Source organism: Flavobacterium riviphilum (genome assembly GCF_055231795.1).
The window spans coordinates 173,015-230,685 of record NZ_JBUYSY010000003.1 but is presented as its reverse complement, the minus strand read 5'-3'; the positions used below and the strand labels follow the sequence as shown (position 1 = coordinate 230,685).

The 57,671-nt window shown below is 37.0% G+C and carries 50 protein-coding genes and 2 riboswitches (1 of these 52 cut by a window edge); of the genes, 20 read left to right on the top strand and 30 right to left on the bottom strand.

The window, feature by feature from the left end; genetic code table 11:
• From metH to ACZIX2_RS05805, 10 genes are all read right to left on the bottom strand, one after another.
• Positions 1 to 1,615, bottom strand: the 5' portion of a protein-coding gene (gene metH / locus ACZIX2_RS05850; RefSeq protein ID WP_463339150.1) for a methionine synthase. 1,061 nt of this gene lie to the left of the window's left edge; the window shows 1,615 of its 2,676 coding nt (coding positions 1-1,615); its start codon is at positions 1,613 to 1,615; its stop codon lies off the left edge, out of view.
• A gap of 250 nt (positions 1,616 to 1,865) precedes the next feature.
• A complete protein-coding gene (locus ACZIX2_RS05845) occupies positions 1,866 to 3,050 on the bottom strand; it encodes a PDDEXK nuclease domain-containing protein (protein ID WP_463339149.1) in 1,185 nt (394 codons plus the stop codon).
• A 218-nt stretch (positions 3,051 to 3,268) separates the two neighbouring features.
• Positions 3,269 to 4,270, bottom strand: a complete 1,002-nt coding sequence (locus ACZIX2_RS05840) for a homocysteine S-methyltransferase family protein (protein WP_463339148.1) — start codon at positions 4,268 to 4,270, stop codon at positions 3,269 to 3,271.
• A 280-nt stretch (positions 4,271 to 4,550) separates the two neighbouring features.
• Positions 4,551 to 4,658: riboswitch (SAM riboswitch) on the bottom strand.
• 174 nt (positions 4,659 to 4,832) lie between these two features.
• A complete protein-coding gene (locus tag ACZIX2_RS05835; RefSeq protein WP_463339147.1) occupies positions 4,833 to 5,885 on the bottom strand; it encodes an NAD(P)/FAD-dependent oxidoreductase in 1,053 nt (350 codons plus the stop codon).
• Between the two features lie 142 nt (positions 5,886 to 6,027).
• Positions 6,028 to 6,609, bottom strand: coding sequence for a precorrin-2 dehydrogenase/sirohydrochlorin ferrochelatase family protein (locus ACZIX2_RS05830; protein WP_463339146.1), 582 nt, complete (start codon positions 6,607 to 6,609; stop codon positions 6,028 to 6,030).
• Positions 6,610 to 6,792: 183 nt separating this feature from the next.
• On the bottom strand, positions 6,793 to 7,614 hold the full coding sequence (gene cobA / locus ACZIX2_RS05825; protein ID WP_463339145.1) for a uroporphyrinogen-III C-methyltransferase: 822 nt from the start codon (positions 7,612 to 7,614) through the stop codon (positions 6,793 to 6,795).
• Positions 7,615 to 7,625: 11 nt separating this feature from the next.
• A complete protein-coding gene (locus ACZIX2_RS05820) occupies positions 7,626 to 9,716 on the bottom strand; it encodes a nitrite reductase (RefSeq protein WP_463339144.1) in 2,091 nt (696 codons plus the stop codon).
• A 116-nt stretch (positions 9,717 to 9,832) separates the two neighbouring features.
• Positions 9,833 to 11,077: a sulfate adenylyltransferase subunit 1 gene (locus tag ACZIX2_RS05815; protein WP_463339143.1), complete on the bottom strand. Its 1,245-nt coding sequence runs from the start codon at positions 11,075 to 11,077 to the stop codon at positions 9,833 to 9,835.
• A gap of 89 nt (positions 11,078 to 11,166) precedes the next feature.
• Positions 11,167 to 12,066, bottom strand: a complete 900-nt coding sequence (gene cysD / locus ACZIX2_RS05810) for a sulfate adenylyltransferase subunit CysD (protein ID WP_159687674.1) — start codon at positions 12,064 to 12,066, stop codon at positions 11,167 to 11,169.
• Between the two features lie 117 nt (positions 12,067 to 12,183).
• Positions 12,184 to 12,885: a phosphoadenylyl-sulfate reductase gene (locus ACZIX2_RS05805; protein ID WP_463339142.1), complete on the bottom strand. Its 702-nt coding sequence runs from the start codon at positions 12,883 to 12,885 to the stop codon at positions 12,184 to 12,186.
• Positions 12,886 to 13,255: 370 nt separating this feature from the next.
• Here ACZIX2_RS05805 and ACZIX2_RS05800 point away from each other — a divergent pair, with 370 nt between their 5' ends.
• Positions 13,256 to 14,038, top strand: coding sequence for a sulfite exporter TauE/SafE family protein (locus ACZIX2_RS05800; protein ID WP_463339141.1), 783 nt, complete (start codon positions 13,256 to 13,258; stop codon positions 14,036 to 14,038).
• A gap of 120 nt (positions 14,039 to 14,158) precedes the next feature.
• Here the strand turns inward: ACZIX2_RS05800 and ACZIX2_RS05795 are convergent, their stop codons facing one another.
• From ACZIX2_RS05795 to ACZIX2_RS05755, 9 genes are all read right to left on the bottom strand, one after another.
• Positions 14,159 to 14,569, bottom strand: coding sequence for an RrF2 family transcriptional regulator (locus ACZIX2_RS05795; protein ID WP_159687688.1), 411 nt, complete (start codon positions 14,567 to 14,569; stop codon positions 14,159 to 14,161).
• Between the two features lie 153 nt (positions 14,570 to 14,722).
• The gene (locus ACZIX2_RS05790) at positions 14,723 to 15,895 is read right to left on the bottom strand and encodes a trans-sulfuration enzyme family protein (protein WP_463339140.1); all 1,173 of its coding nucleotides are present in this window, start codon (positions 15,893 to 15,895) and stop codon (positions 14,723 to 14,725) included.
• Positions 15,896 to 16,019: 124 nt separating this feature from the next.
• The gene (locus ACZIX2_RS05785) at positions 16,020 to 16,445 is read right to left on the bottom strand and encodes an OsmC family protein (RefSeq protein ID WP_463339139.1); all 426 of its coding nucleotides are present in this window, start codon (positions 16,443 to 16,445) and stop codon (positions 16,020 to 16,022) included.
• A 90-nt stretch (positions 16,446 to 16,535) separates the two neighbouring features.
• The gene (locus ACZIX2_RS05780; RefSeq protein ID WP_463339138.1) at positions 16,536 to 17,624 is read right to left on the bottom strand and encodes a PDDEXK nuclease domain-containing protein; all 1,089 of its coding nucleotides are present in this window, start codon (positions 17,622 to 17,624) and stop codon (positions 16,536 to 16,538) included.
• Between the two features lie 109 nt (positions 17,625 to 17,733).
• Positions 17,734 to 18,090, bottom strand: coding sequence for a hypothetical protein (locus tag ACZIX2_RS05775; protein ID WP_463339137.1), 357 nt, complete (start codon positions 18,088 to 18,090; stop codon positions 17,734 to 17,736).
• A gap of 72 nt (positions 18,091 to 18,162) precedes the next feature.
• Entirely contained in the window at positions 18,163 to 20,574 is a 2,412-nt protein-coding gene (thrA, locus tag ACZIX2_RS05770; RefSeq protein ID WP_463339136.1) for a bifunctional aspartate kinase/homoserine dehydrogenase I, read from the bottom strand.
• A gap of 19 nt (positions 20,575 to 20,593) precedes the next feature.
• Complete coding sequence (locus ACZIX2_RS05765; RefSeq protein ID WP_463339135.1) at positions 20,594 to 21,556, bottom strand: alpha/beta fold hydrolase; 963 nt, start codon at positions 21,554 to 21,556, stop codon at positions 20,594 to 20,596.
• 77 nt (positions 21,557 to 21,633) lie between these two features.
• Positions 21,634 to 21,738, bottom strand: a riboswitch (SAM riboswitch).
• 134 nt (positions 21,739 to 21,872) lie between these two features.
• Positions 21,873 to 22,082: a hypothetical protein gene (locus ACZIX2_RS05760; protein WP_463339134.1), complete on the bottom strand. Its 210-nt coding sequence runs from the start codon at positions 22,080 to 22,082 to the stop codon at positions 21,873 to 21,875.
• A 34-nt stretch (positions 22,083 to 22,116) separates the two neighbouring features.
• Complete coding sequence (locus tag ACZIX2_RS05755; protein WP_463339133.1) at positions 22,117 to 23,397, bottom strand: O-acetylhomoserine aminocarboxypropyltransferase/cysteine synthase family protein; 1,281 nt, start codon at positions 23,395 to 23,397, stop codon at positions 22,117 to 22,119.
• A gap of 705 nt (positions 23,398 to 24,102) precedes the next feature.
• Here ACZIX2_RS05755 and metK point away from each other — a divergent pair.
• Positions 24,103 to 25,353, top strand: a complete 1,251-nt coding sequence (gene metK, locus ACZIX2_RS05750) for a methionine adenosyltransferase (RefSeq protein ID WP_463339132.1) — start codon at positions 24,103 to 24,105, stop codon at positions 25,351 to 25,353.
• Between the two features lie 266 nt (positions 25,354 to 25,619).
• Entirely contained in the window at positions 25,620 to 26,069 is a 450-nt protein-coding gene (locus ACZIX2_RS05745; protein WP_463339131.1) for a DUF2541 family protein, read from the top strand.
• 54 nt (positions 26,070 to 26,123) lie between these two features.
• Here ACZIX2_RS05745 and ACZIX2_RS05740 read toward each other — a convergent pair whose 3' ends face one another.
• Both ACZIX2_RS05740 and ACZIX2_RS05735 read right to left on the bottom strand, forming a co-directional pair.
• Positions 26,124 to 28,826 carry a carboxypeptidase-like regulatory domain-containing protein gene (locus tag ACZIX2_RS05740; protein WP_463339130.1) on the bottom strand — a complete coding sequence of 901 codons (2,703 nt, stop codon included), beginning with the start codon at positions 28,824 to 28,826 and terminating at the stop codon, positions 26,124 to 26,126.
• Positions 28,827 to 29,016: 190 nt separating this feature from the next.
• On the bottom strand, positions 29,017 to 29,928 hold the full coding sequence (locus tag ACZIX2_RS05735; RefSeq protein ID WP_463339129.1) for a GLPGLI family protein: 912 nt from the start codon (positions 29,926 to 29,928) through the stop codon (positions 29,017 to 29,019).
• A 111-nt stretch (positions 29,929 to 30,039) separates the two neighbouring features.
• Between ACZIX2_RS05735 and ACZIX2_RS05730 the strand changes: the two genes are divergently transcribed.
• Together ACZIX2_RS05730 and ACZIX2_RS05725 are read left to right on the top strand one after the other, a co-directional pair.
• Positions 30,040 to 30,840: a hypothetical protein gene (locus ACZIX2_RS05730; RefSeq protein ID WP_463339128.1), complete on the top strand. Its 801-nt coding sequence runs from the start codon at positions 30,040 to 30,042 to the stop codon at positions 30,838 to 30,840.
• The gene (locus ACZIX2_RS05725) at positions 30,840 to 31,454 is read left to right on the top strand and encodes a deoxynucleoside kinase (RefSeq protein ID WP_463339127.1); all 615 of its coding nucleotides are present in this window, start codon (positions 30,840 to 30,842) and stop codon (positions 31,452 to 31,454) included. The genes ACZIX2_RS05730 and ACZIX2_RS05725 overlap by 1 nt, the downstream gene beginning before the upstream one ends.
• Before the next feature lie 162 nt (positions 31,455 to 31,616).
• Here ACZIX2_RS05725 and ACZIX2_RS05720 read toward each other — a convergent pair whose 3' ends face one another.
• Positions 31,617 to 34,169, bottom strand: coding sequence for a sodium-translocating pyrophosphatase (locus ACZIX2_RS05720; protein ID WP_463339126.1), 2,553 nt, complete (start codon positions 34,167 to 34,169; stop codon positions 31,617 to 31,619).
• A 106-nt stretch (positions 34,170 to 34,275) separates the two neighbouring features.
• Positions 34,276 to 34,809, bottom strand: coding sequence for an inorganic diphosphatase (locus ACZIX2_RS05715; RefSeq protein WP_463339125.1), 534 nt, complete (start codon positions 34,807 to 34,809; stop codon positions 34,276 to 34,278).
• A 347-nt stretch (positions 34,810 to 35,156) separates the two neighbouring features.
• Between ACZIX2_RS05715 and ACZIX2_RS05710 the strand changes: the two genes are divergently transcribed.
• Positions 35,157 to 36,404, top strand: coding sequence for a tetratricopeptide repeat protein (locus ACZIX2_RS05710; protein WP_463339124.1), 1,248 nt, complete (start codon positions 35,157 to 35,159; stop codon positions 36,402 to 36,404).
• Positions 36,405 to 36,433: 29 nt separating this feature from the next.
• On the top strand, positions 36,434 to 37,369 hold the full coding sequence (locus ACZIX2_RS05705; protein ID WP_463339123.1) for an ankyrin repeat domain-containing protein: 936 nt from the start codon (positions 36,434 to 36,436) through the stop codon (positions 37,367 to 37,369).
• Between the two features lie 81 nt (positions 37,370 to 37,450).
• On the opposite strand, the gene ACZIX2_RS05700 is transcribed toward ACZIX2_RS05705, so the two are convergent.
• The 3 genes from ACZIX2_RS05700 to ACZIX2_RS05690 all read right to left on the bottom strand — a co-directional run bounded on the left by ACZIX2_RS05700 (position 37,451) and on the right by ACZIX2_RS05690 (position 41,757).
• Positions 37,451 to 38,059, bottom strand: a complete 609-nt coding sequence (locus ACZIX2_RS05700) for a DNA-3-methyladenine glycosylase family protein (RefSeq protein WP_463339122.1) — start codon at positions 38,057 to 38,059, stop codon at positions 37,451 to 37,453.
• Between the two features lie 88 nt (positions 38,060 to 38,147).
• Entirely contained in the window at positions 38,148 to 40,649 is a 2,502-nt protein-coding gene (locus ACZIX2_RS05695) for a DUF5686 and carboxypeptidase-like regulatory domain-containing protein (RefSeq protein ID WP_463339121.1), read from the bottom strand.
• 127 nt (positions 40,650 to 40,776) lie between these two features.
• Positions 40,777 to 41,757: a pyruvate dehydrogenase complex E1 component subunit beta gene (locus ACZIX2_RS05690; protein ID WP_463339120.1), complete on the bottom strand. Its 981-nt coding sequence runs from the start codon at positions 41,755 to 41,757 to the stop codon at positions 40,777 to 40,779.
• Between the two features lie 439 nt (positions 41,758 to 42,196).
• Between ACZIX2_RS05690 and ACZIX2_RS05685 the strand changes: the two genes are divergently transcribed.
• The 5 genes from ACZIX2_RS05685 (at position 42,197) to ACZIX2_RS05665 (ending at position 46,991) form a co-directional block, all read left to right on the top strand.
• Positions 42,197 to 42,943 carry an electron transfer flavoprotein subunit beta/FixA family protein gene (locus ACZIX2_RS05685; protein ID WP_463339119.1) on the top strand — a complete coding sequence of 249 codons (747 nt, stop codon included), beginning with the start codon at positions 42,197 to 42,199 and terminating at the stop codon, positions 42,941 to 42,943.
• 159 nt (positions 42,944 to 43,102) lie between these two features.
• The gene (locus ACZIX2_RS05680) at positions 43,103 to 44,068 is read left to right on the top strand and encodes an electron transfer flavoprotein subunit alpha/FixB family protein (protein ID WP_463339118.1); all 966 of its coding nucleotides are present in this window, start codon (positions 43,103 to 43,105) and stop codon (positions 44,066 to 44,068) included.
• A 139-nt stretch (positions 44,069 to 44,207) separates the two neighbouring features.
• Positions 44,208 to 44,825: a bifunctional nuclease family protein gene (locus ACZIX2_RS05675; RefSeq protein WP_463339117.1), complete on the top strand. Its 618-nt coding sequence runs from the start codon at positions 44,208 to 44,210 to the stop codon at positions 44,823 to 44,825.
• A 37-nt stretch (positions 44,826 to 44,862) separates the two neighbouring features.
• The gene (locus tag ACZIX2_RS05670; RefSeq protein WP_463339116.1) at positions 44,863 to 46,149 is read left to right on the top strand and encodes a metal-dependent hydrolase family protein; all 1,287 of its coding nucleotides are present in this window, start codon (positions 44,863 to 44,865) and stop codon (positions 46,147 to 46,149) included.
• A 17-nt stretch (positions 46,150 to 46,166) separates the two neighbouring features.
• A complete protein-coding gene (locus ACZIX2_RS05665) occupies positions 46,167 to 46,991 on the top strand; it encodes a thymidylate synthase (protein WP_463339115.1) in 825 nt (274 codons plus the stop codon).
• A 25-nt stretch (positions 46,992 to 47,016) separates the two neighbouring features.
• Here ACZIX2_RS05665 and ACZIX2_RS05660 read toward each other — a convergent pair whose 3' ends face one another.
• Complete coding sequence (locus ACZIX2_RS05660) at positions 47,017 to 47,313, bottom strand: isoamylase early set domain-containing protein (protein WP_463339114.1); 297 nt, start codon at positions 47,311 to 47,313, stop codon at positions 47,017 to 47,019.
• A gap of 232 nt (positions 47,314 to 47,545) precedes the next feature.
• Between ACZIX2_RS05660 and ACZIX2_RS05655 the strand changes: the two genes are divergently transcribed.
• Complete coding sequence (locus ACZIX2_RS05655; RefSeq protein WP_463339113.1) at positions 47,546 to 47,887, top strand: 2TM domain-containing protein; 342 nt, start codon at positions 47,546 to 47,548, stop codon at positions 47,885 to 47,887.
• Positions 47,884 to 48,372 (top strand): dihydrofolate reductase, encoded by a 489-nt coding sequence (locus ACZIX2_RS05650; protein ID WP_463339112.1) that lies wholly within the window; start codon positions 47,884 to 47,886, stop codon positions 48,370 to 48,372. Before ACZIX2_RS05655 ends, ACZIX2_RS05650 begins: the two co-directional genes overlap by 4 nt.
• 128 nt (positions 48,373 to 48,500) lie before the next feature.
• On the opposite strand, the gene ACZIX2_RS05645 is transcribed toward ACZIX2_RS05650, so the two are convergent.
• Positions 48,501 to 48,815, bottom strand: coding sequence for a hypothetical protein (locus ACZIX2_RS05645; protein ID WP_463339111.1), 315 nt, complete (start codon positions 48,813 to 48,815; stop codon positions 48,501 to 48,503).
• A gap of 187 nt (positions 48,816 to 49,002) precedes the next feature.
• On the opposite strand from ACZIX2_RS05645, the gene ubiE reads away from it, so the two are divergent.
• Both ubiE and porT read left to right on the top strand, forming a co-directional pair.
• Complete coding sequence (gene ubiE, locus ACZIX2_RS05640) at positions 49,003 to 49,734, top strand: bifunctional demethylmenaquinone methyltransferase/2-methoxy-6-polyprenyl-1,4-benzoquinol methylase UbiE (RefSeq protein WP_463339110.1); 732 nt, start codon at positions 49,003 to 49,005, stop codon at positions 49,732 to 49,734.
• A gap of 21 nt (positions 49,735 to 49,755) precedes the next feature.
• On the top strand, positions 49,756 to 50,475 hold the full coding sequence (gene porT, locus ACZIX2_RS05635; RefSeq protein WP_463339109.1) for a type IX secretion/gliding motility protein PorT/SprT: 720 nt from the start codon (positions 49,756 to 49,758) through the stop codon (positions 50,473 to 50,475).
• On the opposite strand, the gene ACZIX2_RS05630 is transcribed toward porT, so the two are convergent.
• Positions 50,472 to 51,206, bottom strand: a complete 735-nt coding sequence (locus ACZIX2_RS05630; RefSeq protein ID WP_463339108.1) for a TrmH family RNA methyltransferase — start codon at positions 51,204 to 51,206, stop codon at positions 50,472 to 50,474. The genes porT and ACZIX2_RS05630 overlap by 4 nt on opposite strands.
• A 38-nt stretch (positions 51,207 to 51,244) precedes the next feature.
• On the opposite strand from ACZIX2_RS05630, the gene tamL reads away from it, so the two are divergent.
• From tamL to accD, 3 genes are all read left to right on the top strand, one after another.
• Positions 51,245 to 53,800: a translocation and assembly module lipoprotein TamL gene (tamL, locus tag ACZIX2_RS05625; protein ID WP_463339107.1), complete on the top strand. Its 2,556-nt coding sequence runs from the start codon at positions 51,245 to 51,247 to the stop codon at positions 53,798 to 53,800.
• 59 nt (positions 53,801 to 53,859) lie between these two features.
• On the top strand, positions 53,860 to 54,927 hold the full coding sequence (gene fbaA / locus ACZIX2_RS05620) for a class II fructose-bisphosphate aldolase (RefSeq protein WP_463339106.1): 1,068 nt from the start codon (positions 53,860 to 53,862) through the stop codon (positions 54,925 to 54,927).
• A gap of 99 nt (positions 54,928 to 55,026) precedes the next feature.
• Positions 55,027 to 55,881 carry an acetyl-CoA carboxylase, carboxyltransferase subunit beta gene (gene accD, locus ACZIX2_RS05615; RefSeq protein ID WP_463339105.1) on the top strand — a complete coding sequence of 285 codons (855 nt, stop codon included), beginning with the start codon at positions 55,027 to 55,029 and terminating at the stop codon, positions 55,879 to 55,881.
• A 225-nt stretch (positions 55,882 to 56,106) separates the two neighbouring features.
• Here accD and ACZIX2_RS05610 read toward each other — a convergent pair whose 3' ends face one another.
• Complete coding sequence (locus tag ACZIX2_RS05610) at positions 56,107 to 56,757, bottom strand: TetR/AcrR family transcriptional regulator (RefSeq protein WP_463339104.1); 651 nt, start codon at positions 56,755 to 56,757, stop codon at positions 56,107 to 56,109.
• 130 nt (positions 56,758 to 56,887) lie between these two features.
• On the opposite strand from ACZIX2_RS05610, the gene ACZIX2_RS05605 reads away from it, so the two are divergent.
• Positions 56,888 to 57,655, top strand: coding sequence for a glucose 1-dehydrogenase (locus ACZIX2_RS05605; protein ID WP_463339103.1), 768 nt, complete (start codon positions 56,888 to 56,890; stop codon positions 57,653 to 57,655).
• Positions 57,656 to 57,671: the final 16 nt, after the last annotated feature.

Sequence of the window (57,671 nt, the reverse complement as noted above, 5' to 3'; positions counted from 1 at the left end):
ATAAATTCCCCGCTACAGTTACCGCTCTCGAAGCATCGTTGACGTGAATTACCGTTTCTCTGTATTGAGGCGCAATTTTCACCGCGGTATGCGCACGCGAAGTAGTCGCTCCACCAATCATTACAGGGATTTTCATATTGCGTTTGTCCAGCTCTTTCGCCAAATACACCATTTCGTCCAAAGACGGCGTAATCAAACCGCTCAAACCAATAATATCCACTTCGTGCTCAATAGCTGCAGCAATAATTTTTTCTGGAGGCACCATCACACCCAAATCGACAATCTCATAATTATTACAAGCCAATACTACAGAAACAATATTTTTTCCAATATCGTGCACGTCCCCTTTTACAGTAGCCATCAGGATTTTTCCGTTCCCAGATTTGTCTCCAACTTGCTTGGCGGCTTCAATGAAAGGTAAAAGATAAGCCACTGCTTTTTTCATCACACGTGCCGATTTTACCACTTGTGGCAAAAACATTTTACCCGAACCAAACAAATCGCCCACGACATTCATTCCTGCCATCAAGTTGATTTCGATTACTTCGATTGGTTTTTCGGCGGCCAAGCGTGCTTCTTCTACATCAATTTCTATAAAAGCATCCACTCCTTTTACCAAAGAGTGCGTGATTCTTTCCTGTACGGTTCCATTACGCCATTCTTGTATTACCGCTTCATTTGTTTTAGAACCGTCTCCTTTTACATTCTCGGCAAAATCCAACAAACGCTCTGTAGCATCATCGCGTCTGTCCAAAATCACATCTTCAACGTATTCTAATAAATCTTTTGGAATCTCATCGTAAATCGACAACATTTCTGGGTTTACAATTCCCATCGTCATTCCGTTTTGAATCGCGTGGTACAAGAAAACCGAGTGCATCGCCTCTCTCACCACATCATTTCCTCTAAACGAAAACGACACATTACTCACCCCGCCACTAATATGGGCGTGGGGTAAATTTTCGCGAACCCATTTGGTTCCTCTAAAGAAATCCAAGGCATTCAAGCGGTGTTCTTCCATTCCTGTAGCCACAGGAAAAATATTCAAATCGAAGATAATATCTTGTGGTGGAAATCCAATTCCCAACAAAATATCATACGAACGCTGGCAAATTTCGATACGCCTTTCGTAATTATCGGCTTGACCCACTTCGTCAAAAGCCATCACAATCACCGCCGCACCATAACGTTTGATTAAGTTCGCGTGATGAATGAATCGCTCCTCACCTTCTTTCAAAGAAATCGAATTCACGACACATTTCCCTTGCACCACTTTCAAACCCGCCTCAATGATTTCCCACTTCGAGCTGTCAATCATAATCGGCACACGCGAAATATCCGGTTCAGCTGCAATCAAATTCAAGAATTTGGTCATAGCATATTCGCCATCCAACATCCCTTCATCCATATTGATATCAATAATTTGTGCGCCACCTTCTACTTGTTGGCGCGCAATATCCAGCGCCTCATCATATTTCTCTTCCTTTATCAATCGAAGAAATTTTCGCGAACCCGTTACATTGGTTCGTTCCCCCACATTCACAAAAACGCTTTCCGGCGTGATGATTAAAGGTTCCAATCCTGATAATACTAGGTTTCTTCTTTTTTCTGCCATTTCTTTATTTTGAGTTACTCAGTGGCTAAGTTGCTCAGCTACTAGTGATTTTCTATTCTTTATTTTATCTCCAGCTCGTCTTCAAAACTAAACTGGGTTTTCTATTTTATTTTGGGCGTGTCCCAAGGGCCGGGCTATCCGTTCCCGCTTTTTTTCTTGATAAAAAAATCAAGAAAAAAGAGCTCCACTACTATCCCTCACGCAAAAGTGCTAAACGACAACTATCTTTTTCATCCATTTTTTTTCTTCATTACAACAAGGATTTCAACGTTTCCGTATCTGGCAGAATATTTTTATAAGCTTCTGGCAAATCATTATATGTTTTATACGTTACTACTCCCATCGGTTTTGAGGTGTCTCGGAATGCAAATTCTACTATTTTATTGTTCTTTTCTTTGCAAAGAATAATTCCAATAGACGGATTTTCGTGTGGCTGTTTGACCATTTCATCCAATGCCGAAAGATAAAGATTCATTTTACCAACATATTCCGCTTTAAACTTCCCCTTTTTTAATTCAATAGCAACCAAACTCTGAATTTTTCGGTTAAAAAACAGCAAGTCTATAAAATACTCTTCGTCCTCAATAAGCAATCGGTGCTGATTCCCAATAAAACTAAATTCAGTCCCCAAAGCCATTATGAATTTTTTGATATTCTGCACAATGGCATTTTCCAAAATACGTTCGTTTGGTTCTTCATCAGCATCTTCAATATTGATAAAATCCAACAACATTTCATCTTTAAAAGCCATCAATGCTTTTTGCCTAAAAGCATTTTCAGATAAAGTGCTTTGAAAATTATGCGCCAATTTTCCTTGTCGTTGATACAAATCCGACTTTAAATGGTGTTTTAAAGTTTCAAAACTCCAAAACTCGGTTGCCACTTTTTGGATATAAAAAACACGCTCTTCCGTAACTTCCGCTCCTCGAATTATAAGACGATGCTGCGTAAATGGAACTTTCAAAAACAACTCTATCCATTCATTTTCTAATTCAGCAGTTGGCAACTGCTGAATTAGAAAACTATCATTCAAATCGCCAGTTGCCAACTGACGATTTTGGTTTTTCAATTCGGTAGACGGCAACTGCCGATTTAACTCTTCTTCCGAAAATTGAAAAAGAGGTTCTTTTTTATCTATCAAAAAGGGCTGCATAAATTCCCATTCTTCATAAAAAATACGCATATTTCTAATGTTCGTAGCCGAAAAACCTCTCAATCCGTGAAGCTCTTGTTGCAACAAACTCGAAATACTATCAATTGCACCTTTTCCCCAATTTTTGTTTCGGCTATGAAAGGACACATATTGACCAATGCTAAAATACAATTTCAACAATTCTTTATTGGCAAGCGCAGCAGCTTCATAACGACTTTTTAAAATTGCCGTTTTTATTTGCTTTACCGCCAATACATAATTATTATCTCCTTGTATTTCCATTTATTACCCTCTATTAATTTCAACGGAATGAATTTTGTTCCTACATCCAACGGATTAAAATCCGTTGCTATAAAATGAGTCGTTCCTATGGAACTTATGCTGCTAGTGCGAGCGGGACAACTAAATTTACTCTGTCCTCCTGCAAGGTTTACAAAACCTTGTAGGTCTATTAAATTAAATACCTACAAGGTTAAAAAAAACCTTGCAGGAACAATATTTTACATCACCGCAGTCGAAACCCTCGGCTTATACTCCTTAGCGATATCCGCAATTAATTTGATATGCTCTGGAGTGGTGCCGCAGCAGCCTCCTATGATGTTGATTAAATTATCTTCTAAATAAGAACGAATTTGCGCTTGCATTTCCTCAGGCGTTTCGTCGTATTCTCCAAAGGCATTCGGTAATCCTGCATTAGGATGGGCCGAAATATTGAAAGAAGTGTTATGCGACAAAGTTTGCAAATACGGCTTGAGCAAATCGGCACCCAAAGCGCAATTGAATCCTACACTCAACAACGGAATGTGCGAAACCGAAATCAAGAAAGCCTCAACCGTTTGCCCAGAAAGGGTTCTTCCTGAAGCATCGGTGATGGTTCCAGAAACCATAATAGGCACATCAATATTGCGTTCTTCTTTGACTTCTTCGATGGCAAAAAGTGCGGCTTTGGCATTCAAGGTGTCGAAAATGGTTTCTACCAAAAGAATATCACAACCACCGTCCAACAAGGCTTCGACTTGTTGCTTGTAAGCGATACGTAAATCATCAAAAGTTACGGCACGGTATCCTGGGTCATTCACATCAGGTGACATACTCGCGGTTCTGTTCGTGGGTCCAATAGAACCCGCTACAAAACGCGGTTGGTCTGGATTTTTGGCGGTGAATTCATCGGCTACTTCACGGGCTAGTTTAGCGGATTCGTAGTTGAGTTCGTATACCAAATCCTCCAAATGATAGTCGGCCATACCGATAGTGGTTCCTGAGAAGGTGTTGGTTTCTACGATATCGGCTCCTGCCTCAAAATAGGCGGCGTGCACGGCTTTGATGGCCTGTGGTTGCGTGAGGGACAATAAATCATTGTTTCCTTTTAACGGATGCGGAAAATCTTTGAATCGTTCGCCACGAAAATCTTCTTCGGAGAAATTGTAGCGTTGCAACATTGTTCCCATTGCTCCGTCGAGCACGAGAATTCTTTTTTTAATTTCTTCTTGTATTGTTGACATACTTTTATTTACCGCTAAGACGCTAAGGCGCAAAGCTTTTTTTATTTATATTTTCTGTTACGCCTCTGCTTGAGGGAATACATTTCTTTTTGTTTCTAAATAAGCCTATTGCTAACTCTTTAGCCCCGATAGCAACGACATCCTTTTATGCTGGGGTTCAGCATAAAAGATATAGTGGATAGCGGGAACGTTGATGGCAAAAAAGCCCCAATGATGCGCTCATTCAATTATTAAAAATGTATCGGGAAAGGGGTTTGAAAAAATACGAGACTGTATTTTGTTGTTATCTATCCGCGCTATGCTTGGTAGAATGTAGCACCTTCTTTAAAAAAGTAAAGGGTTGCTAAGGGTTCATCGGGTCTTTTCCCTCCGCCTTTCGTGATAACTTTCAATAAAAATAGGAACGCTGCAAAGTAACGACATAGCTCCGATACTTGCAAGTGTTTTTTTTAAAGATTCTGAGTAGCCAAGTGGCTAAGTTTCTAAGCGAAAAAAGGTTCTGAATGACTAAGCTTTTATTGAACTTAGCCTCTCAGAACCTTGATGAATCAGCAACTTTTTTTTACACAATAGCTTTCACTACTGCTTTTGGCGCTTCTTTACGAGTACCGTCGAAGCCGTCTACACCTGAAACGGTGGTGTATTTCATCACATATTTTTTACCTGGATTGATAATTTGGTAAGCCGCTTGACACATTAATGTGGCTTCGTGGAATCCGCAAAGAATCAATTTTAGTTTGCCTGGATAGGTGTTTACGTCACCAATGGCGAAAATCCCAGGAATGTTGGTTTGATAATCTAAAGCATTGTTTACTTTGATGGCGTTTTTTTCGATTTCTAATCCCCAATTGGCAATAGGGCCTAATTTGGGTGTCAATCCGAAAAGAGGAATAAAATAATCGCATTCTATTTTTCGGTGCGCTCCTTCGATGTCTACATCTACTGATTCCAAACGCTCTGCACCATTCAATCCAACCACTTCTCCTGGCGTAATCATTTTGATTTTTCCAGCAGATTTCAATTCTTGTACTTTCTCCACCGAATCTAATGCGCCGCGGAATTCGTTGCGACGGTGAATCAAAGTTACCTCTGACGCTACATTCGACAAGAAAATACTCCAGTCTAAAGCAGAATCTCCACCACCAGCAATCACCACTCTCTTGTCACGGAATTTTTCTGGATTCTTGATAAAGTATTTGATTCCCTTGTCTTCGTAAAACTCGATGTCTTCGATTAAAGGTTTTCTAGGTTCAAAACTTCCTAATCCTCCTGCAATAGCAATAACTGGAGCATGGAATTTTTTCCCTTTGTTAGAAGTTACAATGAAAGTCCCATCTTCTTGTTTTTCGATGGTTTCTGCACGTTCTCCAAGGGTAAATCCTGGCTCGAATTGCTTGATTTGTTCCATTAAATTATCTACCAAATCTCCAGCTAATACTTCTGGAAATCCTGGAATATCATAAATAGGTTTTTTAGGATACAATTCGGCCAATTGTCCGCCTGGCTGTGGCAAGGCATCCAAAATATGACATTTTAATTTTAATAATCCCGCTTCGAAAACCGCAAAAAGCCCTGTGGGTCCTGCTCCTATTATTAATATATCTGTTTTAACCATTTTTTTTTATTTATACTTATTACTTCTTTTTTTTCTAAAACTGCTCAAATAAACAATTAATTCGTTTGAGGATTTGTGATAATTATCACTTGGGTATTTTTTTATTGTGATGAAGAACAGGTCACGACCTGTCCCTACGGTATTATTTATTATTTTTTAATACCTCGGTGATTTCATTCATACGTTGCACCTTTTCTTCAAAATTACCTTTCAACGTTTTGCGATATTCATTCAGGTTTTCAACCATTGTATTCACATCTTCTGGAATGACCTCTTCAAAAAATTCACGCAATCGTTTGGCAGTTGTCGGTGATTTTCCATTGGTTGAAATGGCGATTTTCACATTGCCTTTGGTCACAATTCCGCCCAAATAATAATCGCATAAATCGGGTGTATCGGCAATATTACAAAGCAAATAACGCTTTCTGGACAAATCATACACGCGCTTGTTTACCTTTAAATCATCCGTGCAAGCAATCACCAAATGGCGTTTTTTGAGCATCTTCTTTTTGAACTTCGCCTGAGTCAATTGTACGGAAGGATGTTTTTCGGCCAAGGCTTCCAACTCGGGAAGAAACCGTGTTGCCACCACTTCAACATTTGCATTTGGGCTTGATTTCAACATAAAAGATAACTTTTCTAAACCCACATTTCCGCCACCTACAATCAATACATTGAATTGATGTAGTTTTAAAAATACGGGATATAATTCGTTTCTTTCCATAAGCCTCACCCCCAGCCCCTCTCCAAAGGAAAGGGGAGTAGAGTCGTTTTAAATTATTATTTTATTGTATCAAAATCAAAGGTTACACAATTTCTTTTGAAATAAATTCCTCGTAAAATCCTTTTAATTTCATCGGGTTAAAACCCGACGCTATTCAAGTATTAGTTCCTTCGGAACTTTTATTTATCGAATTTCATTCGAAATGAATTCCTCGTAAAAACCTTTTAATTTATTGCTTTCTTTTACCACTTCGCCAATTACAATGATGGCTGGATTACTCAAATTATGCGTTGCTACAACAGCTTCTATAGTTTCAATAGTTCCTACTCCAATTCTTTCTTGTGGAGTTGTTCCGTTTTGAATGATGGCAATCGGTGTTTCGCCTTTGCCTTCGTTTTGAAACAATGCGACAATTTGCGACAATTTACTCATTCCCATTAAAATCACCACCGTAGCGGTTGATTGGGCCGCCAACCGAACATCAGTAGATAATTTTCTATCCGAAGTCGTTCCCGTAATTACCCAAAAACTTTCGGATACTCCACGTTTTGTCAAAGAAATCCCTTGATAAGCAGGAACTGCAATTGATGATGAAATCCCCGGAACGACAAAGGTAGGAATTCCAAAGCTTTCAACGTGCTCAATTTCTTCACTTCCACGTCCAAAAATAAAAGGATCTCCACCTTTTAATCGAACAACGTGACCATAAGTCAAGGCATTATCAACAATTAATTGATTGATTTGCTCTTGGGAATAAGCATGACTTCCTTTGCGTTTGCCTACAAATATTTTTATGGATGACTTCGGTGCAAAATCCAACAACTCCTCATTGGCCAAAGCATCATACAAAACGACATCCGCTTCGGCCAAAGCTTTTACTCCTTTGATGGTTAACAAATCTGGATCACCAGGACCTGCACCTACTAAGGTTACTTTTGGAGCCCCACTTCTCCCCTCATTAATAGGGAAGGAGGAAGAACTATTACCTGTTATTTTATAGCTCATACGATTCCGTTTTATTCTTGTGATAGCTCTACTGCTCTGTAGGCTTCAACCGTATTAAAAAATGCAATTGCATTGGCAATGTATGCTTTGGCAAAAGTTTCAGAAGGTTCGTTTTCTCTGATTTGATAAACCAATTCTTTAAAAGAACTAGCTAATTGAATTTTATTCGTTTCTACAAAAACAGTGTCAAACAAATCGATGATTCCAGCGTGATGATTTGTTTTTTGGTTTTCGGCCAATAACAAGGCTTTAGCTCCATTCACTAATCCTGCGTAGGCCAAGTAAATCGCATCCGACCATTTGTTATCGTTGTAAGCTTCTTGAGCAAAACCTATTTTTTCTTTCGCTTCAAACAACAAGGTTGCAACCAAATCGATTACTACTCCCGCACATTCACCTACTCCGACTGCTTTTACATAATTATCGGCGTTGCCCCAATCTACAAAATCAGCTTCGGTCAAATTGGTCACATCGGCTAAGGGTTTCATAAATTCATAGAAATATTTCTCGCCTTTAGCATCGTAATAGTTCAAAAATGACTGACCGTTGGAATTGGCTTCAAAATCATTTAAAATCAATCGTAAGGCTTCTGGACCACGACGGCTCGGGATTTTGATTACTTTATCCGAAAAACGTCCTTGTCCGTTTCCTAAATTTCCACCACCTAACAATACTTGTAAAGCTGGTGCCACCAATTTACCCGCATTGATAGACATTCCTTGGAAACCAATTTCGGCCATATTGTGTTGGCCACAAGCATTCATACAACCACTAATTTTGATTGTAATCTCGTTTGAATTGGCATAGTGAGGATATTCTGTCGCCAACACTCTTTCTAATTCTACTGCAATTCCAGTACTACTTGCGATTCCTAAATTACACGTATCGGTTCCAGGACAAGCGGTAATATCAGCGGTGCTATTGTATCCTAAAGCAACAAAATCTAATTTGGCCAATTCTTGGTAGAAGAAAGGCAAATCTTCTTCCTTAATATGACGAATTAAAATATCTTGACGCAACGTAAAACGCAATTCGTTGGTTGCATAATTTTTGATTAAATCGGCCAATTGTCGAGCTTTATCAATATAAAAATCGCCAAGCGCTACTTTAATTCCGATAGCCACATAACCCGCTTGTTTTTGCGGAATAACATTGGCTTTTTTCCAAGCTTCAAATGCTGCCGTATCTTCAATCGTAACTTTTGGCGCCTTGAGCAATGGTTCTGGAATTGCCTTTTCGAAAGGAGTAGTATCAATTTCAACTACTTGATGCGATAAGGCTTTTTTCTCTTCTTCCACCAAACGTAAAAACTCCTCTTTTCCGATTTCCTTGATCAAGAATTTCATACGTGCTTTTAATCGCTTGGCTCTTTCGCCGTGACGGTCAAAAATTCTCAAAATTCCTTCCGTGGTGGGAATGATTTGATTGGCTGGAATGAATTCAGACAATAATTCGGCGTGACTAGGTTGAGATCCTAAACCGCCTCCAAACAATACTTTAAATCCTTTTTGACCATTGACAATCTTTGGAATAAACCCTAAATCGTGCAAATAGCTCAAAGCGGTATCTTTATCAGAAGAAGAAAAAGACATTTTGAATTTACGTCCCATTTCCTGACACACTGGATTTCTCAAGAAAAATTCGAATAGTGCGTGTGCATATGGAGACACATCGAAAGGTTCGTCTGGGTCGATACCCGCAGTTTCACTTGCCGTAATATTTCTAACCGTATTCCCACAAGCTTCTCTAAGCGTAACATCATCTTTCTCTAGCTCAGCCCAAAGTTGTGGTGTTCTGTCTAAACTCACATAGTGAATTTGAATATCCTGACGTGTAGTGATGTGCAGGCGTCCCGTAGAATATTCTTCGGACACTTTACAGATACGGTGCAATTGTTCGCTGGTCACTTTACCAAAAGGCAGTTTGATACGAATCATTTGTACGCCTTCTTGACGCTGTCCGTATACACCACGTGCTAAACGCAAGCTACGAAAACGCTCCTCGTCGATTTTTCCATCGCGGAATAAAGCAATTTTTCTTTCTAAATCGATAATGTCCTTTTGAACAATCGGATTCTCTATTTCGGTTCTAAAACTTTCCATAAGCCCCACCCCAGCCCTCCCCAAAAGGGAGGGAGCCGAGTCTAGTATTTAGTTAATAATTTTTTAATTCTATCGTTATTCCCACTAATTCCCCCTTTGGGGGTTAGGATGCTTGCCTATTTTATAAATCCAACGCCAGCTGTCGTGTTTGTTGCAGGGTCAATCAAAATAAAAGCACCATTTGATTTGTTATCTGTGTAACTATCAAAATAGATTGGTTTACTTAATTTGATGGTTACTTCACCAATTTCATTTATAGCCAATTGACTTGCTGGAGTTACCCCTGAATAATCAGTAGCGATTACATTTTTCACACTGTCAATCTTGGCTAAAACTCGGTTGGTATTATGCTGTACTAAATATTTGGCACCACCTACTAATTTTTTGCTGTCCATCCAGCAAATGGTTGTGGTGATTTCTTTTTCTATTTTAGGCAATTCGCTAGATTTTACAATCATATCACCGCGAGTCACATTGATGTCATTTTCCAATTCGATTGTGATAGAGGAACCAGCAATGGCTTCATCGTATTGCTTATCGAAAAAGTGAATGTTGGTTACTTTTGATTCTGTCAAAGAAGGCAAAACGGTTACCGCATCGCCCACTTTAATGGAATTCCCATATAATTTCCCAGCATATCCTCTAAAGTCGTGGTACTCCTCTGTTTTTGGACGAATAACGGTTTGCACTGGAAAACGTGTAATTCCATTTTCATAAATATCATTAGTCTCCAAAGACTCCAAATGTTCCAAAACGGTTTGCCCAGTGTACCAAGGCATATGTTTTGATTTTTGAGCCACATTCCCACCATTGATGGCACTTAGCGGAATATAACTTACATTTTGTTCCTTGTATGCGCTTTTCGCGTTCAAGGCTTGAAAGTCAGCTTTAATTTTATTGAAAACTTCTTCCGAATACTCCACCAAATCCATTTTGTTGATGGCCACAATTACGTCTTTTACACGCAGTAAATTATTGATGAAAAAGTGACGGTAGGTTTGCTCAATTACTCCTTTTCGAGCATCAATCAAAATGATAGATACTTGCGAAGTCGAAGCGCCTGTTACCATATTACGAGTATATTCTACGTGACCGGGTGTATCGGCAATGATGTAACTTTTTTTGGCAGTAGAAAAATAAATATGCGCTACATCTATTGTAATTCCTTGCTCTCTCTCGGCCACCAAACCATCGGTCGCCAAAGAAAAATCTAAGTAATCGTATCCTTTTTGCTTGCTGCTTTTTTCTATTGCTTCAATTTTATCAGTCGTCAAGGATTGTGTATCGTACAATAATCTTCCGATTAACGTACTTTTTCCGTCGTCTACACTTCCTGCTGTTGCTATTTTTAAAACTTCCATTCTTGTTTTGTTTATTGTTTGTTGTTTATTGTTTGTTGTTTAGAGTAAAAGGACATTTCCATAAACTATAAACGAAAAACCATAAACTCTTAAAAGTATCCTTGTTGTTTTCTTTTTTCCATAGCGGCTTCCGAACGTTTGTCATCGATTCTGGCGCCTCTTTCAGAAATGGTAGAAGAACGAATTTCACCAACTACTTCAGCAATAGTGGCTGCATACGACTCTACTGCGGCAGTACAACTCATATCACCAACGGTTCTGAAGCGAACAATTCGTTCTTCGATTTGTTCGTCTTCTTCTTGGTACACATAAGGAGAGTGTGACCATATCAAACCGTCTCTCAAAAAAACTTTTCTTTTGTGTGAAAAATAAATCGACGGAATTTCGATTTGCTCTTGTTCGATATAACTCCACACATCCAATTCGGTCCAGTTTGAAATTGGAAAAACACGTACGTTTTGACCATTTTCGATTTTACCATTCAACAAATCAAACAATTCAGGACGTTGATTTTTTTCATCCCATTGACCAAAATCATCACGTACCGAGAAAATACGCTCTTTGGCTCTGGCTTTTTCCTCGTCTCTACGAGCTCCACCAATACAAGCATCAAATTTGAATTCTTCGATAGCATCCAAAAGTGTAGTAGTTTGCAATGTATTTCTACTCGAATATTTTCCTGTTTCTTCCACCACTTTACCTTCATCTATGGCATCTTGTACATTTCGAACGATTAATTCTAATCCTAATTCGGCCACCAATTTATCTCTAAACTCGATGGTTTCTGGAAAATTATGTCCGGTATCTACGTGCAACAACGGAAAAGGAATTTTGGCTGGAAAAAAGGCTTTTTGTGCCAAACGCACCAAGGTAATCGAATCTTTCCCGCCCGAAAAAAGCAAAACAGGTCGATCAAATTGAGCAATTACTTCTCTGAATATATAAATAGCTTCGCTTTCTAAAGCATTTGTTTTTAATACTGAACTCATTATTTCTAGTTTAAGAGTTTAAAGTTTAAAGTGTAAGGTTGTTGTAACCTCGACTAAAATCTTACCACTAATATTGTTTTTTCTATTCTCTTTATTCTATTTTCTGAAATCTGCCTTCTATTTTTGATGTAAGCCACATTCTTTGTGACTGGATTCCCAAGACCATCTTCCGGCTCTGATGTCTTCTCCCTCGACGATGGCTCTCGTACAAGGCGCACAACCGATGCTCACAAAACCTTTTTTGTGCAATGCGTTTTGAGGTACATTATTGGCATCAATATAGTCTTGAACTTCTTTTAAACTCCATTTCAACAAAGGATTGAATTTGATGATATCAAAATGAGCATCGTATTCAAAAAGAGCTAAATCGCTTCTATTCTCAGACTGCTCCGCTCGCAATCCTGTAATCCAAATTTGATTCTCTGACAATGCTTTTTTTAATGGCACCACTTTTCGGATAAAACAGCATTCTTTTCTGTTTTCTACCGATTCATAAAAACTGTTTGGCCCTTTGGTGTTCAACAAATTCTCTACTTGACTCGTTTCTGGATAGAAAGTCTGAATATTTACTTTGTATTTCTTTAGCGTCTTATGAAAAACATCATAAGTTTCTTGAAACAATCTTCCGGTATCTAGTGTGAATATTTTTATCGGCAACTCATTTGTGGCAATCAAAGCGGTTATGACCTGGTCTTCTTGCCCAAAAGAAGTCGAGAAAACCACTTTTTCTGGAAAATCATTAGCCAAAACAGCTAAAGTTTCCTCAATGGAAAGGTTTTCGGTTTTCTTGATTAATTCTTGTACTTTTAAAGTGCTCATATTTTTTTATTTAAAATCTATTGCCCTATCGGCTTTGTAGATTATTATGCAAAAGTACTATTATTTTCTAAAACACAAAATTTATTTTAAAGAAACTAAAGCTGAGTTTTTTTTATCAAAAAATCCAGTAAATTAAGCAATTAAAAAATTATAGAGTAATAAAAAGAAAAAAAGTAAACTAAAAAAGATACTTCTAGAATAGCCCTAGAGTAGCGGCATCCTTTGTTGCTTGGGTTCATCAACAAAGATATAGCGAATCACTAGAAGAGACGTGATAAAAAAAGAGAAAATTGGTACTAAAAAAATTAATTCTACTTATTCGATAGGATTATTATAAAATTCTTTTACATTTGCAAAAAAAAATATTTCAATGGATTTTCATATTGGTTTTGTTATAGCAGGTTTAGTAGTAGGTTTTGTGGTCGGAATGACTGGTGTTGGTGGTGGGTCATTGATGACTCCTATTTTGTTATGGTTCGGTATTCCTCCCACTACAGCGGTTGGTACTGATTTACTGTATGCGGCTTTTACCAAAATGGGTGGAATATTTGTTCACAATAAAAAAAGTAATATCAACTGGACCATTGTGGGTTGGCTTTCGTTAGGAAGTGTACCTGCCGCTGCTGTAACCTTGTGGATTTTGGAAAGCTTTAAGGCAGATATTACGGGACTGAATAGCATCATCAAATACAGTCTAGGCTGGGCGCTATTGTTCACCTCAATTGCGATAATTTTCAAAAAGAAATTATTGGTATTTTCACAAAAACATGCAGGAGATAAATTTCATAGTGAAAGTAAAACCCAAAATTTACTGACGGTCGCTATTGGAATATTATTGGGAGCTACTGTTACGCTTACTTCTATCGGAGCTGGAGCTTTAGGTACTGTAACTTTATTTTTTTTGTACCCTCTTTTACCCACACCTAAATTAGTTGGTACTGAAATTGCTCATGCCGTTCCATTAACACTTGTGGCTGGCTTTGGTCACGCATCGATGGGTAATATGGATTGGCCATTACTAGGTCAATTACTTATGGGTTCACTTCCTGGTATCTACATCGGCAGTATGCTCAGTGGAAAAGTTCCAGACTTGTTACTTAGAAATTCAATCGCAATGATGTTGTTTTTTGTAGGATATAAATTGATTTTTTAATTCTCTCACACCACTAAATAAACTTTCTAAAACCGAAACGGTAACTGAAAGTAAACCAAAGAACCGCAAATTCGCAAATTTTAAAACCTAGTTAAAATTTGTGAATTTGCGGTTAATTTTTTAAAAAGCAATGTCTGCCAAGGTATTGTTCTCCAGAATCATTAAGGTATTGTCACGCACTTCCATCATCAGTTTACGAACGGCGCAAGTGGCTTCGTCGTTGCAGTCATCGCAAGGCTCATAGAAATTATGACTGGCACAAGGCAATAAGGCAATTGGTCCTTCGAGTATGCGATAGACCTTGGCCATATTGATGTCTTTGGGTTCTTTAATCAAATAATAGCCGCCACCTTTACCTTTTTTGGCTCCCAAAAAACCTGAATGACGCAAGAGTAATAAAATGCTTTCCAAAAACTTCAAAGAAATATGTTCCGCCTTGGCAATTTCGGCAATTTGCACAGGTGTATTGTCCTTTTGACGTGCCAAAAAAGTAAGCGCTTTGATTCCGTATTTCGTTTTTTTTGAAAGCATAATGCATTTGGGTTGAAGTGTAGCGATTGAAGCTTTTACCTACAACAATCATTACCTTATTATAATAACAAAAATATACTTTTTAACAATATAAACACAAAACCCACGGGTGAAACCGTGGGTCATTGTATATGAATCAATAATTAAAACTTTTTATGCTAAAGCCTGATTCAAATCGGCAATCACATCTTCTACGGTTTCTAATCCTACGGAAATACGCACCAAACCATCGGTGATGCTCACCGCCAAACGCTCTTCTACAGATAATTTACTATGTGTAGTAGAAGCTGGATGCGTTACAATAGTTCTTGTATCACCCAAATTAGGCGATAACGAACATAATTTTATTTTATCCAAAAAGGCTCTTCCTGCTTCAAGACCGCCTTTGATTTCGAAGGCTACAATGTTACCACCCAATTTCATTTGCTTTTGGGCAATTTCGTATTGGGGATGCGATTTCAAGAAAGGGTATTTCACTTTATTAACTTGGGGATGATTTTCTAAAAACTCGGCTACTTTCAATGCGTTTTCACAATGTCTGTCTACACGAACCGCGAGAGTTTCTAAACTTTTAGACAAAACCCAAGCATTAAATGGCGACAAAGAAGGTCCCGTCAAACGAGAAAAAAGATAAATATCTTTAATCAAATCCGATCTTCCAACGGTTATCCCTCCTAATACTCTGCCTTGTCCATCGATTAATTTGGTAGCTGAATGTATCACTAAATCCGCTCCCCATTTAATAGGTTGCTGAATGTATGGCGTAGCAAAACAGTTATCGATAATCAAAATCAAATTGTGCTTTTTGGCAATTGTCCCCAATACTTCCAAATCAATAATATCGATGGCTGGATTCGTTGGAGATTCTGCATAAAGAATCTTGGTGTTGGGTTGAATACAACTCTCAATAGTCTCAGGTTGATTAATATCGAAATACGTTGTTTGGATATTCCACTTTGGGAAATAATTCATAAACAAAGAATGCGATGCCCCAAAAATACTGCTTGAGGAAACGATATGATCGCCCGACTTCAACAAAGCTGCAAACGTAGAATAGATGGCCGCCATTCCTGAGGCAAAAGCATAACCCGACTCAGCGCCTTCCATTTTGCAAATTTTATCAATAAACTCAATGGTGTTGGGGTTGCTGTAGCGACTGTACACATTGCGTTCTTTTTCTTCTGCAAATGAAGCTCTCATATCTTCGGCATCCTCAAATACAAAACTTGACGTTAAGTATAAAGGCACCGAATGCTCTAAATATTGTGTTCGTTCTATCTGATCGCGAATGGCTTGGGTTTCAAAACCAAAATCTTGTTCGTTCATTTATTTTTTTGTTTTTAACACGAATTGCACGAATTTGCACAAATTCTTATTGTTTTAAATTTCAAAAACAAACTGACAAATCTGTGTAAATCTGTGCAATCTGTGTTTTTTTTGCTTGAATAATTTATAATTCCTCTCCGTTCAAAACCACTTTGTAGTGAATGGTTGCGGTGGGTTCTAAAGTTTTGGAAACAGAACAGTATTTCTCAAAAGAAAGTTGTGCTGCACGAGCCGCTTTCTCAGGAACAATTTCACCTTCCAAATAAAACACTACGTGAATATCCTTGAAGGGTTTGGCTTCGCCCACTTGTACGCGTTCTCCTTCTACCTCAGCTTTGAAAGAGATTATTTCTTGACGCTGTTTCTTCAAAATTGAAATCATATCGATGCCACTACAACCTGCCACTCCCATCAATACTAATTCCATTGGACTTGGTCCCATATCATTTCCACCAAATTCAGGACGCGCATCTACATTTACTAGATGACCTCTGTCATTTTTTAACTCGAAATGGAAATTTTCGTTTACTCTGTTTAATGTTACTTTCATAATAAGCCCCTCCCTAACCCTCCCCAAAAGGGAGGGAGTATAAGACTGGAGGTAAGTCTTTTTTAAATTATAAAATTATTCTTCCAATACTTAAACATCAAGTCTTTTTAATTCTTGCTCAATTTCTTCAATCGTAGGTAAACTACTTTTAAGGTTGTCTGGCAAATTTTCCGTTAACTTTAATTCGCTTATTCCGATAGGTTTGTTTATGTCTCGTAAAGCAAATTCAGCTTCTAAATTACTTTTATCCTTACAAAGCAAAATACCAATAGTTGGGTTATCATCATCTTGCTTGACCAAACTATCCACAGCCGACAAATAAAAATTCAATTTTCCTGCAAACTCGGGTATAAACTTGGTGTTTTTTAATTCAACCACAATATAACATTTGAGGCGAGTATGGTAAAAGAGCAAATCGATATAGTAATCATTCTCGGCAATAACCAAATGATATTGCTGTCCGACAAATGCAAATCCTTTACCTAACTCAAGTAAAAACTTAGTGATATGTTCTACCAATTGACTTTCAATATCTCGCTCTCTATATTTAGAATCTAATGTAAGAAAATCAAAAACATAAGGATCCTTTAGTGTTTGAATTGCCAAATCCGAAAAAGGCTCTGGCAAGGTGTTTTTGAAATTAGTTATCGATTTACCCTGTCTTTCATACAACTTTGATTTTATTTGAAGGTCTAAAATATCTCTACTCCAATTATTTTCAATGGTTTGTTGGATATAAAAAACCGCTTCATTTGTATCCTTTGATTTCGTAAAAATAAGGATATTATGCCCCCAAGGCACTTGAATTAGCAGTTGTTGCGTTTTGTTTAATAACTGAATGCTTGCCTTTTGCAACTCAAGACTAGCTTGTTGTTCCAATAGTGCAACAGCTTGTTGCACTAAATCGGGAGCGTAAAATTTATAAAATTGCTTGCAATTAAATAAGTTTCTTCTTGAAAGTCCTTTCATCTCTGGAAAATCTTCTTTCAAGTCTTGCGCTACCTTTTCAATCAATTTACTACCCCAAACAATTTCCTTTTCACTAATTGATTTTCCCAATTCCCAATAAAAAGCTATCAGCTCGCTATTTACAGCAATTGCCGCTTTAATTTGCGAAGAACGAATTTTGCTTTTCAGTTCAACAATCCAATTTTTATAGTCTTTGTTTGTTAGTTCCATAATAAGCCCCTCCCCAACCCTTTCGCCGCGGCGAAAGGGAGTATTGACTGGAGGTAAGTCGTCGTTTTAAATTAGTACTATATAAAACTAAAAATCTCTTTTATAACCATTAAAGAAAAAACAAAAATGGCACTAACAATATAATCCAAACAAGGGCATTAAAAAACCCAACTTTATACAAACTCTTATCCATTGACCAAAAAGCATCTTCACTATTTTTGTTATGAATCAAATAAAACAATTGATTTAATCCTAAATAAGACAATTGTGAAATAAAAGGAACGAACAAAGAATTAATCGCTGTTGATTTCATAAACCCTAAAATAAAACATATTAACGCAATAATAAAAAGCAATAAATTTATTAGCAAGATAGTTTTGAACCATTTCTTATCTTCTAGTTTTGTTTTATCGAACAAAAAGATAATAGAAACATTTAAACCAATAACAATAAAAAATAAATTCATACTTAATTCAATCTTGTTTCTTTAATCTATAATCTGCTTTTCATTCCCCGCCTAGGCGGGCTAGGGGGGCGTTTACCCTTTATCCGACAACCTCAAAATATCTCCAAACACACCTCTCGCCGTCACTGCTGAACCTGCTCCTGCTCCTTGAATTACAATAGGTCGGTCGCCGTAGGATTCGGTGTAAATTTCAAAGAACGAATCCGAACCTTTCAAACCTCCCAAAGCAGTATCCGAAGGTACGGAAACTAATTTTACTTCCAGATTTCCTTTGTCGTTTTGTAAATCACCAGACAGTTCTCCAATGTAGCGCAAAACGTGGTTGGGTTTTTGTTCTGCTTTAATTTTAGCATAAATAGCATCGAACTCTTTTAATTTGTTCAAGAAAGTCGACACATCGCCTTCACGCAAATGCTCTGGAATTAAATTTTGAATGGCAATCTCATCAAATTCGTTTTGCAAATCCAATTCTCTCGCCAAAATCAACAGTTTTCTACCTACATCATTACCACACAAATCTTCTCTTGGGTCGGGTTCGGTGTAACCGTTGTCGATAGCTTCTTTCAAAATTTCACTAAAAGGAACATCTTTGGCCGAGAAATTATTGAACAAATAACTTAATGTACCTGAAAACACTCCTTTGATTTTGGTGATGTTTTCACCTGACAAATGCAACAATTTGATGGTATCAATCAAAGGTAAACCTGCCCCCACATTGGTTTCGTACAAGTAATTCTTTTGATTCTCATCCAAAACCTTTCTCAATTTCTTGTAAAAACTATAGCTCAACGTATTGGCCACTTTATTCGAAGAAATCAAGTCGAAGCTGCTTTCTACTAAGGGAATATAATTTTCTACAAAAGCTGCACTAGCCGTATTATCGATAGCAATTAGATTCTCCAAATGATGTTCGTTGGCATACGCTATAATTTCTTTTATCGAATAAGAATGCCCGTTGGTTTGTATTTCACTTCTCCAATTAGGGGAAATCCCATTTTTATTTAATAAAACATTCTTAGAATTGGCAATAGCAAAAATATTCAATCGAATGTCTTTGCGTTTTTCAATGGCATCGGCTGATTCTAATATTTGGTTGATTAATGTACCGCCAACCAATCCGTGTCCAAAAATCGCGATGTTGATTTTCTTAGAAACCCCAAAAATTTCACCATGAATTACGTTTAGGGCGCGGTTCAACTCGGATTTATGCACCACCATACTCACATTTTTACCTGTTACGGTATTATTGAAAAGTATTGGAATTATTTTGTTTCGAATTAATGCGGTATAAGGCTTATGAAAAGTACTTAAATCTTGACCAATAATCGAAATTACAGCAACATTATCAGTAACCGAAATCTTATTCACATCCTTAGAATAAAAATCATTTTCAAATTCTTTTTCCAATTCAATAATAGCCTTGCTGGCTTTATCGGCGGCTACTACTAGTCCGATGCCACGTTCGGAGGAACCTTGAGAGATGATACTCACGCTGATGTCATTATCGCCCATAACTCGGAAAATTCGGGCATCAACCCCTGTTTTTCCAAGCAACCCACGTCCTTCTAAATTGACCAAGGCCACATTGTCTAACACAGACAAGGTTTTGATACCTTCTTTCCCTGCATTTGAAGTAATCAATGTTCCTTTATTTTCGTGGTTGAAGGTATTGAGAATACGTAGTGGTATATTTTTTTCCAAAAGCGGGATGATGGTTTTGGCGTGCAATATTGTTGCTCCAAAATTGGCCAGCTCATTGGCTTCATTAAAGGATAGAAAATCAATTTTTTTGGCATCTTCTACCAATTCTGGATTGGCCGTATAAATACCATCCACATGAGTGAAATTTTGTAATTCCTCTGCATTCAAATAATTGGCAAAAAGCGAAGCGGTATAATTACTTCCATTTCTTCCTAACGTAGTGGCTTCGTTTTTGGCATTAGAGCCTATAAAACCCGTAATAATATTGATTTTGTCAGCATGTTGTTTGAAAAACTGAACTACATTTTTCTTAGAAATTTGCTCAATCGGTTGGGCATCTCCAAATTTGGCATCGGTTTTAATCAATTCTCGAGCATCGGCAAAATGAGCATTAATTCCTTTTTGCTTTAAAACTGCTGTGATCAATCTAGCCGAAAGCAATTCGCCTTGAGAAAGAATTTGATCTTTTATTTTTTCACTATAATCCCCAATTAAGCTTACGCCTTCAAATAATTTTTCTAAGACTGTGAATTCATTTGATAAATCCACATCGGGATATTCTCCTTGCTGATAGGTTTTGAATTTTTCGAAAAGGGGTCTGTAGTTTTCATTTTTAGACGCAATAGCAAGTATATCTTCCAACTCGTCGGTAGCATTGCCACGAGCCGAAACCACTACGGCAAATTCTTCACCTTTCAAAACTTTATCAGAAATAATGGCAAGTACTTTGTTGAGGCCATTTCCATTGGCTAATGATTTTCCTCCAAATTTTAAAATTTTCATTTGTATTGATTTTTTAAGCTTAAAATAGCGATTTAAGTAAATTATCTAGTTGTTGGTATTCTATTAAAAAAGCATCATGTCCATGAATAGAATCAATCTCATGATACGATACTTGTTGTTGTGTTTTTTGCAACTCTTGGAAGGTTGTACGATTTTCATTGGGCGTAAAGAACAAATCGGTTGTTATGGCAACAAGGTGTATTTGAGCAGTAACGGGCGCCATTACTTCTTCAAAAGTTCCCCTTCCTCGAGTGATATCTATTGTTTTTAATAATTGATTCATCATTTTGTAGGCCGACAATTGAAAACGTTTTTGCAATTTATCCCCGTGATGGGCTAACCAACTTTCAATGTTAAAAACACCTAAGGCTTCATTTTGAGTTCTATTGAATTTAGCCTGAAAGGATTCGGGGGTTCTATAACACAACATGGCGTGTACTCTTGCATCTTCAATAGGATGCGAGGAATGATTTAGGATCTGTTCTTGTAAATAACAATTGGCAATCATCCAATCGGTCGCTTTCCAATCGGTCGCAATAGGAATCACATGTTGACACAAATTCGGGGCTAGGGCTATCATTTCCCAAGCAATCCCACCCCCTACTGACCCTCCGATTAGGGCATATATTTTGGATAGGGTCAATTGTTCCAACCCCAATAAAAAAAGTTGCGCCACATCACGAGCTGTAAAATTAGTAGGTACCGAAATAGTGGTTCCATCATAACCGTTTCCGGGAACGTTAAAGGCAACTATAGTGTAGTGAAGCGTGTCGATTGTCTTATTTGGACCTATCAAATCATTCCACCAACCTTTATCCCCAATAACTTGAGAATTTCCAGTTAAGGCATGATTGACTACCACTACAGGAGCGGTATGCAAAGCCGGACCAAACACCTGATAGCTCAAATCAATACATGGATAGACCGTACCGTTTTCGGTAGTAAACGAAAGAATAGAGAGTTTGTTGAGTGGATTTTCCAATGTCAAATCTTTACAATTGATGATTTGTATTTGGAAACATTAGAAAGAAAACTAGTGGAGACTAGAAGTATTCGATTGCGTTATCTTTTCCGCCGGAGCGAATAGAATGTAGCACCTTCTTCGATTTCGAAGGGTTGCTAAGGCTTCGTAGGGTCTAATCCCTCCACCTTTCTTTATAACATTTCAATACGTTTGTGAACTTTATTGCGGCAAAGTAACTATTTATTTTTTTAACACGCAAATTTTTAAAACAACAACCAAGTAAACTTTTTGATAGCAACTTGGTTATTGTTCAATTCCTATAGTTACGAATTCCCTAAATAAAAAGGGTGTCGTTTTCATTTGAATACAAATGAAACAACATCGATTTTTTAGCCTCTTCATTTTTAGGATCAGAGGATTTGTCTAAAATAAAACGTGGATGAATCAATTCGGTAACCGTTTGATCTACCTTTTCTATTTTCGTTTTGATACTTTTTTTGCTGAAAAAATCAAAAATTTTACGGAGGATTATATTTGCTTTCATGGTGCTTATATTTAGGGTTGTCTTATGTTTTATTTTAATCTGTTAATGTTTCGAAAACCGCTTGTAAATCGGCTTTTAAATCTTCAATATCTTCTAATCCAACCGACAGTCGAATTAAATCTTTGGTTACTCCGGTTGCTTCTTGTTCCGCTGCTGTCAATTGTTGATGCGTGGTACTTGCAGGATGAATGATCAATGACTTGGTGTCTCCAATATTGGCTAAGAGCGAAAAAAAATGGGTTCCATCGGCTACTTTTTTCGCGGCTTCGAATCCACCTTTGAGTCCGAAAGTTACAATTCCTCCTTGTCCCTTAGGCAAATAACGTTTTACCAAATGGTTATATTTGCTGGATGCCAAACCTGGATAATTCACCCAAGAAACCGCGGGTTGCAACTCTAACCATTGGGCCAGAGCCAAAGCATTTTCACTGTGTTTCTGGACTCGTATTGACAAAGTTTCCAAACCTTGTAAAATTTGAAAAGCATTAAATGGACTTAGTGCAGCTCCATAATCTCGTAGTCCTTCGATTCTTACTTTGGCAATAAATGCAGCATTGCCTAAAGCTTCGTGATACACCAATCCGTGATATCCGGGTGAGGGTTCCGTAAATTCAGGAAACTTCCCACTACTCCAATCAAAAGTACCTGCATCGATGATGACCCCACCTAGAGAAGTCCCATTACCAGAAATATACTTCGTTAAAGAGTGAATCACAATATTTATGCCAAAGTCTATAGGGTTAAGTAAATAGGGCGATGGCACGGTATTATCTACAATAAAAGGAACTTGTAATTGTTGCGCTTCGGAAGCAATTGCTTTCAAATCCAAAACATCTAATTTGGGATTTCCCAAAGACTCTGCAAAAAACACTTTAGTATTAGCGGTTGCTGCTTGGGTAAAATTGCTCGCATCAGATGGATCGACAAAAGTGGTTGTTATACCCAGCCTAGGCAAGGTTACATTCAATAAATTATAGGTGCCTCCATACAAACTATTGGACGCCACAATATGATCTCCCGCTTTTAACAGCACCAACAAGGTAGTGGCAATAGCTGCCGTTCCCGAAGCGGTAACAACAGCTCCAATTCCACCTTCTAGCGCAGCCAATCGTTGTTCCAAAATATCATTGGTTGGATTATTCAATCTTGTGTAAATGTATCCGGCTTCTGATAAATTAAACAAATTAGAAGCATGATCTGAGTTCTCAAAAACATAGGAAGTGGTTTGATAAATAGGAACTGCTCTTGTACCTAAGGTTTTAGAGGGTTCGTGTCCTGTATGAAGTGCTTTGGTAGCAAATTGAATCGTACTCATAATAATTGTCTTTTTAAAAAATAATAATTGATAACAAAAAACCCTTTTAGAAAGAATTCCAAAAGGGTTTTAAAATAAAATTTTAAACTGTATCCTTTTAGGAATCAACACATGCTTAGCATACACAATACCATAGATTGAGCCATTGCCATTGCCTTGACATTCTTCGATTTCGTCTGCTTAAGATTACGATTTTTCATGTGTTAAAACTTTAAATTAATGGATTAAAAAAAAGCCTCCCGTTTAGTTGGGAGGCTTTTTGCTGTATATTTTTTAAAAATTAAACAGATGCAATAGGCGTCCCACAGGGATATTCCTGAACGGTTTTTTTCATATTACAAGAGACTAATTTCATGACTTTTTTTGTTTGTTTTACAAATGTGCAAACATATTTCTAAATAACCAAACAATTAATACAATTTTATGAGTTGTTTTTCTAAATATAACAAATATCTGTCTTTTAAACGATTATCTTAACAATTCACAAAAAAAAACCAACTTTAATTTGAAATTAAAAATGGTTTCATACCTTTGCGCCCTAATACAGAGGAAAAATTTGAACTGATTGCAACCTCTTCACAATGAGTCGCTCAATGTGAATGCTGAAACCCAATTTCAGCTTAAAAAATGCTAAAGCAGAAACACTACTTTAGACTTTCGCAACGTCAACTTCCTCGCTTAATTTTTTAAAAATATACATTTATTATGGCTTATTTATTTACGTCAGAGTCGGTTAGTGAAGGACATCCAGACAAAATTGCTGATCAAATTTCGGATGCTCTTATTGATAACTTTTTAGCTTTCGATCCCGAATCTAAAGTTGCATGTGAAACTTTAGTAACCACAGGCCAAGTGATTTTGGCTGGAGAAGTAAAATCAGACACGTATTTGGATGTTCAAGATATTGCTCGTGGGGTTATCAAAAAAATTGGCTATACCAAAAGCGAATACATGTTTGAAGCCAATTCTTGTGGGATTCTTTCAGCCATTCATGAACAATCGGCCGATATCAATCAAGGAGTAGACAGAGCCAGCAAAGAAGAGCAAGGAGCGGGAGACCAAGGAATGATGTTTGGTTACGCTACAAACGAAACGGAAAACTACATGCCCTTGGCACTTGATTTATCGCACAAATTATTACAAGAACTAGCCATTTTGAGACGCGAAAATAACGAAATCACTTATTTACGTCCCGATGCTAAATCTCAAGTAACTCTAGAATACAGCGACGACAACAAACCTACACGAATTGACGCCATTGTTATCTCTACCCAACATGATGATTTTGATGAAGAAGCTACTATGCTGGCCAAAATCAAAAAGGACATGGTTGCCATTTTGATCCCTAGAATTATCGCTAAAAATCCAGAACACGCTCATTTATTCAATGATAAAATTCAATACCACATCAACCCTACTGGAAAATTCGTAATTGGAGGACCTCACGGTGATACTGGATTAACTGGAAGAAAAATCATTGTAGATACTTACGGTGGAAAAGGAGCGCACGGTGGTGGTGCTTTTTCAGGAAAAGACCCAAGTAAAGTGGACCGTAGTGCCGCTTATGCTACTCGTCATATTGCTAAAAACTTAGTAGCTGCAGGTGTAGCTGACGAAATTTTGGTACAAGTTTCTTACGCAATTGGTGTAGCTAAACCGATGGGTATTTTCATCGAAACCTACGGAACATCAAAAGTAAACTTGACTAACGGTGAAATCGCTAAAAAAGTAGAAGAAATCTTCGATATGCGTCCTTACTTCATCGAACAACGTTTGAAGCTAAGAAACCCTATCTATAGCGAAACTGCGGCTTACGGACATATGGGACGTACTCCTGAAACCGTAACCAAAACTTTTACTGCCCCTGGTGGTTTAACCAAAACCGTTGAAGTGGAATTGTTTACTTGGGAAAAATTAGATTTTGTTGATCAAGTAAAAGCTGCTTTCGGATTGTAAGATCAAAGCATTTTTATATACAAAAAACCTTCTTGTTGCAGTAACGAGAAGGTTTTTTTATTGTTTCTTATTCAAACCTCTGCAATTGATCGATAACCATCAAAAACACCTACTCTTTAGACATGTACTGAATTTATAAATTTCTCATAAAAAATGTTAACAATTAACTAATAACACTCAAAAAACACTATATTTATGTAAATTAGTTTTTTTATAACATTGTTTAACCCATGCTATCTAAAGTAGCAACTATAACAAAATCTATTATGAAAAAAATTTTTAAATTGTTCGTTCTTGCATTAGCTTTAACCCTTGTTGCTCCAATAGCACAAGCTCAAGGTAACCGATACAAAGAAAAAAACAGAGACAGAGACTGGGGCTCTTCTAACAATACCATTGGCCGATGGGAAATTATTGGCACACAAACCGTGAACAAATCAGGCGATAGAGATAACTTTAGACCTTCTGGCCGCGACAGTTATTCGGCATTGAAAGTGCGAGCAAAAAGAAACACAGTAACCATTAACAGAATGACTATTGTGTATGAAAATGGACAACGACAAGATATCCCATTAAGAAGAACCATGAGAGATGGTGAAGAATCTAGAGTTATCAATTTAACGTATAGAAGACGTATTGATAGAATTGAATTTTACTACAAATCTAAAGATTTATTTGGTGGTCGAGGGCAAATACAAGTTTGGGCCAGACGCTAATTCGTTATATGCTTAATTCAAAACATCACTTTTAAGATAAAAGTGATGTTTTTTTTATAAATTATACTTCACAGAGAAAATCAAATAGCGTGGCTGAACGGTGTACTGAGAGGTCCTTGTAGCAAACTGCGAAAAACTATCGTCGTTGAGTGAGGTAGTATTCAATAAATTCGTGCCGCTGATTTTATACTCTAATTTGCTGTTTTTCTTTTGGTAAATCAAACTCGCATTCAAGAAATCATATTCATTATTCACCGTTTTGTCGTTGTTGTAATAATGATAAAACTCATACTCGGCCACAAATGAAAAACTGTCTAAGAAATAGTAATCTAACTTGGCAAAAGGACGATCGGTATAAAAAGTATTATTGTTATAGTCATTGATTACCCTATTGTATCCTACTTCTAGGTTGGGTAAGCTCTTGTAATTGGTAGAAGCTCTCAAAGTATAACTTTGTGTAAAACTCTCATTAGCGATAGTTACATTGTTCTGCTTGTTATTGAATTTCGACCAATTCAAATTAGTATCAAAAGAAGCTTTGTAATTTTTCAAAAACGAACGTCCATAAGAAGCACGTCCCGAAATGGTTTCATCGGCAAAAGGTGAGTTAAAAGGCCTTGACGTTTGGTTTACCCCATCAAAAACGGCATTGGTCTTTATGGCATCTACCGTTTTGGTGTAATTCACAAAAGCGGTAATGTTTTCCATATTAAACATATTGTATTTGAAGTAACGCAGCGAATGTTGTTGTGCCGTAGCATTTTCTAGTGCTCTGAAACCGCGAGTTAAACTATTGTAGTTCGAGAAAACATAACCTTCCACCAATCTATTGATATCGGTAAAATTGTTGGTATACGAGAAATTATACGTCAAAGACTCGGCTTTTTTGATTTGGTAAATCGCTACAAAATCAGGTAAGGCTCTGAAGAATTTCTGACTGAATTCGGTTCCTAATTGCGCATTGGTCATGTTGTAACTGTGCAAACTTACTCCTGGCGTAAACGTAAATTTACCCGTGAGCATCTTATAATGCAATCCTAAAAACACATCATTAAAACGATAATCTACATCGTTGGTATTTTCGGAAGCGTTCAAATCGTTTACAGTGCCATTATCCAAAACCTGAAAAATAGAAGAATTAAAATTTTGATACGAATACGTATTACCTAAAGTCAAATTGATATTGCTTTTGGGCGTCAACATATAATAATAATCCAACTTGGCGTCGAGTTTGTTCGTTTTTACAAATCGAGTTTGGTTGTAATCATTTCTTTTCTGATTGACATCAAATCCTGCTAATTTAAAAGGACGCGATTGCAAATTGGCATTGTAAAACGGATCTTCTTCTTGATATAAATTTTGCATTTCAACCGCAAAGACATTCTTTTCATTCAAAGTAAAATAAGCACTCAAATTCTGATTTACCGATATTGGGTCTTGCTCTTTCAGCGTAGTTATAGATTCCGTAGCCGAAACGTTCTGTACTATCGATTCACGAAGTAAGGACGTATTTTCGTCTTGTTTGGATAACTTGGTTAGTACATCATAATCCAACTGAAAACTTGTCGTTGGTTTATATGTGGTACTCAGTTTAAACAAACCTAAATTACTGGTTTGATGCGCCACTTCTTTGCGGTTTTCGGTAGAGGCAACTTCTGAGGAATTTGGTTTCAGGATATTATTTTGAGAGATGGTTTCTAAATCTGTAATCGAAGAAGAAACAATTCCAAAACCACTAAAACTCCAAGCTTTATTTACATTGTACGAGAAATTGGTTGCGCCAAACTTGGTGTCAATTTCCTTGGCTCTATTGTTTCTTGCCAAAGCAATCCCCAAATCATTAGAAGATACGTTAAAACTAGAACCTCCCTTAGCCGACAATCCTCGGAATCCTCCTGTAAATTTGAAGTAATCCTGAATCGTCAAAGGTAATTCACCTATGTTGTTGAAATTCGAAATCAAGTTTATACTGTACTTGGGACTATAGTAAAACAATTTCGGATTAATCACATACCTGCTTTCTTTGTGCGCCACACCAACACCCGCGTTGACATCTCCAAACCAAAAGTTCTTCTTCCCAGATTTCAATTTAATATTCATTCCAATATTGTCTTGGTTGTTTTCTACTCCTTTCAATATCGAATTCTCGTTGTAATTGCGCAAAACTTGTATTTTATCAATCGCATCGGCAGGGATATTTTTTACTCCCAATTTGGTATCACCGTCAAAAAAGTCTTTCCCTTCCACCATCAACTTGGTTACTTTTTTACCTTCTACTTCAATCTCTCCATCGGCATTGACTTCCACTCCTGGCAATTTTTTCAATACATCTTCTAGTTTTCTTTCAGTTCCCGATTTAAATGAATCGGCATTGTACACAATCGTGTCGCCTTTAATAGAAACAGGCATTTCGCGAACAATTTCCACCCCATCCAGTTCAATACCACCGGCGTCTAGAGCAATGTTTTTGACCAAATTAGTGGTAGCCGTAGTCACTTCGACCTCTTTATTTTGCATCCCCAAAAAACTCACTTTGACTAAATAAGTGGTATTGGGTTTCAAATTCAAACTGAATTTACCTTTATCATTCGTTATGGCATAGGCATCCATTGCTTTGGTGGTTTTATTCACCGCCATTACGTTGGCCATTTCAAGTCCTGCGTTTTTAGAGTCGGTAATCAAACCGTCGAGTTTAATGGTTTGTGCAAAAGATAAAGTAGTGCATAGAAAAAAGGCAATTCGAAGCAATGCTTTCATAGACTGGTTATTGAATGGTTTAGTTGAAATGCTTTATTTGGAGCAGCAACAAGGGGCATTTTGAGCCAACAAAGTCCCGTCGTCCGCTATATCTTTGCCTTTTGTAAAGAAAAAAGGCAAAGGATGCCGCTCCCACCGAAGGCGGAATTGTTTTGTTTTTGTTGTATTTTTAAATTAAAAAAAGGAAGTGTTAACCTCCTATTCTCATTCTAAATCCACCATTATTTCCACCTCTTCCACGATTCATCTCACGGAATTCCTCCATTTTTTTGATTACCGTTTCGTCAAAATCTTTTTGGTTGATTACTTTTCCATTAGTAGCTGGTTTTATTGCTGCTTTCTCTTTTGGGTTCAACACTACTTTAGAACACAAAATAACGGTTTTGCCATCGTTTACCTCCAGAATCAAACCAGGCAATCCCCAATAGCCTTCAGGCCCTTGATTTACTGGTATTTCTGGAGTGTACCAGGCTGTGATTGTCACCTCTTTTGGAACGTCTAACTCATCCATAAAGCTGGTTTTCTTTGGTTCGCCCGCTTTCTCAGAAGTCTCTTTTTTAGTCTCGTCTTTTTTCTCGTCTCTTGGTCTAAAATTTCTAAAATCGGTTTTACTAACTGGGCGTACGGCCGTTGCTTTGTAACAATTGTAACCGCCAATTACTCTGGTTTCGCCTTCCATTTTCCATTTTAGGTTGGTTAAGGTATCTTTAACCAAGAACTCTTTGCCCATAAATTCTTTATCGACGGTATAGGTTTTCTCTTTTACATTTTTGTAATACGTTCCACCACCTCCAGTAAAAGTAGCCATCATTCGCATTCCGCCGCCGCCATCTTGTCCTAGAGCGTCTAATTTCTCTTCTTCTTTATAAATAGACGCCGATTTATCAAAATTGAGTATGAATGTTTTCTCAAACATTTTTTTCATTCGGTCCTCAATGTTTTTCATCATTTCGGGAGTAATGTTTTTATTTCCTTCCATTCTGGTCTTAAAATCAGCGGTACTCGTTTTAGACTCATACACTGCCATCCCTTGAAATTCCTGAGCTCTAAGCCCAATACTGCTCAATACAAGCGCGGTCAAAAGCAAAATAATTTTATACATAGTTTCCAAATTTTTCAATAAGAAGAGATTCAAATCCATTTGTTACAGTAGTAGTTTATAAATAACTATAGACTTACGAAAAATGAAAAGGTTTAATTGTAAATTAGCGATATGAAGAAGTATTTGATGTTTCTGGTAGCATTTTCGTTTTTAACCCAATGCTACAGCCAAATCAAAGGGATTCCAATGCAAGCAATGGAGGTCGCTCCCAAAACAGTCACGTTTTGGGCTAGCGATGCTTTTGAGTATGTTTACACAATAGAAAATAACGTTTTCAAGAAAAGCAAAGGCTCTGAAAACTGGGAATACAAAAACGTGTCCTTAGGAAAAATTACCAAAGTCGACCTTCAAAATCCACTCAAAATAGTATTGTTTTATGAGGATTTCAATACCGTCATTCTACTCGATAACCAACTTAACGAAAGTCAGAAGATTAATTTTTCGGAGCACCCTACGCCAATCAATGCAACTGCCGTAGGTATCGCGGGTCAAAACCAATTGTGGGTCTACAATAACCTCAACCAACAAATTGGATTATATGATTATCTCAAAAACGAGTACAAAACCATTAGTACTCCTTTGGCGGGAAAAGTCAAAAACTACACTACTGACTTTAATTCCTTTATATGGATGGATGACAGTGGAGAAGGCTACGCTTGTTCGTTATTTGGTGCCATCGAAAGTTTAGGAAAATTTCCAATGGCTGACCAAATTCAAATCATTAGTTCCAATCAGATACTCTATAGTGTGGACCAAAAAATAACACTTTTGAGCCGACAAAAAGACAAATCATGGACAAATACTACCCTTCAACTCCCTGAAAAAAGGTTTGAAAAATTCTATTACCAAGCCCAAATTTTAGCTATTTTTACAAACGAAGGAATTTATAATTTTAAAATCATACTACCGTAATGCACATAGCAGTAGCAGGAAACATAGGCTCAGGAAAAACAACTTTAACGCAATTATTGTCGAAACATTTCAAGTGGGAACCCCATTATGAAGATGTGGTAGACAATCCCTATTTGGATGATTTCTATCATCAAATGGAGCGTTGGTCCTTTAACTTGCAGATTTACTTTTTAAATAGTCGTTTTAGGCAAATCATGCAAATCCGCCAAAGCGGAAAAAAAATCATTCAAGACCGCACGATTTATGAGGATGCGCATATTTTTGCGCCCAATCTTCACGCCATGGGATTGATGACGAATCGCGATTTCCAAAACTACTCTTCCTTGTTTGAGTTGATGGAAACGATGGTGCAACCACCAGATTTGTTGATTTACTTACGAAGTTCCATTCCCAATTTGGTAGGTCAAATTCACAAACGCGGACGCGAATACGAAAATTCCATTTCCATTGACTATTTGAGCCGTTTGAACGAACGTTACGAAGCGTGGATTCAAAGTTATACGAAAGGAAAACTTTTGGTGATTGATGTAGATAACATAAATTTTGTGGATAACCCAGAAGACTTAGGAAACATCATCAACAGAATTGACGCAGAATTGAACGGATTGTTTTAGAGATACAGATAACCTAAGATTTATAAAAAACGAAAAGCTTTGCAGATGCAAGGCTTTTTTGTTTGTATTACTCTAAAAAAAACACCTCACAACAAAATAATGTTCTGAGGTGTTTTTGGTTTGCGCTTGTGTCAAAGCAATTACTTTGACACATCGATACTATTACTTCAACGCTTTGATTTTCGCTTTCACTTCTTCCTCAGTTCCTTCGAAAGTTTGAGTGGTTGTAGTTCCATCAGCTGTAGTAGTTACTGTCGCTTTGGTTTTTCCGTTATCATTAGTCATTTCCACACGAACGTCTTTCATCGTAGTCAATTTGATGGTTTGTGTTTTTTCGCCTACAAATTTTCCATCGGCATCGTACATTGACAAACATTTAGCAGTACATTCTTCTGAACAACCATTTTCTTTGCACATTGCAGCGCATTCGTCTTTGGTCATTGTAGCCATTTTTGCTGGATCACATTTTTTGGCTTCACACATCATTTCGGTTTTAGCACCGTTTTTACAACAAGCAGCTGCAGCAGCGGTATCACCATGACCACTTCCTAAAATCGGAGCAATAACCAATCCAATCAAACAAGTCAATTTGATCAAAATATTCATAGATGGTCCAGAAGTATCTTTGAAAGGATCTCCCACTGTATCACCAGTAACGGCAGCTTTGTGAGCATCAGAACCTTTGTACGTCATTTCTCCGTTGATCATCACACCCGCTTCGAAAGATTTTTTAGCATTATCCCAAGCTCCTCCTGCGTTGTTTTGGAACACTGCCCAAAGTACACCAGAAACTGTCACACCAGCCATATACCCCCCTAACATTTCAGCAATCAACTGATTGTTATCGGCATACACTAATTTACCTAATAACACAATAGCAATAGGGAAACCAATAGTTAAAACACCAGGCAACATCATTTCGCGCAAAGCAGCTTTAGTAGAAATCTCCACACATTTCCCGTATTCTGGTTTTCCAGTTCCTTCCATAATTCCAGGAATTTCTTTGAACTGTCGACGTACTTCGTACACCATATCCATAGCAGCTTTACCCACAGAATTCATAGCCAAGGCAGAGAACACTACTGGAATCATTCCTCCAATGAACAACATAGCCAAAACTGGCGCTTTGAAAATGTTGATTCCATCAATTCCTGTAAACGTAACATAAGCCGCAAACAAAGCTAAAGATGTTAATGCCGCAGAAGCAATTGCAAAACCTTTTCCAGTGGCAGCAGTTGTATTTCCTACTGAATCCAAAATATCGGTTCTAGTACGCACTTCTTTTGGCAATTCACTCATTTCGGCAATTCCCCCTGCATTGTCTGAGATAGGACCAAATGCATCAATTGCCAATTGCATAGCAGTAGTCGCCATCATCGCAGAAGCTGCTAAAGCTACACCATAGAAACCAGCCAAGGCATACGTAGCCCAAATAGCCGCTCCAAATAAAATTACCGTTGGAAAAGTAGAAATCATACCCGTTGCTAAACCAGCAATAACGTTGGTTCCTGCTCCTGTAGACGACTTTTGTACAATTGCCAATACCGGTTTGGTACCTAATCCTGTGTAGTATTCTGTTACAGATGAAATCGCTCCACCTACGAATAATCCTATCAAAGTAGCATAGAAGACACGCATAGAAGAAATCTCTTGACTACCTTCTCCAAAATACTCCATTTTCATAACTTCAGGCAACATGTATTGCACTAAGAAGTAACATGAAATTGCCGTTAATGCAATAGACACCCAGTTCCCGATATTCAATGCTTTTTGAACTTGCGCTTCTTTGTCGTCATCGCTAGAAATTTTCACTAACATAGTTCCGATGATAGAAAACAAAATTCCGAAACCGGCAATCGCCATTGGCAACAAAATAGGTCCGATACCACCAAAAGCATCGTCAATTTTTCCACCCATATCGTTAATTACGTAGTTTCCAAGAACCATTGCCGCCAATACTGTGGCTACATAAGAACCGAACAAATCGGCACCCATTCCGGCTACATCTCCTACGTTATCTCCTACGTTATCCGCGATAGTTGCAGGGTTACGCGGATCATCTTCAGGAATTCCTGCCTCAACCTTACCTACTAAATCGGCTCCTACATCGGCTGCTTTCGTATAAATACCACCACCAACACGAGCAAATAATGCGATAGATTCTGCACCCAATGAAAATCCTGCAAGAGTTTCAAGTACAACCGTCATTCCGTCGGTATCGGTCCAAACACCCCCCATAAAGGTATGGTAGAAAAAGATAAAGAAACCGGTCAAACCTAATACAGCCAATCCAGCAACTCCTAATCCCATTACTGTACCTCCACCAAAAGACACTTTCAACGCTTGTGGCAAACTACTACGTGCAGCTTGAGTGGTTCTTACATTGGTTTTGGTAGCGATTTTCATTCCCATATTTCCCGCCAAAGCAGAAAAAATAGCCCCAAATATAAAGGCAATCACTATTAATAAATGTGTTTTTACGCCAGGTAAAAAAGTAATACCTGCCAAAACAACACTGGCAATCAAAACAAAAATGGCTAACAATCGGTATTCGGCTTTTAAAAAAGCTAATGCGCCTTCATAGATATAATCTGAAATTTCTTTCATTTTACCATCTCCAGCATCTTGTTTGAGCACCCATGCTCTTTTAGCCGCCATAAAGGCCAATCCTAATAGCGCCATAACTATTGGGATGTAAATCATAAATGTATTCATAAAATAATATTTGTATTAATAAAAAAATCTCTGTTGAAAGCGAATATAAGCAAAAAAAGCAATACCCTTTTCAGAATATTGCTTTTTTGTGAAATCCAAAAGAGAATTATAAATTAATACTAAATAATCCTTCAGGTTTGTTTTCTAAGTCGTTAAATCGTTGCGTACACTCTTTGATGATGTCATAAGCTTCGGTAACATCACCCCAACCTTCTACATCTACTTTTTTATGTTCCAAATCCTTGTATACTTGGAAAAAGTGCTCAATTTCTTTCAACAAATGCTCATTCACATCGCTTAAGTCATTTAATTTGTTCCAAATTGGATCGGAAACAGGTACACAAATCACTTTTTCATCGGGACCTTTATCATCGGCCATATGAAACACCCCGATTGGTTTTACTTCCATTACACAGCCTGGAAAAGTTGGTTCGTTTACCAAAACCAAAACATCCAAAGGATCGCCATCTAAGGCTAAAGTTTCTGGAATAAACCCGTAATCTGCTGGGTACATCATCGAAGAGAATAACATTCTATCAAAACGCATTCTTTTGATAGCAAAATCATATTCGTATTTGTTTCTACTTCCTCTAGGGATTTCGATTAACACATCGAAAGTCTTAAGTTTATCTGCCGTCATGGGAGTTCTTATTATCTTTTTAAATTTTTTTGCAAAAGTAGACAAACCAATGATTTATACAAGTAAAATAATAAAGATAAAACAGACTATACGTGGTATTTTTGAATTAGAGATTGTAAACATACTTTCTTTGGGATTTACATGTTTAAAACAATGTAGCATTTATATAGCTCTGTTTAGACAATATAATGAATCTTGCCTTTTGTTAACCATAAAATTGACGAAATAAAATTTAAACCATATTTTTCTTGTTTTACGGTTCTCATGCTGTTTAAAATGAATATATTTGGGTAGTTATACTACCAAAATTACACTTTTCACAAACTAGTCCTTTATATTTAATTACAATGAAAAACAGAATTCAAAATATAGTATGCTTTACTATTATTCTTTTTAGTGTTTTTTCATATTCCCAAAAAACCGAGAAAAAGTTAATAACCCCTAAAGTATCTGTCAACAATGTTGAACCAAAATCACCAATTCTCAATCCAACCAAAGCATTAGCATTTTATAAAAAATTAATAGCTGAAGGAAATACAAGAGCGATGATAGGTTTAGGCAACATGTATTTAAACGGGTGGGGAATTCCTAAAAACATTAAAGAAGCAGAAAAATGGTATACTACAGCTGCAAATAAAGGTAATCCAGAAGCTTTGTTCATTCTTGGCAGAATTTATAAGGATCCAAAAAACAAATCATACAATCCTAAAAAAGCGCTTCAGTTTTTTGAAAAGGCGGCACTTTCAGGTTTTACAAGTGCTTGGGGACAACTAGGCTATATGACAATGAGTGGACAGGGTACTGAAGTGGATCTTGAAAAGGCCTTTACTATTTTTTTAAAAGGTGAAAAAGTAAACGATGTACAGAGTATATATGGCTTAGGATATATGCTTTATAAAGGTTTAGGTTGCAAACAAGATTATAAGTTGGCTGTAAGTAAATTTATACATGGTACTACGAGAAGGTATTCTCCTTCAATGTACATGCTTGGATTATGTTATCGTAATGGTTATGGTGTTCAAGTAGACGAAGAAACTGGAAAAATGTGGCTAAATCAAGCTGCGTCGCTGGGCAATGAAGATGCTGAAAAGGAACTAAAAAAAGCTACTCCAGAAAACATTAGCTTAAACCAAAGTTTAGTCGAAAATCTTAACAAGAAAAACATAAAAATTGAAATACCGAAATCATTTCAAATAGTAAATCATAAAATAAACGAGGAAATCAGTGGTTTATATGATGGAATCCTAGTACAATATGACTACAGTGGAAAAAACATTATTAGCTCAACAGCAATTACTATTTTAATAAATCAAGAAGACCAAGATATAACAGGAGAATGGAATGAAATAAGTGGTAAAAAATCGCTTTTTACAGCTACTATTAATCACGATGCACTTGTTTTTCATAATTCAAAAATATATCGAAAAGATCATTATAATAATGAAAAACCTATTGAGTACGATTTAAAAGAATTAAAACTACAGGTAAGTCAAAATAAACCATCTCAATTTTTAATTGGAAATCTGCTATTAACAAATAGCAAAAGTAAGGAACCTGAGAGACCAATGAATTTGATATTAGAAAAAAGAAGCTAGTTAAACAAACATCGATAACTAACTGAACCATGAAAAATAAAAAAACACTGCTAATTATTACGATCATAGTTTTACCTTTTTTGATTTATGCCTTGTACAAAAGCTATCAAAGAAATCAATGGATAGATGAGCCTTCTAAAATTAAATATTCTGAAAAAAGAGAACTTGAAGTTTGGGGTAAAATCTTGCGAGGTGATGATGCAGCGTTATTTTATGGTACCCCTTTGTACGAAGTTGCCAACGAATTAGACAACTGGAAAAGGTTTAGGAATAAAGAAAAAATTATACACCTTATCGATCAAATTCCTCAAGAATACATCAATTACCAAGAAAGAAAATATGGGACAACTATTGGTGATTTTGCCTTGAGGACTACTAATTTGTTCGCTGTAAAAAAATTACTTGCAAGAGGACTTAACCCAAACAGTTATGGTCCAAGGACACACCCCTTAATTATAAATATCAGCTCACTAAGTTTGAGTAAAGAGTCAGAAATTATAGATGTTTTAAAATACATGATTCAAAAAGGTGCCGATGTAAATATTGAGCCTCAATCAAATCCCCCAAATACACCATTGATTGAAGCGGCATTTAGAAAACTTGAATATTTTAAAATATTAATCCAAGCTGGAGCTGATCCACATTACAAAAACAGAGTAGGCGATACTGCTTTAAGTAGTGCTTTAAGGTCTCATAATATAAATGTTGTAAATTATTTAATTTTTGAGCAGCAAGTAGATTTTTATGAAAAAATTCCTTTAGACTCTAAATATCACCCTGGAGAATATTGGGTATTACATGAACTAAGGGATATGACTTTTGAATTAAACAGTAAAAAATATCAAGAGAAAATGAAATTGGTTGCCTTTCTAAAAACCAAGGGACTGGATTACTGGAAAACTGCAATTCCTGAACACATAAAAACAAACACTTCGTATTCAAAAGAATATCTGAGTAAATATTAATTAAAATTGAAGTTAGTACACTTTAAATCCTCTCTTTTTACAGAGAGGATTTTTATAAAAGATAGTACTCACTTAGCAAGCTTAAGGATTATATACTACTTTTCGGTTGCGTTTACACAAGTAATGGTGCCATAATAAATAGGTCGCAAACGAACGATGGGGCGCCCAGTTTTGGGCTAATATTTCCATTTGAGGTTTTTCGTGTAGATCAAACAATTCCTTGATAGTATTTACAACAGCAATATCGCCCAGCGGCAATACATCCGAGGCTTGTAGCGAGAACATCAAATAAATATCAATAGTCCAATGGCCAATCCCTTTGATTTGGATTAATTGTTGACGCACCTCATCCGCCGATAGTGAACGCAATTCCTCTAAAACTAATTCTTTGGAAATTATAGCGGTTGCTAAGGCTTTGATATAAGTGGTTTTTTGACGGCTCACGCCAAAAGTTCGATAGTGTTCCTCTGATAGTTGCAACAAGTCTTCTGGATGCATCGCAGCTACGGCAGATTTGAGCTTCAAAAAAGTAGCCTTGGCTGAATCAATTGAGACTTGTTGTTCTAGAATCAAGAGCACCAAGGTTTCGAATCCTTCTGGTCGATGTGGAACGGTGGGTAAACCGTAGTTGCCGACTATAGTCTTAAAAACAGGTTCTTGCGAAAGTAATATAGCAAATGGTTCTTGCATAACGGATGTTTTTTAGCCCAGATGGGAGCGGCATCCTCCCGGGGTGGGGTTCAGCCCGGGAGATACAGCGGACAGCTGGAAAAGGCTCCTAAAAATGAAACCCAAAAGTTCCTTTGACCGAAAATTTTTGCGCATCGGGAGCGTCAAGATAATTGCCACGCCACGCAAAATCGATTCGGAATACTTTAAAAATATTACCAATACCAGCACTGTATTCCCAATATACTTTCTCGGGAGCAATATAAGGAATGCCCGAAGCATTGATGGCTCTATTGGCATCAGAAATGGTACCGTACACCGCTTTTATCCCCACAATCTCTCTCCAATTGAGTTTCCGAATGAGCGGAATGCGGGCAAAAAGTCGGCCTTGGAAATTATGATTCCATTGCATCGTTACGTATTGATCCGTAATGAATTCATAGAAGTTGAGATTATTGAAGGTGTTTTCAATACTGAAATACGTCTGGTTTCCAGGTATCACACTCATTAACCCTAAAGGAATGGTGCCAAACGTTTTTCCTGCTTCTAAAATCAAATTGGTTCGCCCAAGAGGACCAATCACAAACGGTTGTTTATAGTACAACTGTATTTTGTCATACTGAAAATCACTGTTTAAAATTCCTTTAAATCCATGACTATAATTGATAAACAAACGACTATACGGACTATCGACGATACTGCGCTCCACCCCGAAACCGATGGTTTTTCTATTGGGTGTAAATTCGATTTGTACACTTGCTTCGGATTGTCGCACATCGCTTTTGATTACGCCCAACGGATTTGCCGCTGAGGGCAATGTGGAATAATAATCTAACGAGAATGTAGGGGAAGCCGAAACCAAGGTACGATGCGAAATCCCCATTTGGAAGGTCCAATTTTTGATGGGCTCCATTTCGATCGAGAAGCTGCTGAGCTTGATGTTGGTTAATTTTCCGTTGGCACCTGTAGTAAACAAAGCGGAGGAAGCAAAACTTCTTCCTAACACATCATTCGTCGTGGTTAGGTTGGCCCCAATTTGTTCTACATCGCGCCTATGCCCACCGGAGAGTATGAGTCGTTTCTTTTTATCGACCATCCATTTCCCCGATAGACCATATTTGTATTTTTGATCTTCAAAACCATATGCAGTGAAGGCTTGTACTCGCCAAGGATCGTTAGGGCCAAAGTAGGTTCTCCCTCCAATTCGCAAGCGGAGCTTCTCTACTTCGTTATAACCAAAAGTGGAAAAAATATCGCCATAATCAAAATTCTTAAACTCGACATAACCGCTTCCTAAAATGGAAACCAAATTGTACATTTTCTTGAATTTTTTGACGGTTTGCAGCGTATCCAGCATGGTATAAATTCCCTTTTCATCTTTGGATAATTTTTCGAAACGATTGTCATTCCAAAATTCTTCCGACTTGCTGTATACTTCGTTGTCTATAAAATTCACCTCATCTTTATAAAAAGCTGTTGGTTTAGGAAGATTGAACTCATGATTGCGATATATGGAAGTACGTTTCCCATAGACTCCTTTGGATTTTTCTTTCTTATTTAGAGCAAAATCCGACATGAAATAGTCGCGTGTTAACAGAAAAACCGAATCGCTCACTACTTCAAACTCTTGTTCAATATAAATATCTTTTACCCAGTTGATGTTGGCACTTTTGGTCACTGCCATATTGATTTTCTTGATGGCAAAAGTGGTGTCGTTCACCCAGAAATCGCCTTTGAAGGTCAACTCATTTTTACGGCGCGGATAAAATACAATGTTATAGCACCATTTATTATCTACCATAGCACTGTCTCGCAATACGTAATTGTACACATCAATACCGGTACGAGATAGCGGGCTAGTGAAACTTTTATCAAAAAAAGTCAAATGATTGTCATATATAGAATAGGTAGTATACAAATCTTTAATGAATGCCAAGATTTGTTGATTACCGTTAAATCCAGAGGTTTTGTTGGCGGTATTGATTTCTTTTACTTTTTTTAATCCATTATCGCCATACACCTTATAAATGGCCTCGTTGATAAAAATAGGCAAATAGGTTTTTCCAGTTACTTTGGAAGTATCCACTTGTTTGAAAATAAACTCCATGCCTTTAAAAAGTTTGTTTTTCATGAAGGCACTGTCAATGGAATTCATGTCAAATTCAACCTTTTCGTACTTTTCCATTTGGTATTGATTGAACTGATATAATCCATTTTTACGCTTTCGCTCCCAAATTTTTCGAAGGATATCAAGCGCTGGATTGTTTTTCTTAGAGGTTTTGCCTGTAAACACCACTACTTCATTCAATTCTTGCATTTCTTTCAACACCACCTTGAAATTGTAATTTACCGCTTTTTCCAATGTTACTTCGCGGTCAGAAAAGCCCGCCGATGAAACTACTATTGTAGTATAATCGTTTGCGGATTCTATATAAAAACGGCCATCTTCATTGGAAACGGTACCGATATTAGAATTTTTAAATACGATATTAGCATAAGGTATAGGTTGATTGGACTTATCCATCACTATACCGCTCACTTTGGTTTGCCCCAACATAGCTGTTGTACCTAAGAGCAAGAACAAAAATAGAAACTGAATTAAATTTTTCATATCAAAAAAAAGCTTCATCGAATTGGTATCGATGAAGCCTCAAATATAGTAATAACCGAACTTCTATAACTGCAAAAACAGTCTAACAAGTGTTAAAATAGCGATAACACTTTGAGTTGAGCAGGGTTTATTTTTTGTACATTACTTTTTTTACTGCTTTAACCACATCATCTGCATTTGGCAACCATTCTTTCAATAGCACTGGAGAATATGGAGCAGGTGTATCAGCTGTAGTGATGCGTTGGATTGGAGCGTCTAAGAAATCAAAAGCTTGTTCTTGTACCATATATGTAATCTCTGAAGAAACACTAGCAAATGGCCATGCCTCTTCTAAAATCACCAAACGATTGGTTTTTTTCACTGATTTTAAAATCGCTTCGTTGTCCATTGGACGAACGGTTCTCAAATCGATAATTTCACAAGAGATACCTTCAGCGGCTAAATCTTCCGCAGCTTTATAGGCCTCTTTAATAATTTTACCAAAAGAAACAATAGTTACATCCGTTCCTTCTCTTTTGATATCGGCAACTCCTAAAGGAATAGTATATTCTCCATCTGGCACTTCACCTTTGTCTCCATACATTTGTTCAGATTCCATGAAAATCACAGGATCATTGTCACGAATAGCCGATTTCAACAAACCTTTAGCATCATATACATTAGACGGCACCACTACTTTCAATCCTGGGGTATTGGCAAACCAATTTTCGATAGCCTGAGAGTGTGTCGCTCCCAACTGACCTGCTGAAGCCGTTGGCCCTCTAAATACGATTGGAATGTTGAATTGACCTCCAGACATTTGACGCATTTTGGCAGCGTTGTTGATGATTTGATCAATCCCTACCATACAAAAGTTGAATGTCATATATTCTACAATTGGTCGACAACCATTCATGGCTGAACCTACTGCAATTCCGGTAAATCCAAGCTCGGCAATAGGAGTATCAATTACACGTTTTTCGCCAAACTCCGCCAACATCCCTTTGGAAGCTTTATAAGCCCCATTGTACTCCGCTACTTCTTCACCCATTAAGTATATGGACTCATCGCGACGCATTTCTTCGCTCATCGCTTCGCAAATCGCCTCTCTAAATTGTATCGTTCTCATATTTATTTAAACTATAGTATGTTTTTTTCGAACAGCAAAAATAACTAATTTATACAAGTTTTAAACAAAAAAATAGTTTTAAAAAATTATGCTAAATCGACATTAGTTTATACCAGTTGTGGTTTGCTCTTTTTTTCTTACAACTTTTAAAAATAATCCATTCAACAAACTTGGGAGCACAACAAGCTATACTCTCTGATTTTTTCTGGGCCAATCGCTTAATACAGGTTCAAAATATTGATTTGATTTACTCTTAAAATCCGAATAACAGATTTCAAACCTAATCCATTAAAAAAAAACACCAATCAACTTCTACTTTAAAAGGCATACACCAAGGGCAGGCTACGAAATCGAAATAGTTTTTTATTTTTATTATGCATGCATAGTAATTTATTGAATTATTATTTTAAATTTGTCAAGCTTATCAAAAAAAAATGTTATGAAAATATTAGTTTGCATCAGTCATGTTCCTGATACTACTTCAAAAATTAATTTCGTTAATGGTGATTCAGAATTTGACACCAATGGCGTACAATACGTTATCAATCCCAATGATGAATTTGGCTTAACACGAGCCATTTGGTTCCAAGAGCAACAAGGTGCCACAGTAACTGTTGTGAATGTTGGAGGTCCAGATACCGAACCTACATTACGCAAAGCTTTAGCTATAGGCGCTAACGAAGCCATTCGTATTAATACCACGCCTACCGATGGTTTTTATGTAGCCAAACAATTGGCCGAGGTGATTAAAACCGGAGGATACGATTTGGTAATCGCTGGAAAAGAATCTTTAGATTATAATGGCGGAATGGTTCCAGGGATGGTAGCTGGTATCTTGGGGTATAATTTTGTGAATTCTTGTGTTCAATTGAACATCGAAGGTACCACAGCCACAGCTGCCAGAGAAATTGATGGCGGAAAAGAAATTGTTAGTACGACTTTGCCTTTGGTTGTAGGTGCTCAAAAAGGTATTGTAGAAGAGAAAGATTTGCGTATCCCTAATATGAGAGGAATTATGACTGCCAGAACAAAAGCACTCACTATCCTTGAGCCAGTAGCAGCTACAGTAACCACAAAAGCGGTTAAATTTGACAAACCTGCTCCAAAATCTGCTGTGAAATTAGTAAACGCTGATAATTTGGATGAATTAATCAATTTATTACACAACGAAGCTAAAGTGATTTAAGAGGTAAGACTTAAGATTTCAGTTTGCAGAATGCAGCGTGAAATTCTTGTTCATCTTACATCAATACTTTGAAATCGTTATTTAAAATACTGTATAAATCAAGTTTTTAGTTTCTAGATTCTAAAATCTAAAATCTAAAATCTGCAATCTAAAATCATTATGTCAATACTACTATACGCAGAATCTGCAGAAGGAAAATTTAAAAAAGTAGCCTTAGAATTGGCTTCTTATGCATCAAAAGTAGCCGAAACTTTAAATACAACTGTAACAGCAGTAACGATCAACGCTGGGGATGTTTCGGAACTTTCAAAATACGGTGTGTCCAAAGTTTTAAAAGTAGCTAATGAGCAATTAGCCACTTTTTCAGCAAAAGCTTATGCCGATGTAATCAAGCAAGCCGCTCAAAAAGAAGGATCAAAAGTGGTAATTCTTTCATCTACTACTGATAGTATCTATTTGTCTTCATTAGTAGCTGTAGGTTTAGAAGCAGGCTTTGCTTCGAACGTTGTGGGATTACCTGTGAGTACAGCACCTTTTCAAGTAAAAAGAACCGCTTTTTCAAACAAAGCTTTCAATACTACCGAAATCAGCACTGAAGTAAAAGTACTAGGAATTGCTAAAAATTCATACGGTATTTTTGAAAACCCAACTTCATTAACAGAAGAAGATTTTGCACCCGCAATTGATGCGAACGATTTTGGTGTAAAAGTAACTTCAGTTGAAAAAAGTTCGGGAAAGATTTCAATTGCCGACGCTGATATTGTAGTGTCAGCAGGACGTGGAATGAAAGGTCCAGAAAACTGGGGAATGATCGAAGAATTAGCGGGTGTTTTAGGTGCTGCAACAGCATGTTCAAAGCCTGTTTCCGATCTTGGATGGAGACCTCACGGAGAACACGTAGGACAAACAGGAAAACCCGTTGCCACTAACCTATATATAGCCGTTGGAATTTCTGGAGCGATTCAACATATTGCAGGTGTTAATGCTTCTAAAGTAAAAGTGGTTATCAATAGTGATCCTGAAGCTCCTTTCTTTAAAGTAGCCGATTATGGGGTTGTAGGTGATGCCTTTGAAATTGTTCCTCAATTGATTGAGAAATTAAAAACGTTCAAAGCGCAACAATAACATAGTCTTTCTTTTAAATTTTTTAAGAGCTATCCAAACAAGATAATTGTATCTTTGTTATGCGATAGCTCTTTTTTTTAGTAAAATTGCAGCTTAGATTTTAAGTAACAATAAAAAACAGTTTTGTTTCCATTCAACGATGAGCTTAGTAAAATTAACCATAAAAGGGATCTCCTATAGTCAAACTCAAAACGGAGCCTATGCCCTTATTTTGAACGAAGTAGACGGCGAGCGAAAATTACCTATAGTTATTGGCGCCTTTGAAGCCCAATCTATCGCCATAGCTTTAGAAAAAGAAATTAAACCCCCTCGTCCACTTACACACGATTTATTCAAAAATTTTGCTGAACGATTTGATATTGTAGTAAAACAAGTCATCATTCACAAACTCGTTGACGGAGTATTTTTCTCAAGCATTATTTGCGAAAGAGACAAAATAGAAGAAATCATAGATGCCAGAACCTCGGATGCTATTGCTTTGGCGTTGCGTTTCAACGCGCCTATCTTCACTTACAAAAACATCTTGGACAAAGCTGGAATATATTTAAAAACCAATCCCAACCCGAGCGAAAACGACGAAATCGACAGTATTTTGTCCAACCCACAAACGTTTAGCCAAGACGAAGAAACCAACCAAGCTGGCAGCACTTATGCGCATTATACCTTACAAGAATTAAACGAAATGCTAGAAGAAGCCGTAATTAACGAAGATTACGAAAAGGCAGCAAAAATTAGAGACGAAATTTCTAAACGATAAGCGCCAAGGACAAGAACAAACCCCTTTAACTTACTTTATGAATACCAAAACTATTCTAGCCTTATTCTTTGTGCTTTGGACAAAACTTGTTTGTAGCCAAGACTATTATCTGCATTGTGGCGCGATATTGGACACCCCATCAGGGAAATTTATTTCCAAATCCACCATCGTTGTTTCTAAAAATAAAATCACAAGCATTCAAGAAGGTTTTGTTCCTAAAACAAATCCCTCCGACATAGAGATTGACTTGAAAAACAAATATGTTTTGCCTGGATTGATCGATTTACATGTTCACATAGAAGGCGAATTGAACTCGAAAAGCTATGTTTCTAAATATTTGGACAATGAGGCCGATGTAGCTTTTCAAGCTGTTAATGTTGCCGAAATCACCTTACTTGCCGGATTTACTACCGTTAGAGATCTGGGTGGAACGGGAGTAAACGTTTCGCTACGCAATGCCATCAATAAAGGATTAATAAAAGGCCCTAGAATTTTTACCGCAGGCAAAGCGATTGCCACAACAGGTGGTCATGCCGATCCAACTAATGGAAGTAACCGAAAACTAGTTGGCGATCCTGGCCCACACGATGGCGTAATCAATTCGCCGGAAGAAGCGGTGAAAGCAGTAAGAGAGCGCTACAAAGAAGGAGCTGATGTTATCAAAATTACCGCTACTGGTGGTGTTTTGAGCGTTGCCAAAAGCGGCAAAAACCCACAATTTTCCATAGAAGAAATTAAAGCTATTACCGCAACAGCTAAAGATTATAACATGCTTACCGCTGCGCATGCGCATGGCGATGAAGGCATGCAAAGAGCTATTTTGGGCGGCATCAAAACCATAGAACATGGCACCTTTATGAGTGAAGCCACTATGGACTTGATGAAAAAATACGACGCGTATTTGGTACCTACCCTAACCGCCGGAAAAGAAGTGGAAAAAAATGCAGAAGTTCCTGGTTTTTATCCAGAAATTGTGGTGCCCAAAGCACGTGAAGTAGGCCCACAATTGAAAAATACTTTTGCCAAGGCCTATAAAAAAGGAGTGAAAATTGCCTTTGGAACCGATGCTGGTGTTTTTCCACACGGAATCAACGGCAAAGAATTTGGCTATATGGTAGAAGCCGGAATGCCCGCTATAGAAACCATACAAGCTGCCACACTTACCAATGCACAATTGCTTGGGATAGACAAAGAATTAGGACAGATCAAACCTTCGTTTCTCGCTGATATTATAGCGGTTAACGAAAACCCATTGCAACAAATCGCTACTTTAGAGCACGTTAGTTTTGTAATGAAAGAAGGAAAAATATATAAAAATCAATAAAACAAGCGGTCCATACTATGAAACAATACCATGACTTAGTTAAGCACGTTTTGGAAAACGGCACACAAAAAGGAGATCGCACCGGAACGGGTACCAAAAGTGTTTTTGGATATCAAATGCGTTTTGATTTAGAAGAAGGTTTCCCCTTGGTAACTACCAAAAAACTCCATGTGAAATCCATAATCCATGAATTGCTTTGGTTTTTAAAAGGCGAAACCAATATCGGGTACCTCCAAGAAAACGGGGTAAAAATCTGGGATGCATGGGCAGATCGCAATGGCGACTTAGGGCCAGTTTACGGACATCAATGGCGCAATTGGAACAGTGAAGAAATTGACCAAATTGCAGATTTAATTAAAGAATTAAAAACCAACCCCAACAGTAGAAGACTATTGGTTTCGGCTTGGAATCCTTCTGTACTTCCCGACACTACTAAGTCGTTCGAAGAAAATGTAGCCAACAATAAAGCAGCCTTGCCTCCTTGCCACGCTTTTTTTCAATTCTATGTGGCTGATGGCAAACTTTCTTGTCAACTCTATCAACGCAGTGCCGACATCTTCCTAGGGGTCCCTTTTAACATTGCATCCTATGCCCTACTTACAATGATGATTGCGCAAGTATGCGATCTTAAACCAGGTGAATTTATCCACACCTTTGGTGATGCACATATCTACAATAATCACTTCGAACAAGTGGAATTGCAATTGAGTAGAACGCCAAGGCCTTTGCCACAAATGAAATTGAATCCCGAAGTAAAAGACATCTTTGCCTTTACTTACGAAGATTTCACCCTAGAAAATTACGATCCACACCCTACCATTAAAGGTAGTGTAGCTGTATAAAAAAAACCGCAAAAGCGGTTTTTTTTTAATTATACAATTCTACTACTGAATTCTCAGACCCTGCAAAATCATTCCATTTAAAACCATCCGCTTCTGGATCATTAATATAAGCTCCATCAATCACATATTTATATTCATAAGAAGCGTCTTTGGGTAATTCAAATACTCCTTTAAAAGTACCATTCTTTAACTTTGCCAATTCTACTCTACTCCAATTATTAAAATCTCCTATAACAGCCACCGAAGAAGCTTCTTTTGCTGAAATTGAAAATGTCACCTTACAAACTGGTTTTGTTTTAATAAATTGTTTTTTAATAGCCATAACATAATGATTTTTAAAATTTTAACCGAAAATAAAAATAAAAAAAGCAACACACAAAATCTAGTTTCACTTTTACCAAATTCTCGAAATACAAGCAAAAAAAATAAAAAAGCAAAATTTTTATTGGGTAAAAAAACAGAATTACCATTTTGTAGACACTGCACTTTCGAGTTATGAAGTACTATTTTTTGATTTTAAAAATAAATCTTACCTTTAGCTATAAAAAAACAGTATGGAACAAGCCACTCATGAGCAATATGAATACGCTCGCAAAAGAATCAATCAAAAGAAACGATTGTATTATCATTTTGTAGTTTTTGGACTAACCAGCTTCTTTCTTTTTGTTGCCCATCGTTTTTTTGGCGTTGATAATGCCAATAATTGGGTTATTTGGGTCATAACAGGCTGGGCTTTTGTTTTTATCTTGCACTTCATCAATGTGTTTATTACCAACCGTTTTATGGATAAAAACTGGGAAAGAGACCAAATAGACCATCTCATAGCCTTACAACAAAAAAAAATTAGCCAACTTCAACAACAAATCGAAAAGGATTCCAATATTACTACTTCATGATTACAATTATAGCTGCTGTAGCAGAAAACGGGGCATTAGGAAAAAACAACGAGCTCTTATGGCATTTGCCCAATGATTTTAAAAGATTTAAAGCCATTACTACAGGCCATCATATCATTATGGGTAGGAAAACTTTTGAAAGTTTCCCCAAACCTTTACCTAATAGAACTCATGTAATAATCACCCGACAAAAAAACTATTGCCCTGCAAATTGCATCGTAGTCGATTCACTCGAGCAAGCCCTAGCTGCTTGCCCTAAAAACGAAACCATATTCGTAATTGGTGGAGGAGAAATTTACAATTTGGCCCTTCCCTATGCTGACACTTTAGATCTTACTCGAGTACATCATTCATTTGAAGCCGATACTTTTTTCCCAAGTATAGACACAAACCTTTGGAAACTTCAGCAATCGGAGCACCATACCAAAGATGACAAACACAACTATGACTATAGTTTTGAAACCTATGGTAAAATAGCACTATAACACGGCCAACCTTGAGATGACCTCATGCTGGTTTTACCGGATCTTAGATACTATCCAAAATGAAGAACTACATAAAAAAACATCCCTTTTGAGGATGTTTTTTTGAATGTAACAGATTCGAAATAAATTTAATTGGGTAATACCACTTGATACAACATTATCAACATGCCAATAAACAAGATAGCTCCTGATACAGACAATATAACATTGGAGATTCTATTTGAGTATAACTCAAAATAGCCTTTGATACCAAATACCACAAAGATACCAAAGGCAATAAACATAAAAATTTCTAAAAACAAGTTAAAACCTAAGAACGTTAAATTTGATCCATTATCACTATTAATGAAAAATGCACTGCTTTCAAATTGTACTACCAAAACCGAAGAGATTATTAGTGCAACAAACAACCACTTGAGTTGAGATATTAAATTTATTTTCATACATGATTCTATTACGAGACAAAAGTGACGCTTTTCTCTACATTAAGCAATACCCACTTTTGGTGATTTTTTGTTTGACTTACATTTTATTTATTGTCTTAGGTTTATGTTTTTTTTATCATACCGTGTTCCCAAAAAGGAAGGTCAAAATTATTTAGTTTATAGTATATTTGTAAAAAAATAAACAATGACAGAAAAAGTCACCCCTTATAAAGATTCAAACCTGAGCAAGAAAGAACAAGTTGCAACTATGTTCAACACCATTTCTGGCAATTACGACAACTTAAATCGTGTTATTTCATTTGGTATTGATGTGAAATGGCGAAAGAAAGTACTAGAATTGGTGGCCAAAACACAACCCAACACCATCTTAGACATAGCTACAGGTACCGGCGATTTGGCGATTCTCATGGCACAAACAACAGCACAAAAAATAATTGGCTTGGATATTTCATCCGGAATGTTGGAGGTTGGAGTGCAAAAAATTGCTACTAAAAACTTATCCCACAGAATCGAAATGCTATTGGGCGATTCTGAAAACATCCCTTTTGAAGACAACCATTTCGATGCGATTACGGTTGCCTTTGGTGTTCGAAATTTCGAAAACCTAGAAAAAGGGCTTTCCGAAATCCTAAGAGTTTTAAAACCTGGTGGGGCTTTTGTTATTTTAGAAACCTCTGTTCCAGAGAAAACCCCATTCAAGCAAGGCTATCATTTTTACAGCAAAAATATCTTGCCTCTAATAGGAAAGCTTTTTTCTAAAGACAACACAGCCTATGGCTATTTATCTGAATCATCAGCTGTTTTTCCCTATGGAGAACGATTGAACAATATCTTGAGAAAAACGGGGTTTATAGATGTAAAAGACATGCCACAAACTTTTGGGGTAGCTTCCATTTATTACGCTTCCAAAAAATAACAGGCTTTTGATTATATCCCTATGAGAAAAACCATTGTAATTCTATTGTTTTTTTGCATCCATGCAGCAATCGCACAAAACAACAAACGGTTGTTTAGCAAAGATCCCATTATTAATTTAGAGAATTTTCAAAAACAGAAACTCTATTTTGGTTTTTTCTTAGGATTAAACATGTACGACTATAAGATCGATTACAATGAACTAGTTCCGGACATACAAGTTAAAAAAAGCACAGGATTTAATGTTGGTCTCGTAGCTGATTTGCGTTTACAAGAATATATAAATTTACGCTTTGAACCAGGTTTGTATTTCAATACCAGAGAATTACACTATCCCAATTCCTATTTCCCGAGTACTGCCACAGCCAACGATCTCAAAAGAGAAGTCAACAGCACATACATTCACTTTCCGCTATTACTAAAGTTCTCCTCCTTACGCACAGGCAACATTCGTCCCTATTTACTTGGTGGTGGTTCCTTGTCGTTAAATTTATCAAGCAATGCCAAATCAAAAGATGACAATGCCGAGGGGCGCTTTAGAATGCAATCTTGGACACCCAACTACGAATTGGGTTTAGGTATTGATGTTTTTACAGAATATTTCATCTTTTCGCCTTCCATTCGAGGTGTCTTTGGATTTAATGATGAATTATTACGAGACAAAGACCCCAACAGTCCATGGACAGGCAACATTGATTCTATGCAAAGTAGAGGGTTCTTTATCAACTTCACCTTTCATTAATCCAATTCTCTTCGCTTACATTCGCTCAACACTATAGCGGTAGCCGTGGCCACATTCAAACTTTCGGTTTGTTGCAATTGCCCAAAACGAGGTATGGTAATTTTTTGGGTTATCAAAGCTTCGATAGGTGCTGATATTCCATTGGCTTCATTGCCTAATACCACAATAGCATTAGAAGGCAGTATAGCTTGATAAATCACTTCACCCTCCATAAAAGTCCCCAGCACGGGAAGCGAAGTAGACTGCAAATAGGCTGCCAAATCCAAATAGGCTACCTTAACCCTCGTAATGGATCCCATGGTTGCTTGAACTACTTTAGGATTGAACACATCGACTGTTTCTTTGGAACATAACACTTGCTCTACACCAAACCAATCGCATAATCTCAAAATGGTTCCTAAATTACCAGGATCACGAATGGTATCAAGAGCCACAAGCAATCCCTTTTCAACTATCGGATTTTCTTTAGGTATTTTAAAAACGGCTAAACAAGAACTAGCAGTTGTCAAGGCACTCATCTTTTTAAGATCCGCAGCCGAAACTACGGTTCTTTTATTTGCAGGAAGAAATTGAAAATCATCCAAAGTGGTATATACTTGCTCCAATTCAAAATGGGAATGCACTAATTCATGGATGCATTTTACCCCTTCGGCAATAAACAATTGATGCAATAATCGAAATTTTTTCTGATGCAAACTCGATATAAGCTTTATTTGGTTTTTACTAACCATAAAAAAATGTACTTTTGAATTAAATATAATAAAACCCCTTGAAAAAGAATTCTACAAAAGTAGTTGCATTTCTTCTAATAGCAATACTAATTACAGCTTGTAATGCTGTAAAAAGAGTTCCTGATGGTAAATTTTTACTAACTAAAAATGAAATCCTAGTTAATAACAAATCCATCAAGGACCCTATTGCCTTTGAACAAATGTACCAAAATCCAAATAGTACCCTTGGTGGATTTCGTCTAAAACTGGCCTTACATAATTTGGCCAACTTAAACCCCGACTCGACCTATCGTGCAAAATTTACCACTCATCCAGGTAAATACGAGCGCCTATCCAAATGGCTCTCTGCAAAACAGGTAGACCGACTTGGACAATCGTTTTATTACAAAGGTCTACATGAATTTTTAAAGAATTTTGGCGAAGCCCCAGTGATCATTGACACCCTTAAAACCCAAAAAACCGTAAGCAGACTCAACAATTACTACTTCAATCAAGGTTATTTTAACAATAAAATTACATTTAGTATTGACACTTTGGGTCACAAAAAAGCCAAGATACGCTATCATGTCAACCAAACGGCTCCCTATATTTTGGACTCGCTTTCGCATTATATCGAATCGCCTCGTTTGGATTCGTTGTACACCACTGCCCTAAAAAACCGCATCATTCAATCGGGCAAACAGTACAAAACCATCGACTTTGAAGAAGAAAAAAACAGAATAACTACCCTATTTAGAAACAATGGTGCTTTTCAATTTCAATCCAATAATGTCAGTTTTGACATTGACACGATTAACAAGAAAAACAAAGCCGATGTAAAGTTGCTCATCAAAAATTATTCTTATCAGAAAGAAGACTCCACCTACACTACTCCTTTTCAACTTTTCAAAATTAGTGAGGTAAAAATTTACACTGATTTTTCAAACAAGAATACGCCCGAAACCGTAACCGACAGCACCACTTATAAAGGGTTTTCTTTATATAGCCATGGCAAATTAAAATACAAACCTTGGGCCATTACCGATGCTATTTTCATTACCAAAGGCTCAATTTTTGCGGATCAGAAAACGGTGCTTACCAATAGGTCCTTGAACAATTTAAAAATCTTCAACTATCCAAGTATACAATACGAAGTCAATCCAAAAGACAGTACCGCTTCTTCGCTTATTGCCAAAATTTACCTGTCGCCCAGAAAAAAATACAGTTTCGGGACCACTTTAGAATTGACCCATTCCAACATCCAAGATTTTGGTATTGGAGGAAGTATAACCGAAACCATACGCAATGTATTCAATAGAGCAGAAACATTAGAAATTGGAATTCGAGGCAACATTGGCTCTTCGAAAGATTTTGCCAATCCGAACGATGCTTTTTTTAATGTGACGGAATATGGAGTCAACTTAAAACTCAACTTCCCTAGAATTGTTTTTCCCATCGGCACCGAAAAATTGATTCCGAAAAGAATGATTCCGTATACGCAAATTTCATCTGGTTTCAACAAACAAAGAAATATCGGATTAGATAAAGAAAATTTCACAGGCTTGTTAACCTACAATTGGAATCCAGTTAAAAACAACAGCGCTCGTGTGGAGTTGCTCAACATTCAATTTGTACGCAATTTGAACCCCGCCAATTACTTCAATGTTTACGGTTCTTCTTACCGTGCTTTGAATCAAATTGCCCAAACCTTCAATACCAATCCGGCCTATGTAGACAGTAACAACAACTTGATTATAGACTCTGGAACTACAGGTTTTTCGGAAGATGTTTTAAGGCTCAACACCGCCATCGGGTTTAATGACAAAGAGTACAAAGAGGTACTCAGTATAGAAGAGCGTCGTTTACGTTTGACCGAAAATGACTTTATATTAGGCACGAGTTATACGTTTACGCAATCCACCAAAAAAGACTTGCAAGACAATAATTTTTACCAATTCAAAACCAAGATAGAATCTGCTGGAACGTTGCTGTCCTTAATAGCAAAAGCAAGCAATTTGAACAAAAACAGCAATGGCCAATATGAAATATTCAACCTGCCCTACTCTGAATATGCCAAACTCGAGTTGGATTACATCAAACACTGGGAATTGGGTAAAGAAAAAATCCTTGCCTTTCGAAGCTTTTTCGGCATAGCCCTTCCATTTGGAAATGCCGATTATGTACCATTTTCTCGTAGTTATTTTTCAGGTGGAAGTAACGACAACAGAGCCTGGCAACCGTATAGTTTAGGACCAGGAAGTAGCGGCTCTATCCTTGACTTTAACGAAGCCAATATGAAAATCGCGCTTAGTGCTGAATATCGCTTCAAAATCACCGGGAATTTCAAAGGAGCATTTTTTGCCGATGCTGGAAATATCTGGAACGTATTAGATGCGGTGACTACACCATCGGCCACTTTTACCAGCATAAAAGACTTAAAGGAAATGGCATTGGGTACAGGGATTGGGATTCGATACGATTTCAACTTTTTTGTCATACGTTTCGATTTAGGATTTAAAACCTATAATCCAGCCTATATAGAAGGAAAACGATGGTTTAGAGATTTAAATTTCACAAAATCAGTCTTAAATTTTGGAATAAATTATCCTTTCTAATTTAGAATGCTTAATTTTGCATTCCAATTTAATAAAATAAATAATTTAAAATTAGTACTATGGGACATACTATCAAACCAGGAGTTGCTACTGGAGACCAAGTTCAAGAAATATTTAAATACGCTAAAGAAAAAGGATTTGCATTACCAGCTGTAAATGTTACAGGATCTAATACTATCAATGGAGTTTTGGAAACTGCTGCAAAATTGAACGCACCGGTTATCATTCAATTCTCTAACGGAGGCGCACAATTTAACGCAGGTAAAGGATTATCAAATGCTGGAGAAAAAGCCGCTATTGCTGGTGCTGTAGCAGGTGCAAAACACATCCACACTTTAGCAGAGGCTTACGGAGCAACTGTTATTTTGCATACTGACCACTGTGCTAAAAAATTATTACCTTGGATAGATGGGTTATTAGATGCTTCAGAAGCTAATTTTGCAGCTACTGGTAAACCTCTCTTCTCTTCACACATGATTGATTTATCTGAAGAGCCTATCGAAGAAAACATCGAAATTTGCAAAACTTACCTAGCTCGTATGAGTAAAATGGGAATGACTTTGGAAATTGAATTAGGTATCACAGGTGGAGAAGAAGATGGAGTTGACAACTCAGATGTTGACAGTTCAAAATTATACACTCAACCTTCAGAAGTAGCCTATGCTTATGAGGAATTATCTAAAGTAAGCCCTCGTTTTACTATTGCCGCTTCTTTTGGAAACGTACACGGTGTATACAAACCAGGAAACGTAAAATTAACACCAAAAATCTTGAAAAACTCTCAAGAGTACGTTCAAGAAAAATTCAATACTGGCCACAACCCAGTTGATTTCGTATTCCACGGTGGATCTGGTTCTACTTTAGAAGAAATCAGAGAATCCATTGGATACGGAGTAGTAAAAATGAACATTGACACAGATTTACAATTTGCTTTCACTGAAGGTATCCGTGATTATATGATCAAAAATATCGAGTATTTAAAATCACAAATCGGTAACCCTGAAGGTGAAGATGCTCCAAACAAAAAATACTACGATCCAAGAAAATGGATGAGAGAAAGTGAAATCACTTTTAACGCAAGATTAGAGCAAGCATTTGCAGACTTAAACAATGTAAATACACTTTAATTCGAAATCACAAAGTCTTAGTAACCTGCTCTTAAAGCAGTTACTAAGACTTTTTTATTGAACCCAAAACTAGAATAACTGAACTCAGATTACTAAAAAATGGCTTGGTTTAAAAGAAAAGAAAAAGGAATTACTACCGCTACCGAAGACAAAATGGATGTACCTAAAGGTCTTTGGTACAAATCCCCTACCGGAAAAATTGTTGATGCAGACGAATTAGCTCGCAACTTGTTTGTAAGCCCAGAGGATGATTTTCATGTTCGAATTGGTAGTGCTACCTATTTTGAAATCTTATTCGACAACAATGAATTTGTGGAATTGGATAAAAACATGACTTCAAAAGACACTTTAAACTTTGTGGATTCCAAAAAATATTCTGATCGTTTGAAAGACGTGATGGAAAAAACAAAACTCAAAGATGCCGTGCGCACCGGAGTGGGTAAATCCAAAGGAAAAGAATTGGTAGTGTGCTGTATGGATTTTGCCTTTATTGGTGGATCTATGGGTTCTGTAGTAGGTGAAAAAATTGCCCGAGGAATTGATTACGCTATCAAAAACCGATTGCCATTTGTCATGATCTCAAAATCGGGAGGGGCTCGTATGATGGAAGCCGCTTATTCTTTGATGCAATTGGCTAAAACTTCGGTAAAATTAGCCCAATTGGCCGATGCAAAATTGCCTTATATTTCACTTTGTACCGATCCTACCACTGGAGGAACAACGGCATCCTATGCGATGTTGGGAGACATCAACATCTCGGAACCAGGTGCATTAATTGGTTTTGCAGGACCACGTGTGGTTAGAGACACTACCGGAAAAGATTTGCCCGAAGGATTTCAAACGGCAGAATTTGTTTTAGAACACGGTTTCTTAGACTTCATTACGCCTAGAAAAGAGTTGAAAGACAAAATCAATTTGTATCTAGATTTGATTCAGAATAATCCGATACGATAACCCGTATATTTTATAAAAAAAGCCGTTCTATAACAATTAGAACGGCTTTTTTTATGGTTTATTCCCTCCCTGTCAAAACAACACAATTATTTATTGGTATAAAGCATATTGAGTAAAACAAAAAACATTTACCTCTACTGCTTTCCGGTGAGAGAGAGGTTGGCACTATATTTAAACGGCCGTAGCAATAAGCAATAACAATTTAAAATCAGCAGCGTTTCTCAATTAAAAAGAAGTAAAATCAATAGCATCCAATTGGGCTATTGTTTTGGGTAAAGCAAAATCTAAGAAACAGCTAGCAATGGCTTTCAAATAAATCGGCTTCACTTCTTCGTAACTTTTATCCTTATCATAGATTTCATGGTGTATGACCCAAGAAGTAAACATCGTTACAAACTTAAAACGAAAAACCTCTAAATTATTGACCTCCAAGGCTTCCGATTTCAAATAACCCAATGCTATTAATCGTTCGGTTAAGGCAAGAAATCTTTCTTTTGTCCCTTTAAACTGATTATTGATTTGTTGAATCATTTCGTTGCGAGAACTACTCGTTCCTGAAGCATATATGGTGACGCAACGAAAACGGTATTGATTATCCATAATCAATGCGTACAATTTGATTTGATCGAATAAAAAATTCTCCTCGGTAGAATACTTGAAAGTATCTCTAATTGCGGCTAACTCTTCTTCATATTTACGAGCTATAGCTACTAACAAAAGGTCTTTTGTTGGAAAATAATGATTTATTCTCCCTCTACTGATGTTTAATTCGATGGCAAGTTGGTTGAGCGTTATATCTAAACCTTTAGCATTAAACGTTTCAATACAACTTTCAATGATCCGATTAACGGAAATTTCACCCCTTTTGTTATACATTCTTTTTTTGGTAAAATTAGAAAATTCAACACACTCTTACAATCCTCTAATTAACAATTGTTTACGAACAAAATGTTTGTTTGTTGAAATTTATATCGTTATATTTGATTGACTTTTAAACACTTACATCATGAAAAACTTATTTGATTTAACCAATAAAACCGCCATAATTACTGGTGGAGGTAATGGTATTGGAAAAGGAAGCTGTTTGATGCTTGCGGCACATGGTGCCAATTTAGTGGTCTCTGATCTAAAGCTAGAAGACGCAGAGGCTGTAGCAGCACAAATTAAAAGTGAAGGTGGAAAAGCTATTGCGGTAGCATGTAATGTTACTAAAGATGAAGACTTAGTAAATTTGGTCGAGCAAGCTATAGCGTCATTTGGTACTATTGAAATTCTTGTCAACAACGCTGGTGGTGGCGGTGGCGGGAAAGAAAACCCTTTTAACATTACAGTAGACGACTTTGCTTGGCGTTTTCAGCTCAATGTTTTTAGCGCCTGGAGGTTATCTCAATTATGTGTACCACACATGAAAAAAACCAATTATGGCTCCATCATCAACATTACCTCTATGAGTTCTGTAAACAAAAGTCCAAATATGAGTGCATATAGTGCTTCAAAAGCCGCCATGAATCACATGACAGCCAATTTAGCTATGGATTTTGGTCCAGAAGTAAGAATCAATGCTGTTGGACCTGGTGCGATAAAAACGGCAGCACTAGCAACCGTATTAACCCCAGAAATCGAAAAATCCATGCTGTCGCACACCCCAATAAAACGCCTAGGAAAAGTAGAAGATATTGCAGGTGCTGTATTGTATTTTGCCTCTCCTGTTTCCGAATGGGTGAGTGGACAAATCTTATTTGTAAACGGAGGTGGCGTACAAACGTTAGATTAAATAGTAGATAATGGCA

Excerpts from the sequence above, each read along its gene's own strand:
- ACZIX2_RS05845 (WP_463339149.1), bottom strand. The coding sequence starts at position 3,050 with ATGGAAATACAAGGAGATAATAATTATGTATTGGCGGTAAAGCAAATA.
- ACZIX2_RS05840 (WP_463339148.1), bottom strand. The coding sequence starts at position 4,270 with ATGTCAACAATACAAGAAGAAATTAAAAAAAGAATTCTCGTGCTCGAC.
- ACZIX2_RS05835 (WP_463339147.1), bottom strand. The coding sequence starts at position 5,885 with ATGGTTAAAACAGATATATTAATAATAGGAGCAGGACCCACAGGGCTT.
- ACZIX2_RS05830 (WP_463339146.1), bottom strand. The coding sequence starts at position 6,609 with ATGGAAAGAAACGAATTATATCCCGTATTTTTAAAACTACATCAATTC.
- cobA (WP_463339145.1), bottom strand. The coding sequence starts at position 7,614 with ATGAGCTATAAAATAACAGGTAATAGTTCTTCCTCCTTCCCTATTAAT.
- ACZIX2_RS05820 (WP_463339144.1), bottom strand. The coding sequence starts at position 9,716 with ATGGAAAGTTTTAGAACCGAAATAGAGAATCCGATTGTTCAAAAGGAC.
- ACZIX2_RS05815 (WP_463339143.1), bottom strand. The coding sequence starts at position 11,077 with ATGGAAGTTTTAAAAATAGCAACAGCAGGAAGTGTAGACGACGGAAAA.
- cysD (WP_159687674.1), bottom strand. The coding sequence starts at position 12,066 with ATGAGTTCAGTATTAAAAACAAATGCTTTAGAAAGCGAAGCTATTTAT.
- ACZIX2_RS05805 (WP_463339142.1), bottom strand. The coding sequence starts at position 12,885 with ATGAGCACTTTAAAAGTACAAGAATTAATCAAGAAAACCGAAAACCTT.
- ACZIX2_RS05800 (WP_463339141.1), top strand. The coding sequence starts at position 13,256 with ATGGATTTTCATATTGGTTTTGTTATAGCAGGTTTAGTAGTAGGTTTT.
- ACZIX2_RS05795 (WP_159687688.1), bottom strand. The coding sequence starts at position 14,569 with ATGCTTTCAAAAAAAACGAAATACGGAATCAAAGCGCTTACTTTTTTG.
- ACZIX2_RS05790 (WP_463339140.1), bottom strand. The coding sequence starts at position 15,895 with ATGAACGAACAAGATTTTGGTTTTGAAACCCAAGCCATTCGCGATCAG.
- ACZIX2_RS05785 (WP_463339139.1), bottom strand. The coding sequence starts at position 16,445 with ATGAAAGTAACATTAAACAGAGTAAACGAAAATTTCCATTTCGAGTTA.
- ACZIX2_RS05780 (WP_463339138.1), bottom strand. The coding sequence starts at position 17,624 with ATGGAACTAACAAACAAAGACTATAAAAATTGGATTGTTGAACTGAAA.
- ACZIX2_RS05775 (WP_463339137.1), bottom strand. The coding sequence starts at position 18,090 with ATGAATTTATTTTTTATTGTTATTGGTTTAAATGTTTCTATTATCTTT.
- thrA (WP_463339136.1), bottom strand. The coding sequence starts at position 20,574 with ATGAAAATTTTAAAATTTGGAGGAAAATCATTAGCCAATGGAAATGGC.
- ACZIX2_RS05760 (WP_463339134.1), bottom strand. The coding sequence starts at position 22,082 with ATGAAAGCAAATATAATCCTCCGTAAAATTTTTGATTTTTTCAGCAAA.
- ACZIX2_RS05755 (WP_463339133.1), bottom strand. The coding sequence starts at position 23,397 with ATGAGTACGATTCAATTTGCTACCAAAGCACTTCATACAGGACACGAA.
- metK (WP_463339132.1), top strand. The coding sequence starts at position 24,103 with ATGGCTTATTTATTTACGTCAGAGTCGGTTAGTGAAGGACATCCAGAC.
- ACZIX2_RS05745 (WP_463339131.1), top strand. The coding sequence starts at position 25,620 with ATGAAAAAAATTTTTAAATTGTTCGTTCTTGCATTAGCTTTAACCCTT.
- ACZIX2_RS05740 (WP_463339130.1), bottom strand. The coding sequence starts at position 28,826 with ATGAAAGCATTGCTTCGAATTGCCTTTTTTCTATGCACTACTTTATCT.
- ACZIX2_RS05735 (WP_463339129.1), bottom strand. The coding sequence starts at position 29,928 with ATGTATAAAATTATTTTGCTTTTGACCGCGCTTGTATTGAGCAGTATT.
- ACZIX2_RS05730 (WP_463339128.1), top strand. The coding sequence starts at position 30,040 with ATGAAGAAGTATTTGATGTTTCTGGTAGCATTTTCGTTTTTAACCCAA.
- ACZIX2_RS05725 (WP_463339127.1), top strand. The coding sequence starts at position 30,840 with ATGCACATAGCAGTAGCAGGAAACATAGGCTCAGGAAAAACAACTTTA.
- ACZIX2_RS05720 (WP_463339126.1), bottom strand. The coding sequence starts at position 34,169 with ATGAATACATTTATGATTTACATCCCAATAGTTATGGCGCTATTAGGA.
- ACZIX2_RS05715 (WP_463339125.1), bottom strand. The coding sequence starts at position 34,809 with ATGACGGCAGATAAACTTAAGACTTTCGATGTGTTAATCGAAATCCCT.
- ACZIX2_RS05710 (WP_463339124.1), top strand. The coding sequence starts at position 35,157 with ATGAAAAACAGAATTCAAAATATAGTATGCTTTACTATTATTCTTTTT.
- ACZIX2_RS05705 (WP_463339123.1), top strand. The coding sequence starts at position 36,434 with ATGAAAAATAAAAAAACACTGCTAATTATTACGATCATAGTTTTACCT.
- ACZIX2_RS05700 (WP_463339122.1), bottom strand. The coding sequence starts at position 38,059 with ATGCAAGAACCATTTGCTATATTACTTTCGCAAGAACCTGTTTTTAAG.
- ACZIX2_RS05695 (WP_463339121.1), bottom strand. The coding sequence starts at position 40,649 with ATGAAAAATTTAATTCAGTTTCTATTTTTGTTCTTGCTCTTAGGTACA.
- ACZIX2_RS05690 (WP_463339120.1), bottom strand. The coding sequence starts at position 41,757 with ATGAGAACGATACAATTTAGAGAGGCGATTTGCGAAGCGATGAGCGAA.
- ACZIX2_RS05685 (WP_463339119.1), top strand. The coding sequence starts at position 42,197 with ATGAAAATATTAGTTTGCATCAGTCATGTTCCTGATACTACTTCAAAA.
- ACZIX2_RS05680 (WP_463339118.1), top strand. The coding sequence starts at position 43,103 with ATGTCAATACTACTATACGCAGAATCTGCAGAAGGAAAATTTAAAAAA.
- ACZIX2_RS05675 (WP_463339117.1), top strand. The coding sequence starts at position 44,208 with ATGAGCTTAGTAAAATTAACCATAAAAGGGATCTCCTATAGTCAAACT.
- ACZIX2_RS05670 (WP_463339116.1), top strand. The coding sequence starts at position 44,863 with ATGAATACCAAAACTATTCTAGCCTTATTCTTTGTGCTTTGGACAAAA.
- ACZIX2_RS05665 (WP_463339115.1), top strand. The coding sequence starts at position 46,167 with ATGAAACAATACCATGACTTAGTTAAGCACGTTTTGGAAAACGGCACA.
- ACZIX2_RS05660 (WP_463339114.1), bottom strand. The coding sequence starts at position 47,313 with ATGGCTATTAAAAAACAATTTATTAAAACAAAACCAGTTTGTAAGGTG.
- ACZIX2_RS05655 (WP_463339113.1), top strand. The coding sequence starts at position 47,546 with ATGGAACAAGCCACTCATGAGCAATATGAATACGCTCGCAAAAGAATC.
- ACZIX2_RS05650 (WP_463339112.1), top strand. The coding sequence starts at position 47,884 with ATGATTACAATTATAGCTGCTGTAGCAGAAAACGGGGCATTAGGAAAA.
- ACZIX2_RS05645 (WP_463339111.1), bottom strand. The coding sequence starts at position 48,815 with ATGAAAATAAATTTAATATCTCAACTCAAGTGGTTGTTTGTTGCACTA.
- ubiE (WP_463339110.1), top strand. The coding sequence starts at position 49,003 with ATGACAGAAAAAGTCACCCCTTATAAAGATTCAAACCTGAGCAAGAAA.
- porT (WP_463339109.1), top strand. The coding sequence starts at position 49,756 with ATGAGAAAAACCATTGTAATTCTATTGTTTTTTTGCATCCATGCAGCA.
- ACZIX2_RS05630 (WP_463339108.1), bottom strand. The coding sequence starts at position 51,206 with ATGGTTAGTAAAAACCAAATAAAGCTTATATCGAGTTTGCATCAGAAA.
- fbaA (WP_463339106.1), top strand. The coding sequence starts at position 53,860 with ATGGGACATACTATCAAACCAGGAGTTGCTACTGGAGACCAAGTTCAA.
- accD (WP_463339105.1), top strand. The coding sequence starts at position 55,027 with ATGGCTTGGTTTAAAAGAAAAGAAAAAGGAATTACTACCGCTACCGAA.
- ACZIX2_RS05610 (WP_463339104.1), bottom strand. The coding sequence starts at position 56,757 with ATGTATAACAAAAGGGGTGAAATTTCCGTTAATCGGATCATTGAAAGT.
- ACZIX2_RS05605 (WP_463339103.1), top strand. The coding sequence starts at position 56,888 with ATGAAAAACTTATTTGATTTAACCAATAAAACCGCCATAATTACTGGT.